The organism is uncultured Sphingomonas sp., assembly GCF_964237155.1.
In the GTDB taxonomy this organism is placed as follows: domain Bacteria; phylum Pseudomonadota; class Alphaproteobacteria; order Sphingomonadales; family Sphingomonadaceae; genus Sphingomonas.
Map to the genome: position 1 here is coordinate 1 of NZ_CAXSHH010000022.1, position 42468 is coordinate 42468.

Annotated in this window: 38 protein-coding genes and 2 tRNA genes; 24 read left to right on the forward strand and 16 right to left on the reverse strand. The window is 68.9% G+C overall.

Annotated elements, in window-relative coordinates:
- The first annotated feature begins 244 nt into the window (after positions 1-244).
- Both ACFE71_RS07025 and ACFE71_RS07030 read left to right on the forward strand, forming a co-directional pair.
- Entirely contained in the window at positions 245-619 is a 375-nt protein-coding gene (locus ACFE71_RS07025) for a tlde1 domain-containing protein (RefSeq protein ID WP_375428096.1), read from the forward strand.
- A gap of 28 nt (positions 620-647) precedes the next feature.
- Positions 648-2045 (forward strand): hypothetical protein, encoded by a 1398-nt coding sequence (locus tag ACFE71_RS07030; protein ID WP_375428097.1) that lies wholly within the window; start codon positions 648-650, stop codon positions 2043-2045.
- Positions 2046-2361: 316 nt separating this feature from the next.
- Here the strand turns inward: ACFE71_RS07030 and ACFE71_RS07035 are convergent, their stop codons facing one another.
- On the reverse strand, positions 2362-2739 hold the full coding sequence (locus ACFE71_RS07035) for a hypothetical protein (RefSeq protein WP_375428098.1): 378 nt from the start codon (positions 2737-2739) through the stop codon (positions 2362-2364).
- A complete protein-coding gene (locus ACFE71_RS07040; protein ID WP_375428099.1) occupies positions 2736-3029 on the reverse strand; it encodes an ArsR/SmtB family transcription factor in 294 nt (97 codons plus the stop codon). Before ACFE71_RS07040 ends, ACFE71_RS07035 begins: the two co-directional genes overlap by 4 nt.
- Before the next feature lie 99 nt (positions 3030-3128).
- On the opposite strand from ACFE71_RS07040, the gene ACFE71_RS07045 reads away from it, so the two are divergent.
- Positions 3129-3869, forward strand: coding sequence for a hypothetical protein (locus ACFE71_RS07045; protein WP_375428100.1), 741 nt, complete (start codon positions 3129-3131; stop codon positions 3867-3869).
- Between the two features lie 587 nt (positions 3870-4456).
- On the opposite strand, the gene ACFE71_RS07050 is transcribed toward ACFE71_RS07045, so the two are convergent.
- Positions 4457-4530 (reverse strand) — tRNA-Cys (locus ACFE71_RS07050).
- Between the two features lie 157 nt (positions 4531-4687).
- Here ACFE71_RS07050 and ACFE71_RS07055 point away from each other — a divergent pair.
- The 6 genes from ACFE71_RS07055 (at position 4688) to ACFE71_RS07080 (ending at position 13475) form a co-directional block, all read left to right on the forward strand.
- On the forward strand, positions 4688-5374 hold the full coding sequence (locus ACFE71_RS07055; protein ID WP_375428101.1) for a protein-L-isoaspartate O-methyltransferase: 687 nt from the start codon (positions 4688-4690) through the stop codon (positions 5372-5374).
- A gap of 22 nt (positions 5375-5396) precedes the next feature.
- Positions 5397-6902, forward strand: a complete 1506-nt coding sequence (locus ACFE71_RS07060) for a TolC family outer membrane protein (RefSeq protein WP_375428102.1) — start codon at positions 5397-5399, stop codon at positions 6900-6902.
- Between the two features lie 38 nt (positions 6903-6940).
- Positions 6941-7552 (forward strand): DUF2497 domain-containing protein, encoded by a 612-nt coding sequence (locus tag ACFE71_RS07065; protein ID WP_375428131.1) that lies wholly within the window; start codon positions 6941-6943, stop codon positions 7550-7552.
- Between the two features lie 16 nt (positions 7553-7568).
- The gene (locus ACFE71_RS07070; protein ID WP_375428103.1) at positions 7569-9164 is read left to right on the forward strand and encodes a histidine kinase famiy protein; all 1596 of its coding nucleotides are present in this window, start codon (positions 7569-7571) and stop codon (positions 9162-9164) included.
- A gap of 38 nt (positions 9165-9202) precedes the next feature.
- On the forward strand, positions 9203-11929 hold the full coding sequence (locus tag ACFE71_RS07075) for a valine--tRNA ligase (protein ID WP_375428104.1): 2727 nt from the start codon (positions 9203-9205) through the stop codon (positions 11927-11929).
- A 61-nt stretch (positions 11930-11990) separates the two neighbouring features.
- Positions 11991-13475 carry an MATE family efflux transporter gene (locus ACFE71_RS07080; RefSeq protein WP_375428105.1) on the forward strand — a complete coding sequence of 495 codons (1485 nt, stop codon included), beginning with the start codon at positions 11991-11993 and terminating at the stop codon, positions 13473-13475.
- Here ACFE71_RS07080 and ACFE71_RS07085 read toward each other — a convergent pair.
- A complete protein-coding gene (locus ACFE71_RS07085; protein WP_375428106.1) occupies positions 13472-14365 on the reverse strand; it encodes a diacylglycerol/lipid kinase family protein in 894 nt (297 codons plus the stop codon). The genes ACFE71_RS07080 and ACFE71_RS07085 overlap by 4 nt on opposite strands.
- Here ACFE71_RS07085 and hemB point away from each other — a divergent pair.
- The 3 genes from hemB to ACFE71_RS07100 all read left to right on the forward strand — a co-directional run bounded on the left by hemB (position 14352) and on the right by ACFE71_RS07100 (position 18244).
- A complete protein-coding gene (hemB, locus tag ACFE71_RS07090; protein WP_375428107.1) occupies positions 14352-15383 on the forward strand; it encodes a porphobilinogen synthase in 1032 nt (343 codons plus the stop codon). The two genes, ACFE71_RS07085 and hemB, sit on opposite strands and share 14 nt — an antisense overlap.
- Before the next feature lie 132 nt (positions 15384-15515).
- Positions 15516-16046 carry a GNAT family N-acetyltransferase gene (locus ACFE71_RS07095; RefSeq protein WP_375428108.1) on the forward strand — a complete coding sequence of 177 codons (531 nt, stop codon included), beginning with the start codon at positions 15516-15518 and terminating at the stop codon, positions 16044-16046.
- Positions 16043-18244 (forward strand): spermidine synthase, encoded by a 2202-nt coding sequence (locus ACFE71_RS07100; protein ID WP_375428109.1) that lies wholly within the window; start codon positions 16043-16045, stop codon positions 18242-18244. Before ACFE71_RS07095 ends, ACFE71_RS07100 begins: the two co-directional genes overlap by 4 nt.
- On the opposite strand, the gene ACFE71_RS07105 is transcribed toward ACFE71_RS07100, so the two are convergent.
- The gene (locus ACFE71_RS07105) at positions 18241-18744 is read right to left on the reverse strand and encodes a hypothetical protein (protein ID WP_375428110.1); all 504 of its coding nucleotides are present in this window, start codon (positions 18742-18744) and stop codon (positions 18241-18243) included. The genes ACFE71_RS07100 and ACFE71_RS07105 overlap by 4 nt on opposite strands.
- Positions 18745-18828: 84 nt before the next feature.
- On the opposite strand from ACFE71_RS07105, the gene ACFE71_RS07110 reads away from it, so the two are divergent.
- The 3 genes from ACFE71_RS07110 (at position 18829) to ACFE71_RS07120 (ending at position 21656) form a co-directional block, all read left to right on the forward strand.
- Positions 18829-18905 (forward strand) — tRNA-Arg (locus ACFE71_RS07110).
- A gap of 49 nt (positions 18906-18954) precedes the next feature.
- A complete protein-coding gene (locus ACFE71_RS07115; RefSeq protein ID WP_375428111.1) occupies positions 18955-20142 on the forward strand; it encodes a winged helix-turn-helix domain-containing protein in 1188 nt (395 codons plus the stop codon).
- 26 nt (positions 20143-20168) lie between these two features.
- The gene (locus ACFE71_RS07120) at positions 20169-21656 is read left to right on the forward strand and encodes a deoxyribodipyrimidine photo-lyase (RefSeq protein WP_375428112.1); all 1488 of its coding nucleotides are present in this window, start codon (positions 20169-20171) and stop codon (positions 21654-21656) included.
- Here the strand turns inward: ACFE71_RS07120 and ACFE71_RS07125 are convergent, their stop codons facing one another.
- The 6 genes from ACFE71_RS07125 to ACFE71_RS07150 form a co-directional block, all read right to left on the reverse strand.
- The gene (locus ACFE71_RS07125; RefSeq protein WP_375428113.1) at positions 21657-22382 is read right to left on the reverse strand and encodes a 3'(2'),5'-bisphosphate nucleotidase CysQ; all 726 of its coding nucleotides are present in this window, start codon (positions 22380-22382) and stop codon (positions 21657-21659) included.
- 47 nt (positions 22383-22429) lie between these two features.
- The gene (locus tag ACFE71_RS07130) at positions 22430-22651 is read right to left on the reverse strand and encodes a hypothetical protein (RefSeq protein WP_375428114.1); all 222 of its coding nucleotides are present in this window, start codon (positions 22649-22651) and stop codon (positions 22430-22432) included.
- Positions 22652-22716: 65 nt separating this feature from the next.
- Entirely contained in the window at positions 22717-23973 is a 1257-nt protein-coding gene (locus ACFE71_RS07135; RefSeq protein WP_375428132.1) for an N-succinylarginine dihydrolase, read from the reverse strand.
- A complete protein-coding gene (locus ACFE71_RS07140; RefSeq protein ID WP_375428115.1) occupies positions 23970-24986 on the reverse strand; it encodes an arginine N-succinyltransferase in 1017 nt (338 codons plus the stop codon). The genes ACFE71_RS07135 and ACFE71_RS07140 overlap by 4 nt, the downstream gene beginning before the upstream one ends.
- Positions 24983-26191, reverse strand: a complete 1209-nt coding sequence (locus ACFE71_RS07145) for a hydrolase (protein WP_375428116.1) — start codon at positions 26189-26191, stop codon at positions 24983-24985. Before ACFE71_RS07145 ends, ACFE71_RS07140 begins: the two co-directional genes overlap by 4 nt.
- Positions 26192-26212: 21 nt before the next feature.
- Positions 26213-26698 carry an RNA pyrophosphohydrolase gene (locus ACFE71_RS07150; RefSeq protein WP_375428117.1) on the reverse strand — a complete coding sequence of 162 codons (486 nt, stop codon included), beginning with the start codon at positions 26696-26698 and terminating at the stop codon, positions 26213-26215.
- Positions 26699-26758: 60 nt separating this feature from the next.
- Here ACFE71_RS07150 and ACFE71_RS07155 point away from each other — a divergent pair, with 60 nt between their 5' ends.
- From ACFE71_RS07155 to ACFE71_RS07170, 4 genes are all read left to right on the forward strand, one after another.
- A complete protein-coding gene (locus tag ACFE71_RS07155) occupies positions 26759-27661 on the forward strand; it encodes a histone deacetylase (protein ID WP_375428118.1) in 903 nt (300 codons plus the stop codon).
- Between the two features lie 91 nt (positions 27662-27752).
- A complete protein-coding gene (locus ACFE71_RS07160) occupies positions 27753-29696 on the forward strand; it encodes a 2-oxoacid:acceptor oxidoreductase subunit alpha (protein ID WP_375428119.1) in 1944 nt (647 codons plus the stop codon).
- Positions 29697-29852: 156 nt separating this feature from the next.
- Complete coding sequence (locus ACFE71_RS07165) at positions 29853-30884, forward strand: 2-oxoacid:ferredoxin oxidoreductase subunit beta (protein WP_375428120.1); 1032 nt, start codon at positions 29853-29855, stop codon at positions 30882-30884.
- Between the two features lie 138 nt (positions 30885-31022).
- The gene (locus ACFE71_RS07170) at positions 31023-32240 is read left to right on the forward strand and encodes a class I SAM-dependent methyltransferase (protein WP_375428133.1); all 1218 of its coding nucleotides are present in this window, start codon (positions 31023-31025) and stop codon (positions 32238-32240) included.
- Here ACFE71_RS07170 and ACFE71_RS07175 read toward each other — a convergent pair.
- The gene (locus ACFE71_RS07175; protein ID WP_375428121.1) at positions 32230-32940 is read right to left on the reverse strand and encodes an SDR family NAD(P)-dependent oxidoreductase; all 711 of its coding nucleotides are present in this window, start codon (positions 32938-32940) and stop codon (positions 32230-32232) included. The genes ACFE71_RS07170 and ACFE71_RS07175 overlap by 11 nt on opposite strands.
- Complete coding sequence (gene purF / locus ACFE71_RS07180; RefSeq protein WP_375428122.1) at positions 32941-34398, reverse strand: amidophosphoribosyltransferase; 1458 nt, start codon at positions 34396-34398, stop codon at positions 32941-32943.
- A gap of 110 nt (positions 34399-34508) precedes the next feature.
- Between purF and hisI the strand changes: the two genes are divergently transcribed.
- The 4 genes from hisI to ACFE71_RS07200 are packed head-to-tail and all read left to right on the forward strand — an operon-like array spanning position 34509 to position 37625.
- Complete coding sequence (gene hisI, locus ACFE71_RS07185; RefSeq protein ID WP_375428123.1) at positions 34509-34871, forward strand: phosphoribosyl-AMP cyclohydrolase; 363 nt, start codon at positions 34509-34511, stop codon at positions 34869-34871.
- Complete coding sequence (locus ACFE71_RS07190) at positions 34868-35359, forward strand: hypothetical protein (protein WP_375428124.1); 492 nt, start codon at positions 34868-34870, stop codon at positions 35357-35359. The genes hisI and ACFE71_RS07190 overlap by 4 nt, the downstream gene beginning before the upstream one ends.
- 33 nt (positions 35360-35392) lie before the next feature.
- On the forward strand, positions 35393-35818 hold the full coding sequence (locus ACFE71_RS07195; RefSeq protein WP_375428125.1) for a MerR family DNA-binding transcriptional regulator: 426 nt from the start codon (positions 35393-35395) through the stop codon (positions 35816-35818).
- Positions 35819-35822: 4 nt separating this feature from the next.
- The gene (locus tag ACFE71_RS07200; RefSeq protein WP_375428126.1) at positions 35823-37625 is read left to right on the forward strand and encodes an acyl-CoA dehydrogenase C-terminal domain-containing protein; all 1803 of its coding nucleotides are present in this window, start codon (positions 35823-35825) and stop codon (positions 37623-37625) included.
- Here the strand turns inward: ACFE71_RS07200 and ACFE71_RS07205 are convergent.
- The 3 genes from ACFE71_RS07205 to ACFE71_RS07215 form a co-directional block, all read right to left on the reverse strand.
- Positions 37588-38883 carry a cell wall hydrolase gene (locus ACFE71_RS07205; RefSeq protein WP_375428127.1) on the reverse strand — a complete coding sequence of 432 codons (1296 nt, stop codon included), beginning with the start codon at positions 38881-38883 and terminating at the stop codon, positions 37588-37590. The genes ACFE71_RS07200 and ACFE71_RS07205 overlap by 38 nt on opposite strands.
- A 173-nt stretch (positions 38884-39056) precedes the next feature.
- Positions 39057-39974 (reverse strand): cysteine synthase A, encoded by a 918-nt coding sequence (gene cysK / locus ACFE71_RS07210; protein WP_375428128.1) that lies wholly within the window; start codon positions 39972-39974, stop codon positions 39057-39059.
- Positions 39971-41245, reverse strand: coding sequence for an MFS transporter (locus ACFE71_RS07215; protein ID WP_375428129.1), 1275 nt, complete (start codon positions 41243-41245; stop codon positions 39971-39973). Before ACFE71_RS07215 ends, cysK begins: the two co-directional genes overlap by 4 nt.
- Positions 41246-41346: 101 nt before the next feature.
- Here ACFE71_RS07215 and pdhA point away from each other — a divergent pair, with 101 nt between their 5' ends.
- Positions 41347-42402, forward strand: a complete 1056-nt coding sequence (gene pdhA / locus ACFE71_RS07220) for a pyruvate dehydrogenase (acetyl-transferring) E1 component subunit alpha (protein ID WP_375428130.1) — start codon at positions 41347-41349, stop codon at positions 42400-42402.
- The last annotated feature ends 66 nt before the right edge of the window (positions 42403-42468 follow it).

The window sequence follows — 42468 nt, forward strand, 5'->3', positions numbered from 1 at the left end:
GGGGGCGCGGGGGGGGGGGGGGGGGGGGGGGGGGGGGGGGGGGGGGGGGGGGGGAAGCGTGTCAGGTGCATACAGAGGGAGGCGGAACCCGAAGAACTGGTCGGCCCTGCCCAGATGATCATCGCGTGCCGCCTCTCCGAGACTGCCCAATTCCGATTTGTAAATCTTTCCGGTCGCGGACCGAGCCTGTAAGGCGCATTGGAGCCATTGTTGACTTGCCACGTCTGTACGGCGGAGAGGTCTGATGCATTGGCGTTGGCGGCAGAGCACGGGCGAACTCTTCAAAATGGGCGACCCCGTCGCGGCACCCTTCGCGACGGGCTACGCGGGTGCCGGTCAGGGCAGGAACGATCCTGATCTACAGTGCGTCCAGGACATCGGCCCAATACCGCGCGGCTGGTACGATCTCGGCATGGTGGTCAACGAACCCGCCCCGGTCACTATCCCGCTCACGCCCGACCCCGCGAATGATATGTGTGGGCGCTCGGGTTTCCTGATCCACGCCGACAGCATCACGAGGCCGGGCTGGGCTTCCGATGGATGCATCGTGATTGCCGATCGCCGCAAGCGGCAGGACATAGCTGCTAGCGGCATGCATCGACTCGAGGTCGTGCGTTGAGTCTACTCGCGCCATCAGGAGAACTTCAGTGCTGACGGACACGCTCGCGCTCGACATCGGCTCCGGCTTCCTCTCCGTTCCAGTCGGCAAGCTCGAGATGGACGTGCTCACCGATCGCCTGATGATCGGGCAAGGGTTCAACACGGCGCTCGCCGAGCAGGGAATGCTCAACTCGGTGGAGTACTCCGGGACCGGGTCGTTGACGGAGGTGGCGGGCGTAAAGGGGCAGGACGTGGAATACGTGCTGAGCGCGGTCACTAACTACTCGGAACTCAAGAAGGCTCTAAACATATCGGCGGCGGCGTCGCTGGGTATCGGCATATATTCGGGCGGTGCCGCCATGTCGCTTGAGCGTTCAGAGCGCCACACCCGCTTTGACAGTTTTCTCCTTGTCGGCGTGAAGGTGCGCAACCCGTCGCAGGTTCTGCGCCGGGCCGAACTCACTTCCGGAGCCCGCAGGCTTATGTTGAGGAGCCGGCGCCGTTTCCTGCAGCAATGCGGTAATTCTTACGTCTACGGCGTCGTGACTGGGGGTGAGCTCCTCGGCATCCAGCGATACGTTGCGACCACCGATGAGCAGGCGCAATCGCTACGGGTCGAAGTCCGGGCGGCGGCAGCCGGCTACGGGTCGGGTAAGTTCTCGATGTCGGAGGCGGTCAGCTCGGTGGAGACCCACACGTCAACCGACTTCACCCTGTATCGTCGTGGCGGTGGAGGCGACTTGCCGACGGCGGACGAGCTCGTCGTCGCCGCCCGTCGTTTTCCGGACGAGATGCGCGACCCGGCCAAGGCCCGCATCCTAGCCGTGTACGTTCGAGGCTACGGCACGGTCGAAAACCTGCCGGTGAGCGGCGTCGACCTGAGCAAGGTCGAGCGGCAGGCGCGCTCGCTGGAGTCGATCGCGGAGCGCGTTTCCGAGGCGTACGAGGTGCGGAACGAGTGGCTGCTGGTGCAGAGCGACGCCGACGCGTACTCGTTTGAAGACGATCCGGCATCCGTGGTGGCGGGAGCGATGTGCCAGATCGAAGCGGAGATCGAGCGGTGTGGAGACCTGATTGCGTCACTTAAACAGGACCCGGATCTCGACCTGCCCGAGCCGGTCGACCTACCGAGGCCGCCCGAGCGGAAGGCTGCACCGCCGAAACCACCAGTCGTGGCCGTATTCGAGCACGACAACTTTCAAGGCCGATCTCATGCATCAAGCGCCAGCATCCCCAGCCTACGGGCAGTGGCAGGCGATCTGAATGACATGATCTCATCCATCAAAGTAAACGGCGGACCGGGCGAGTTTCTAGTGCAGCTATACCTGCACGACAACTATCAGGGCACTCATCGAAACATTGTTTCGCCGGTCGAACTTGGGAGTCTGCGTGGAGGCTTGCCGGGCAACGACGCGGTCTCATCTATCCTGATCACAAAGCTTTAGACGAGCGCGATGCCCTAGGCGAACGGCCAGTTCGACGACGCTCCGACAGCTGCGCCCGTGCCGTCTGATTGCTCGACCCCTGTCCTGTCGGATCGACGAATAGAATCAGGTCTAGTTTATCGCGGCCGCCCGTCCGTGTCCCCGCCCCAGATCGGACAGAGCTTCCTTCTCCGACCCGCTCGGCTCCAGCGGATTTTGCCCCGACCTGTAAGCTGGTCGGCGTGCGGTGAGCTGCCGACAACCAGATCGACATCGTTTGGCCTGGCGGACGCCGGCCGCAGCCGCAGCCGCAGAACGGCGTTTCGGTCGAGCAAGGTCAATGACCCGATTTGAAGTACACGCGGAATCGGTTTTCCTCGCCACCCATGCTGAAGCGCTCGGTGAACCAGTCGTCCTCGTGGCGCTCGAATGCTTCCCAGACCATCAGGCCGAACATCAGCGCCGCCAGATCCGGGTTGAACCGGGCACCCTTCTCGTAGATCGATTGGTAAGGCGTGCCGCGCCAGTCGGACCCAGGGATCCAGCTGGCCGTTTCGATGCGGCTCCCGTCAATGCGGTGGTCGAGTTCGTCGCGTACCGCTGTCAGTTCGGCCGCCGAAAGCCGAGAACACAACAGGCGATGAGTTCGGCCGCGGTCGCCTGACGCGAGGACTCCCGTAACGGCATTGCCGCTCCCCAGGTCGCGGATGGTCATCGGTCGTCCTCCGTCTGCGCCGTTTGCCTATTGTCCGCTCTTTCGCACGCATGCGCCAGGAACTCGGATAATTCCTTCACTGGTCCGGGCAGCGCGCTGTAGATCACGGTGCGTCCGACCTTCTCCGAACTGACCAGGCCGGCGCGCGACAGGATCGCGAGGTGGGCGCTCATGGTGGTGGGCGGCGCCGTCACCGCGACGGCGATGTCGCCCGAGGCCATACCCTCGGGCAGGATGTCGATCAGCTTGCGGAACACGGCGAAGCGCGTCGGCTGCGACAGCGCGCTCATGGGCGAGGAGCGACGCGTGGTGATCGGGCGGGGACCGTACGGCAGCTCATGACCGCTGCTCGGCCGCAACGAGCCTCCGGGCCGCGCCACGCCACAGCCGTGCAGCACTCGCTGCGCCGTACGGCCGCGCGCGAGATCGCGTTGCGCGCCGCACGCGAGGGCTGGCTGGGACGACTGGCGGACGAGGTCGGGCTCGCCCACCTTCTCGAGCGGTTGCTCGACGACGAGGACGTGGTCCACCTCGCGATCTACCGCGCCCACCACGCCCACGCCGTGCGCCGGGCCTCGCCGCTGGCGCTCGACCTACTCCGTCATCTCGGCACGGACCCCGACGAAGCCGCGTGGTGCCTAGAGCCGGACGGCGACTGGCGGCGCTGGATCTGCGGCAGGCCGCCGATGTTCACGGCGAACATGGCGGCGCGTGGACAGGGCAGATCTCTGGCCGCGCCGCGCCCCCGTCATGCCCGGCACGCTTTCCTGTACGGCGGCCTGGTGATGCGCGGCTGGAAGGACGCGCGGGGCGGATTAGGCATCCGCCTGTCGCGGTACGGCCTGGAGGTCGGGGCGAGGCTGGCCAACGGTGCTCACCTGCGCACGCTGGGCGCGACGGCCACGATCACGGTGGATGCTCCTGAGACATTTCGCGGAGCGGTCGTCGGCCGCCGCGCCGACGAGGTGTTCGACCATCCGATTCTGGTGGGCCGCAACTACCGGATCGTCAGGTCGGGCGACTACGTGAGCGACGTTTCGTTCGTCGGTGAGACGTCGCCGTGGCGCGTGACGTTGCGCGCGAAGCGGGTGCCTTGGCGCGTGCCCTGGGCTGCCAGGCAGATCGAGTAAGGAGCGGCGTACCATCGCCGGTGCCGAACGCCTCCGCTGGTCCGGCGATGCGGACCTGACAGACAGACTGCTCGCGCTTGATCTGGGCGCCGCTACCTGTCGGCTAATGCTGCTGCGCATGTCGCTCGATCGCAACGTCCGCTGTATCACGCGCCCGTTGGTAGAGCTGTGCCCGGCATCGGTCGTCGACGAGCTGACTTGACGATTGCGGCCGTTCTCCGCTGGATCACGGTGGGTAGTCGACGGGGAGGGGTCGCCGTGCCTATTCGTCAGGGGAAAGGAACAGTATCGATTGTTTAAGAATGTACCTTAGAGCCAGCTAACCGCGAGGTGTAGGCTAGCGTCCGATGTCACCTGCGTGCAAGTTAATCCGCTGCGCGCTACAGGCAACGTGTTCGCTCAGCGATGCTTGTTCAACTGCAAGAACTAACTGTGAAGCTGTAGATGTAGAGGGGGCCGAACCGGGTGCAACTACGAAGCAGGTGAGGGCCCGCCTTTCTATTCTCCGCAATTCTGTAATCAGATCTTCCGCCAAAACTGCTGGTTTTGAAAAGTTGAGCAGGTTGGCGTAAAAACCGACACACCGATGGAGGCCCGACCGGGAATCGAACCCGGGTGCGAGGATTTGCAGTCCTCTACGTCACCACTCCGCCATCGGGCCCCGATGCGGCCCGCGCCCATGCACGGCGCGGCCGCGCGCTGTCAACACGTCGCTTTCCCACCCGGCGCGCCTCGACGGACGGTGGCGGGCCGGGTAGGTAGATGTCGCCGAGAAGGTGTATTGCTTCTCTAAAACACTTGTGCGACAGAATGCGAGCATGACGACGCTGACCAAGAACTCCGCCGAGGCGGACCCCGCCCACCGCTATGACGAGATGCGCGCGGCGATGGTGTCCAGCCAGCTGCGCACCAATTCGGTCAACGATCCGCGCGTGGTCGCGGCGATGGCGCGGGTGCCGCGCGAGCGGTTCGTTCCCGCCGGCCAGCGCGCCTTCGCCTACCGCGACGCGGCCCTGCCGCTGGGGCGCGCACGGTACCTGAACGTGCCGATGGCGACCGGGCGGTTGTTGACCGAGGCGTATCTTCGCCCGAGCGACCGGGTGCTGCTGATCGGGTCGGCGACGGGCTATGCGGCCGGGGTGCTGGCCGGACTGGTGGCGCATGTGGTCGCGGTCGAGAGCGATCCGGCGCTGACGGCCCTGGCGCGCGAGGGTCTGGCGGGGCGCGCCGGGGTCGATCTGGTCGAGGGACCGCTGGACGCCGGATCGCCGAACGGCGCGCCCTATGACGTGCTGATGATCGACGGGGCAGTCGAGTTCGTGCCCGAGGGGCTTCTGGAACAGCTCGCGCCGGATGGGCGGGTGGTCACCGGGCTGGTCGACGGCAACGTCATCCGGCTCGCCGGGGGACGCCGGAGCGCGGGCGGGTTCGGACTGGCGACCTTCGCCGACGTCGATTGCGTGGTGCTGCCGGGGTTCAGCCGGCCGCGTGGGTTCAGCTTCTAACGAACGCCGGGGGGCGCGCATCGTGATACGTGGTTTGCTCATCGCCGGGGTCGCGCTCGTTCCCCTGGCCGCGCCCGCCGGAGCGGAGACGCTGCGCGAGGCATTGCTCCGTGCCTATGAGAGCAACCCGCAGATCACCGGCCAGCGCGCGGCGCAGCGCGCGCTGGACGAGGACGTGCCGATCCGGCGCGCGGACGGCAAGCCGAGCGCGGATGCGCAAGGGCAGCTACAGGAGTTCCTGGTGATCCCGGGTAACCAGTTCGCGACCGCGCCGCGCCAGTTGTTCGGCCAGGCCCAGGTCGGGGTGCCGCTCTATCAGGGCGGGGCGGTGCGCAATTCCGTCCGCGCGGCGGAAACGCGCGTCGAGGCGGGCCGCGCGCAGCTGCGGGGCACGGAGGCGAACCTGTTCACCAACGTGGTCGCCGCATACATGGACGTGATCCGCGATGACGCGGTGGTGGCGCTCAACCGCCAGAATGTCCGGGTGCTGGAGGTGAATGCGGGCGCCAGTCGCGACCGGTTCGAGGTGGGCGACCTGACGCGGACCGACGTCGCGCAATCGGAGGCGCGGCTCGCGATCGCGCGCGCGCAGCTGCAACAGGCGGAGGCGCAGTTGATCGCCAGCCGCGAGGATTACATCAACTTCGTGGGCACGCCCGCCGGGCGGTTGCAGGACCCGCCGCCGCTCCCGAACCTGCCCTCCACGCCCGAACAGGCGGTGGCCGTCGCGATCGAGGACAATCCCGCGCTCCAGGCGGCTATGGCCGAGCGCAACGCCAGGCGGTTCGATACGGGCGTCGCGCGCGCGGGGCGGCTGCCGCGCGTGGGCGCGTCGATCGGCGGTTCCTATTCGAGCTTTCTCGGCTCGGTGCCGTCGGGCGGTTTCACCCAGAACTCGGCGACCGCGGCGACCGCGGGGCTGAACATGTCGCTGCCGATCTTCCAGGGCGGGCGGCCGGCGGCGCAGGTGCGCCAGGCCCAGGCGCGGGAGTCGCAGGCGATCGAGAACGTCACGCTTCAGGAGCGCAACGCGGTGTCGCAGACCCGCTCGGCCTTGGCGATCTACCGGGGCAGCGTGGAGGTGATCGGATCGTCCGAGGTCGCCGTGAATGCGAACAAGCTGGCGCTGGAGGGCGTGCGCGCGGAGAATGGCGTGGGCACGCGCACCGTGCTCGAGGTGCTCAACGCCGAGCAGGAATTGCTCAACAGCCAGGTGACGCTCGTGACGGCCCGGCGCGACGCTTATGTCGCGGGCTTCGCGCTGCTGGCGGCGATGGGCAACGCGGAGGCGCGCGACTTGGGGCTGGGCGGGGGCGCGCTGTACGATCCGACGGTGAACTATCGCCGGGTGCGGGGGAAGATTTGGGATTTCGGCGGCGATCCTACCCCTGTCGCGGTCGCGACGGGCACCGCGACCACGCCCGCGCAGGGGGCCGAGGTGTCGCGTTCGCTCGACCCGCTGCTCGATAGCGGAGTTGACAGACGCCCGGGCTTGACGACAGGTAACGACGCGCCGGATCGTCGATGACGAGCGTCGCGGTCATGCCGGGGGGGTTGACGGGGGTCATGGGTGATATGAGCGTGGAACCGTCGATGGAGGAGATCTTGTCCTCCATCAAACGCATCATCGCCGAGGAGGAGGCCCCGACCGGCCGCAGGCGCGCGACCCGGACGAGCCCGCCCGCGCCGCGATCCGACGACGACGGCGACCCGGCCGCCGACGGCGACGAGGTGCTGGAACTGAGCGATCCCATGCCGGCCTATCCGCAGGCCGTTCCCGTCCATGTCGCGTCCGATGTCCCACCCCAGGTCGACGTCGACGCGCCGATTTCGGCGGCGGCGCTTCCCGACGACCCCCCTCGCGACGCCGTGCCAGCCCCGACCCTTCCCGAGACGCGGGTCGCATCGACCCAGCCCGGTCCCGCCGCCGCCGTGCATGTCGCCGCACCGGCCGTCGATCCGATCCTGTCCCTGGCCGCCGCCGATGCAACCCGGGGCGCGCTTGCGTCGTTGTCGCGTTTGATGGTGAAGCCGGAGCCTTCGGGCGACGGCACGTTGGAGGGCCTGGTCCGCGACATGCTCCGCCCGATGCTGCGGGAATGGCTCGATGCGAACCTGCCCGACATGGTCGAGGCGATGGTGTCGCGCGAGATAGCCAGGATATCCGGCCAGACTTGATCGACGAAGGGCACGCATGACGACCGACCCGCCGGACTTGAACGCGGCGGTCGGGCCGGAGCTTGCGGAGACGGGTACATCGTCCGGCGGTTCCAGCGACGACATCTTCTTCGCGGCGGTGAAGACCAACCGGATGCCGATGGTCATCAGCGACCCGCAACTGCCCGACAACCCGATCATATTCTGCAATCAGGCGTTCGTCGCGCTTTCCGGCTACCGCGAGGAGGAGATCGTCGGCCGCAACTGCCGATTCCTTCAGGGGCCCGAGACCGATCGCGCGGTCGTGGCGCGGGTGCGCGACGCGATCGCCGCGCATACGGACGTCGCGGTCGAGATGCGCAACCACCGCAAGGACGGTTCCGCCTTCTGGAACGCGCTGTTCGTCTCGCCGGTGTTCGATGCCGCGGGCGAGATGCGCTACTTCTTCGCCAGCCAGCTGGACGTATCGCGACGGCGCGAGGCGGAGGAGGAGCTGGGCAAGGCGCGGAAGATGGAGGCGGTCGGCAAGCTGACGGGCGGGATCGCGCACGATTTCAATAACCTGCTCCAGGTCATCCAGGGATACGCCGACATCCTGGACGCGCGCACCGACCCCGCCGACCGGACCGTCAAGCGCGCCGTCGACGCGATCGCGATGGCGGCGAACCGCGGCGCGACGCTGACGCAGCAGTTGCTCGCCTTCGCGCGCAAGCAGGAGCTGCGCGACCAGCTGATCGACCTCGATGCGTTGATCGCGGGCTTCGGGCCGATCGTCGAGAGCACCGTGGGCGCGAGGGTGACGATCCGGCGCGAGGCGGAGCCGGGCCTGTGGTCGACGCGCATCGACCCCGTCCAGGCGGAAATGGCGCTGCTGAACATCCTGGCCAACGCGCGCGACGCGATGGAGGGCGAGGGCGAGGTCGCGATCCGCCTGCGCAACGTCACCCTTCCGGACGCGGCCGTGCCGGCGGAGCGGCTGACGCCGGGCGAGTATGTGTGCGTGTCGATCGCCGACACCGGGCCGGGCATCGCGCCCGAGTCGATCGACACGATCTTCGATCCGTTCTTCACGACCAAGGATATCGGCAAGGGCACCGGGCTGGGCCTCGCGATGGTCTATGGCTTCATGCGCCAGTCGGGCGGGCTCGTCACGGTTGGCGCGGGGAAGGGCGGCGGCGCGGAGTTCTCGCTTTATTTCCCGCGCGCGATAGACGGACCCGCGCGGGAGGCCGCGCCGGATGCGGCGCGCATCACGGGCGGGACGGCCGGTGGGTCCGGGCGCGTGTTGATGGTCGAGGATCAACCGGAGGTGGCCGAGCTCGGCCGCGCGGTGCTGGGCGACCTGGGCTATGTGGTGACGGCGGTGTCGGACGCGCGCGCCGCGCTGGACGAACTGCGGCGCGATGACGGGTATCGGCTGGTGTTCACCGACATATTGATGCCCGGCGGGATGAACGGCGTCGCGTTGGCGCAAGCGGTCGGGCGCGATCATCCGCATGTCCGCGTGCTGCTGGCGACGGGCTACGCCGACCAGGCGATCGACGAGCGCGCGCGCGCGTTCGCGCTGATCCGCAAGCCCTACCGCCGGGGGGAGCTGGAGGCGTGCATCCGGTCGGTGCTGGACGAGGCGTAAGGGTGGCGGGCCCCGCGCGCGCTCGCTAAGCGCGGGTCATGCAAGAGCTTCCCAAGACCTTCGACCCCGCCGAGATCGAGTCCCGCTGGTATCAGCATTGGGAGGAGAACGGCCTGTTCCGCCCCGACCGGCCCGGAGCGGAGCCGTGGACGATCGTCAATCCGCCGCCCAACGTCACGGGGTCGCTGCATGTCGGGCACGCGCTCGACAACACGCTCCAGGACATCCTCGTCCGCCATGCGCGGTTGAAGGGCAAGGATGCGCTTTGGGTGGTCGGGACCGATCATGCGGGCATCGCGACGCAGATGGTGGTCGAGCGCAAGCTGGCGGGCGAGGGCGTGAAGCGCACCGACCTGTCTCGCGACGAATTCGTGGACAAGGTCTGGAACTGGAAGGCGGAGAGCGGGGGCGAGATCACCGGTCAGCTCCGTCGGCTCGGTTGTTCGATGGACTGGGCGAACGAGCGGTTCACGATGGACCCGGGCTTCTCGGCCGCGGTCGTCAAGGTGTTCGTGCGGCTTCACCGCGAGGGCCTGCTCTACCGCGACAAGCGGCTGGTGAACTGGGACCCGGGGCTCCAGACCGCGATCAGCGACCTGGAGGTCGAGCAGCGCGAAGTGAGGGGGAGCTTCTGGCATTTCTGCTATCCGCTGGAGGATGGGAGCGGGTACATCGCGATCGCGACGACGCGGCCGGAGACGATCCTGGGCGACGGCGCGGTGGCGGTGAACCCGGCGGACGAACGCTACGCGCATCTGGTCGGCAAAAGGTGCCTGCTGCCGATCGTGAACCGATCGATCCCGATCATCGCCGACGATTACGTCAAGATGGACTTCGGATCGGGCGCGGTGAAGATCACGGCCGCGCACGACCATAACGATTATGACGTGGCGAAGCGGCATCCGGAGGCAGGTATCCCGCTGATCAACCTCCTGAACGCCGACGCGACGATGAGCGACGAGTGTCCGGCGGCGTATCGCGGGCTCGACCGGTATGTCGCGCGCGCCAAGGTGGTCGCGGACTTCGAGGCGATCGGGCTGCTCGACAGGGTGGAGGAGCATGTCCACCAGGTGCCCTACGGCGACCGGTCGGGCGTGGTGATCGAGCCTTGGTTGACCGACCAGTGGTATGTCGACGCAGGCACGCTGGCGAAGCCCGCGATCGAGGCGGTACGGTCGGGGGCGATCCGCATCGTGCCGAAGACGTGGGAGAAGACGTTCTTCAATTGGATGGAGAACATCCAGCCCTGGTGCGTCTCGCGGCAGCTTTGGTGGGGGCACCGGATCCCGGCCTGGTACGCCGAGGACGGGCGGGTGTTCGTGGCGGAGACGCTGGAGCAGGCGCAGGCCGAGGCGGGCGAGGGAGTCGTGCTCCGGCAGGACGAGGACGTGCTGGACACCTGGTTCTCGTCGGCGCTGTGGCCGTTCGCGACGCTCGGCTGGCCGGAGAAGGGCGCTCCCTCTCCCCGCTTGCGGGGAGAGGGCTGGGGAGAGGGGCTGTCCAAGGTACCGGCCGCGCCCGGAACAGCCCCTCTCCCCGACCCTCTCCCCGCAAGCGGGGAGAGGGAGAAGAACACCCTTCACGGCCGCTATCCCAACGACGTGCTCGTGTCCGGGTTCGACATCCTGTTCTTCTGGAACGCGCGGATGATGATGCAGGGCATGCACTTCATGGGCGATGTGCCGTTCCGGACGCTGTACCTGCACGGCCTCGTCCGCGCCGCCGACGGGTCGAAGATGTCCAAATCGAAGGGCAATACCGTCGACCCGCTGGTGCTGATCGATCGGTATGGCGCGGACGCGCTAAGGTTCTTCATGGCGGCGATAGAAAGCCAGGGCCGCGACATCAAGATGGACGAGCGCCGGGTCGAGGGCTACCGCAACTTCGCGACCAAGCTGTGGAACGCCGCGCGCTTCTGCCAGGTGAACGGCATCGGCGGATCGACGACCTTGGAGCCGCCGCCCGCGACGCTCGCGGTCAACAAGTGGATCGAGGCCGAGCTGATCCGGACGGTCGAGGCGGTCGACTTGGCGCTGGCAGAGTACCGCTTCGACGCGGCGGCGAACGCGATCTACCAATTCGTGTGGAGCCGGTTTTGCGACTGGTATCTGGAACTGATCAAGGGACAGATCGAGGATGAGACGCGGGCGGTCGCGGGGTGGGTGCTCGACCAGATATTGGTGCTGCTCCACCCGTTCATGCCGTTCATCACCGAGGAACTGTGGCACGGGCTGATGCCGGGGCGCTCCGAGCTGATCGTCGCCAAGTGGCCGCGGCCCTTCGCCCGCGCGCTCGACCCGGCGGCGGAGGCGGAGGTCGATTGGCTGATCCGGCTGGTCGGAGAGGTCCGCGCGGCGCGGACGGAGCTGAACGTGCCGCCGGGGGCCAAGCTGCCCATGCACGTCCGCGACGCGTCGGTGGAGACGCTCGCCCGGCTGAACCGCAACGCCGCCGTGCTCGCGCGGATGGCGCGGGTCGAGGCGGAGGTGGGCCGGGTCACGGGCGGCGCGGCGCAGGTCGTGGTGGACGAGGCGACATTCGTGCTGCCGCTGGAGGGCGTGATCGACCTCGACGCCGAACGCGCGCGCCTCGCCAAGGGTATCGCGGCGGCGGAAAAGGAACGCGACGCGCTCGCCGGGCGGCTCGGCAACGCAAGCTTCGTCGAGCGGGCAAAGCCTGAGGCGGTGGAAAAGGCGCGCGCGGATCACGGCGAAAAGGCGGCGGAGGCGGATCGGTTGCGGGCGGCGTTGGGGCGGTTGGGGTGATCGTTCCCCTCCCGCTTGCGGGAGGGGCTAGGGGAGGGCCTACTCGATCAAGGTGAGTTTCATGGACAGTCCCTCCCCCGACCCCTCCCGCAAGCGGGAGGGGAGTAGATCGCCCGGCCAGCGCGATCTCACCACCGGGCCGATCGCGTCGACGCTGCTCGCCTTCGCTCTCCCGACGCTCGGCTCTAACGTGCTGCAATCGCTTAACGGGTCGATCAACGCGATCTGGGTGGGGCGCTTCCTGGGCGAGGACGCGCTGGCGGCCACCAGCAACGCCAACATCATCATGTTCCTGATGTTCGGCGCGGTGTTCGGGTTCGGGATGGCGGCGACGATCCTGGTCGGCCAGAGCTTCGGGCGGCGCGACGTCGAGGGCGCGCGGCGGGCGTTCGGGTCGGCCATCGGGCTGGTGCTCGCCGCCTCCGTGATCGTCGGCGCGCTGGGGTGGATCTTCGCGCCGCGGATCCTGCGGCTGCTGGCGACGCCGCCCGGCGCGTTCGAGCTGGCGCTGGTCTATCTTCGCGTGATCTTCGCCGGGTTGCCGGGACAGATGATGCTGGTGCTGATGTTCATGGGGCTGCGCGGAACGGGCGACTCGCTGACGCCGCTATGGTTCATGGGGTTGAGCGTCCTGCTCGACGCCGGGCTCAACCCCGTGTTGATCCTCGGGCTCGGCCCCGCGCCGGCGATGGGGATCGCGGGGTCGGCGACGGCGACGCTGACATCGGGCGTGGTCGCGGTCGCGGCGCTGGCGGCGTACATCCACCTTCGCGACCTGCCGCTCCGGCTGAAGGGCGCGGAGCTGCGCTATATCCTGCCCGAGGTGCGGCTGACGCGGACGATCGTGTCGAAGGGGCTGCCGATCGGGGCGCAGATGCTGGTGATCTCGGCCGCGGGGTTGGCGATGGTCGGGCTGGTCAATCGGCTCGGCGTCCACACCACGGCGGGCTACGGCGTCACGCTCCAGATGTGGGCCTATGTGCAGATGCCGGCGCTCGCGGTCGGCGCGGCGGTGAGCGCGATGGCGGCGCAGAATATCGGCGCGGGCCGCTGGGACCGGGTGGGACGGATCACGGGCGCGGGGCTGTTGTTCAACCTGGTGCTGACGGGTGCGGCGGTGGGGCTCATGCTCGCCTTCAACCGCCAGATCCTTGGACTGTTCGTGGGCGGCGACAGCCCGGCCCTGCCGATCGCCGAGCACATCAACGCGCTGGCGACTTGGGGCTTCATCCTGTTCGGGGGGACGATGGTGTTGTTCGGCGTGGTGCGCGCGAACGGGGCGGTGTGGGGGCCGCTCGTCATCCTGTTCGTGTCGATGTTCCCGATCCGGCTCGGGCTCGCGGTCGGTCTCCAGCCCTGGCTGGGGACGGACGCGCTGTGGTGGAGCTTCCCGATCGGGTCGGCGGCCAACGTGATCGGGGCCGCGCTCTATTACCGGTACGGACCGTGGCGCGACGCCAGGGTCGCGGTGCCGAGCGCCGACGAAGGCGCGGCGCGATCGAACAGCGCCGCCGAGGCCACGGGAACGCTGAAGCCCGTGACCTAGAAGGCCGGTACCATGACCTCGATCACCGCGGCGGCGATCCGCGCGGTGACGGGGGTGTGCGCGAGCACCTCGCCATCGATCGAGATCGGCATGCGGGGTTCGGTGTCGAGCCGGATCGCGCGGCTGCGGAACTCGCGAACCTCGTCATGACGCGACGAATGGCGGAACCAGCCCGCCGCCCAATTATGGATCAGCCGCCGCTTGAAATGGCCCAGCACCGCTTGGACAACGATCTCGCCCGAATCGACGCTAGCCGACTCCACCAGCTCGGTGCCGCCGTGATAGGGGCCGTTCGAGATGCGAACCTCGACCACGCGCAAGCGCTCGGCCGCGGCGCCCTCGCCGACGATCAGCGTGAACGGCTTGAAACGCGTGAACTGCCAAGCCGCCCAGCCCAGATAGCCGAGCCGCCCGAGCACCTTCTTCAGCCCGTGCGGCACCGTCTCGGCGATCTGCGGCGAGATGCCCATCGCCGCGCAGTTCGCGTAATAATCCTTGTCGATCATCCCCAGGTCGATGCGCCTGGGGACGCCCGTCCGGATCACCTCGACCGCGCCGGGGATGTCGAGCGGGATGCCCAGCGTCCGCGCGAAACTGTTAGCGGTCCCCAGCGGCAGGACGCCTAGGATGACGTCGTGCCCGACCATGAGGTCGACGAGCCCGCTCACCGTCCCGTCCCCGCCGCCGAGGATCAGCAGGTCGGGTTTCCTCGCCAGCGCGCGCCGGACCGTCGGCTCCAGGTCGCGCGGATGCTCGACCGCATGCGCATCGACGGGGTAGGGCAGCCCCGCCATCAGCGCGCAGGTGTTCTCGAACAGCTTCTGCCCCCGGCGCGATTTGGCGTTGACGACGAGGGCGGCGGTCTTGATCTCACGCATGGCCATGGTCATGGACGATCCCATGTCCGCCGCCTACCCCACGCCCAGCTTTCCGGCACTGCGCCTACGCCGAACCCGCGCGCATGGCTGGAGCCGTCGCCTCCACGCCGAGACCGTGCTGACGCCCGCCGACCTGATCTGGCCGCTTTTCATCGCAGAGGGGCAGGGCGTGGAGGAGCCGATCCCCAGCCTGCCCGGCGTGTCGCGCTGGTCGGTGGACGGCATCGTCGCGCGGGCGCGGGAGGCGCGCGACCTTGGCATCCCGTGCGTCGCCTTGTTCCCGAACACGCCGCCGGGCCTACGCACCGACGACGGGCGCGAGGCGCTCAATCCCGGCAATCTGATGTGCCGCGCGATCCGCGCGATCAAGGACTCGGTGCCCGAGGTTGGCGTGCTGACCGATGTGGCGCTCGACCCGTACACGACGCATGGTCATGACGGGTTGGTCTCGCCGAGCGGCTATGTCTTGAATGACGCGACCGCTCAGGTGCTCGTCGGCCAGGCGCAGGTGCAGGCGGAGGCGGGGGCCGACATCATCGCCCCGTCCGACATGATGGACGGCCGCGTCGGCCTGATCCGCTCCGCGCTGGAGGGCGGGGGGCATCATGAGGTCCAGATCATGGCCTACGCGGCCAAGTACGCCAGCGGCTTCTACAGCCCGTTCCGCGACGCGGTCGGGTCGCGCGGGCTGCTCAAGGGCGACAAGAAGACGTACCAGATGGATCCCGCCAACGCCGAGGAGGCAGTGCGCGAGGTCGCGGCCGACCTGGCGGAGGGCGCGGACAGCGTGATGGTGAAGCCCGGGCTGCCGTATCTCGACATCGTCGTGCGGGTGCGCGCGGCGTTCCAGGTGCCGGTGTTCGCGTACCAGGTGTCCGGCGAATATGCGATGATCGAGGCGGCGGTGGCGGCCGGCGCGGGCGAACGCGACGCGCTGGTGCTTGAAACGCTCATGGCCTTCAAGCGCGCGGGCTGCGCCGGGGTGCTGACTTACCACGCGGCGCACGCGGCGCGGCTGCTGGGTGGTTGAACTAGGCTACTGCCGCTGCTTCATCGTCACCCCGGACTTGTTCCGGGGTCCATCGCTGTGTGCAGCCGGACGGTGCCGGGCTCGCACGACGATGGATGCCGGAACAAGTCCGGCATGACAAGTGGACAGGTTGTGATCACGACCGAACGCCTCCTGCTTCGCGATTGGCAAGATGAGGATGTCGCGCCGTTTCACGCGATGAGCCAGGATGCCGAGGTGATGCGCTATCTGGGGCCTCCAACAACGATCGAGCAGGCGTGGGACGTGAAGCGGCGCATGAACGAGCGACAGGCGGAGCTCAGCTATTGCTTTTGGGCGTTGGAGCGCCGGGCCGACCGCTCCTTCATCGGCTTCTGCGGACTTCTCCCGGCCAAGCCGCCGATCGAGGGCGAGGTCGAGATCGGGTGGCGGCTGGCGCGCGAGGCGTGGAGGCAGGGCTATGCCCGGGAAGCGGCGGCGGCGACCTTGGCGTGGACGTGGTCAAGCACCGATCTACCTTCGGTCGCGGCCATAACGGTGCCCGCAAACCGTCGTAGTTGGCGTTTGATGGAGCGCCTGGACATGGTGCGCGTACTCGACGGCGACTTCGACCATCCCGATCTGCCGGACGGCGATCCACTCCGCCGACACATCCTTTACCGAGTCGCGAGGCCCGATCCGTGATCCAAAGCTTTGCCGCCTGGCCGCCGCGCCGGCTGCTGTTCGTCCTCACCGTGCTCACCGGGTCGTTCCTGCTGTTCCTCGTCCAGCCGATGGTGGCGCGCATGGCGTTGCCCAGGCTCGGCGGCGCGCCCGCCGTGTGGAACTCGGCGATGCTGGTGTATCAGGCGCTGCTGCTCGGCGGGTACGCCTATGCCCATGCGATCGGCCGGTGGCGGCCGCGCACCCAGGCGGCGGTGCATCTGGGGCTGCTGGCCTTCGCCGCCTTGTGGTTGCCGATCGGATTGATGGCGACCCAGCCGCCGCCCGATGCCCAACCCGTGCTCTGGGTGCCATGGCTGCTCGTGGCTTCGATCGGGCCGTTGTTCCTCGCCGTGTCCGCGCAGGCGCCGTTGATCCAACGCTGGTTCAGCGACGCGAGCGAGGGAGCGAACCCGTACGCGCTCTACGCCGCGTCCAACCTGGGAAGCTTCGGTGGGCTGATCGCCTACCCGCTGCTGGTCGAGCCGTTGATGCCGCTCCGCGACCAGAGCCGGTTGTGGAGCGCGGGATATGTCCTGCTCGCGTTGCTCGTCCTGCTATGCGCGCGGTCGCTGCCGCCGGTCGCGCGCGCCGAGGCGGTCGTCCCGACCAGCCCCGCGCCGAGTCGCGCCACCGTTGGGCGCTGGATCGCGCTCGCGCTCGTACCGTCGGGGCTGATGCTCGCGACCTCGACCTACCTCACCACCGATATCGTCGCCGGGCCGCTGCTGTGGGTTCTGCCGCTCGGGCTCTACCTGCTGAGCTTCACCGTCGCGTTCGCCGCGAACCGCGCGCTCGCCGAGATCCTGACGCGGATCGCGCCGATCACGATCCTGCTGTTCGGCGGCGTCATGATCGGCGGGTACAATGCGCAGCCCCTGCTCAGCGCCGGGGTGGCGCTCGCGCTGTTGTTCATGACGTCGGTGGCGCTGCACACGGCGATGTACGACGCCCGGCCGGAGCCCGACCGGCTGACGGGCTTTTATCTCGCCATGTCGTTCGGGGGCGTGCTCGGCGGCGTGTTCGCGGGGCTTCTCGCGCCCGTGCTGTTCGACTGGACCTACGAGTATCCGTTGCTGATCCTGGCGGCGGGGCTCCTGACGCCGCAGCTTTACCTGACCGAGGGGATCAAAGCGGTGTGGACGCGCCACCGCTGGCCGGCGCTGGGGGGCGTCGCCCTTGCGGTCGCGCTCATGGTCGGCGCGCGGGTCCAAGGCCCGGACAGCCTGTTCGGCGAAGGCCGGCCCGGGATCCTCTTCATCGCGGTCGCGACCGTCGGACTCCTCGTGGTCGGCGCGCGCGCCGGGTACATGCTGCTGCTCGGCGCGGCGGTGGTGCTGTTCGGGGGCTACCGCTCGCTGGAGCTGTCGCTGGACGGCGATGCGCGGACGCGGAGCTATTTCGGGGTGTACACGGTCAAGGACAGCCCTCGATCGCGCGAGCTCGATCACGGGACGACGATCCACGGCGTCCAGCTGATCGGCTCGCCCGAGCGCGAGCGAACGCCGACCACTTACTACGCGCGCGGATCGGGCGTCGGGCAGGCGATGCTGTTCGCGCCCGAGCTCTACGGCATGGGCGCGCGGATCGGCGTTGTCGGCCTGGGGACGGGGACGCTCAGCTGCTACGCGCGGCCGGGCCAGAGCTGGCGCTTCTACGAGATCGACCCCGCCGTGATCCGTATCGCGCGCGACACCGGGCAGTTCACCTACCTCCGCCGTTGCTTGCCCGACCCGTCGATCGTCCTGGGCGACGCGCGGCTGCGGCTGGCGCGGGAAGGGTCGGCGAGCCTGGACCTGCTCGCGCTCGACGCCTTTTCGTCGGACGCGGTGCCGGCGCACCTGCTGACGCGCGAGGCGTTCGGAACCTACGCGCGCGTGCTCGGTCCGCGCGGCTTGCTGCTGGTCCATATCTCGAACCGCTATCTCGACTTGGAACCGGTGGTGGCGAACGCGGCCAAGGCGGGCGGGTGGGCGGCGTCGATCTTCGAGTACGACCCGTCGCGCCTCGACGAGGCCGCGTCCGGGTCGTCGTGGATCGCCTTGTCGCGAGACCCGGGGGTGCTCGCGGGATTGACGGCACGGGGAACCGACTGGCGCGCGCTGCGGACGCGACCGAACTTCCGGCCGTGGACGGACGACTATCACTCGATCCTGCCGCTCCTGAAGCGGTCGGGCTAGGTCGCCGCGAGCCCCGAACCGATCCGCGCGATCGCCGTCTCCTGCCGCTCCAGCTCGGTCCGCGCCCGACCGCGCATCGTCTCCAGCGCGGGATAGTCGGGCGCGAGCGTCGTGGCTCGCTTCACCGCGAGATCGTCGAGATCGGACAGCACCTCCGATACCTCGGCGCGAAGGCCGTCGAGTTCGGCGAGCGCGGTCTGCGCGGTCAGCCAAGCCTCCGACCCGGCCGCCGCGCCCCGCGCCGCCCGCGCCGCCCGCTCGACCCCGACCAGCGCGCGCGCGAAGTCCCCCGCCGCCTTGCCGAGCCGCGCGTCCGCCGCCGCGACCTCGACGTCCAGCGCCGGATCGGCGACGACGGGCGCGGGCGCGGGCGCGTCCGGCTCGTCGAAGCCGAGCTTCTCGATCGCGCGCGGGGCGAGCCACGGATACGGCCCGGCGTCGCGCGCGCACCCGCCGCAGGCCAGGGCGAGGAGCAGCGACGCGAGGGGAGGGCGGTTCATGCCCTCGCGTCTATGACCCGCGCGATATCCGCACAACAACCTTGCAAGCCTGCATCGCCCCGTCTAACGACGCGTTTCCGATGTGCGCCCGTAGCTCAGCTGGATAGAGCATCAGACTACGAATCTGAGGGCCGGGCGTTCGAATCGCTCCGGGCGCACCATTCTTCCGACCTGCTTGCGATCGTCGCGATCGCCCGCCACGAGGTCGAGATGGACCATCGTTTCCAGATCCCGACCGAGCGTCTTTCCCTGGCCGTCGCGCGCCGTATCGCGCTTGCCGCGCAGGGGTTCGGTGTCGCTCGGCCGCCCCGCGTCGATGCGGGACATCTCCGGCGTACGGTGTCGCGGCTCGGGCTGCACCAGATCGACAGCGTCAACGTGGTCGCCCGCGCGCATTACCTCCCGGCCTTTTCACGGCTGGGAAGCTATGACCGAGCGTTGCTGGACAGGGCCGCGTGGGGACCGCGGCGCGAGCGTCGCCTGTTCGAATATTGGGCGCACGAGGCGTCGCTACTCCCGCTCGCCATGCATCCGCTGCTCCGCTGGCGCATGACGCGCGCCGACCGGGGCGAGGCGGGCTACGGATCGATGCGCCTGTTCGCGAACGAGCGGCGGGCGGAGGCGACCGCGCTGCTCGACCGCATCCGCGCGGACGGTCCGCTCGCAGCGTCCGACGTGGAGAGCGGGCGGACGGGATGGTGGGCGTGGAGCGACGCCAAGCGCGCGCTCGAATGGCTGTTCTATGCCGGGCATATCACCACGACGACGCGCCGGCGCGGCTTCGAGCGCGTGTACGACCTGACCGAACGCGTGATCCCGCCCGCCATCCTGGCGCTCCCCACACCCGCCGAGCGGGACGCGCACCGCGCGCTGATCGAGCATGCCGCCCGCGCCCTCGGCGTCGCGACTGCGGGCGAGCTGCGCGACTATTTTCGCCTGGCACCTTCGGACGGCGCGGCTGCCGTCGCGACGCTGGTGGAGGAGGGCGTGCTTCGCGCGGTCGCGATCCCGGGCTGGCCCGCCGTATACATCCACCGCGACGCGCGCCGCCCGCGCCGGGTCGAGGGCCGCGCGCTCCTCGCCCCCTTCGACCCGCTGATCTGGGAGCGCGACCGGACCGAGCGGCTGTTCGGCTTCCGCTACCGGATCGAGATCTACACGCCCGCCGCCAAGCGCGTGCACGGCTATTACGTGCTGCCGTTCCTGCTCGGCGATCGGCTGGTCGCCCGAGTGGACGTCAAGGCGGACCGGCAGGCCTCCCGGCTGCTCGTCCACGCCATCCACCTCGAACCCGACGCGCCGCCCGAAACTGCAAGCGAGTTGACGAAGGAGCTGGCGCTCATGGCGCGTTGGCTGGAACTGGATCGTGTGGAGGCGCCCCGTGCCGAGCGGACATAATCGGGGCACTCCGCGTTCGACCGACCATGATCGATGATGCGCCCGGCACGCTGACGAACTGGACCGAAGCTCCGCGCGTGCGGCGGCTCAACGACGCGCCATTCCGCCCCGGCGGCCGTTATGTGCTTTGCTGGCTTCAGCAGGCACTACGCGCGCGCGACAATCCGGTGATCGACGCCGCGATCCTGCTAGGCGAGGCGATCGGCGCGCCGGTTTTGGTCTATCACGGCCTCCGCGAGGATTACCCCTTCGCCTCCGACCGGCTCCACCGTTTCATCCTGGGGGCGAGCCGCGATGTCGCGATCGGCTGCGAGAAGCGCGGGCTGGCCTGCGTCCAGTATGTCGACCGTGCGGCCAAACGCGAAAAGGGGCTCGTCTACCGCCTCGCCGCCGACGCCGCGGCCGTGGTGCTGGAGGACCAGCCCGCTTTTGTCGCCCAGTGGCAGGCGGAGCGCGTCGCGGCCAAGAGCGGGACGGCGGTGATCGCGGTCAACGCCGCCTGCGTCGTCCCGCCCGCCGCGCTCGACCAGGGCGTCGGCACCACCTCCGCCTTCCGCCGCCGCCACGAAAAGGCGCGCGAAGGCTGGTATGCCTGGCGCGAGGAGGAGACGACCCACGCGCCCTATGACGGCCCGCTGGCATATGAGCCCGATCGCCTCGGCGGGTTGTCCGACGCGGAGATCGACGCGCTCGTCGCCTCGCTCGACATCGACCACGCGCTTCCGCCGAGCGCGATGCTGCCGGGGTCGCGGCACGAGGTGCTCGTGCGCCTACGCCGCCTGACGACGGAGGTGCTCCCCGCCTATGCCGACGCGCGCAACAACGCCGCCCGCGCCGAGGGGGCGAGCACCCTATCGCCCTATCTCCATTTCGGCGTGTGCGGCCCGCGCGAGGTGATGGCCGCGATCCAGGCCGCCGACGTGCCCAAGGACCAGCAGGACAAGTTCGCCGACGAACTGCTCACCTGGCGCGAATGGTTCCATTATAAAGGCCGCACGATGCGCGTTCCCGAAAGCTACGCGCGCATTCCCCGCTACGCGCAGGGGCAGCTGGCCAACCACGCCGAGGATCCCCGGCCCGAGCTGGAAACCCTGGATGCCTTGCTCCACGGAGAGACGGCGGACGAGACCTGGAACGCCTGCCAGAAACAATATTTGATCGACGGCTGGATGCACAACAACCTGCGGATGTATTGGGCCAAGCGCCTGATCGCGATGACCCCCGACCCGCGCACCGGCTGGGCGACCGCCTGCTACCTGAACGACCGGCTGAGCCTCGACGGGCGCGATCCGTCGACTTACGGCAACCTCGCCTGGGCGTGGGGCGACTCGTCGCCGGGCTACCGCGACAACCCGATCTATGGCCTCGTCCAGACGCGGACGGACAAGGCGATCCGGGGGCGTCCGGGCGCGGAGGCGTGGCTGAAGCGCAACGCGGCGCGACCGGGACCGCGCTTGTCGGTGCCGGGCGGGCCGCCGGTCGATCCATACCTGTCGGAAAAGCTGCCGATCTGATCAGGCGCGCACCAGTTCGAGCACTCGGGACGCGATCGCGGGGTGGCAGATGAGCAGGTCGGGGAGCCGCGGGTCGGGGCAGTTATAGACGAGCGGCGCGCCGTCGATCCGGCTGGCGTGATACCCGTGCGCGAGCGCGACGGCGGCGGGGGCGCAATTGTCCCACTCGAACTGCCCGCCTTCATGCAAATAGATATCCGCCGCGCCCGCCACGACCGCCATCGCCTTGGCACCGGCCGACCCCATTGCGATCACCTCGGCATCCAGGGCCCGCGCGACCGCCGTCGCCACGGCGGGCGGGCGCGAACGGCTGACCACCATACGCGGCCGCGCGGGAACCGGGGAGGGCGGCGCGACCTTGTCGCTCGCCAGCATGCGGCCGAGCGCGGGCAGCGCCACTGCGCCCGCCGCCGCCGCGCGGTCGACCGCCAGCGCGACGTGGACCGCCCAATCGTCGCGCCCTTCCCGGTACTCGCGCGTCCCGTCGAGCGGATCGACGATCCACACCCGGGGCGTCAGGCAGCGCGCCTGATCGTCGAACGACTCCTCCGACAATACCGAGTCGCCCGGCCGCTCCGCCGCTAGCCGCGCTAGAATCAGTGCATTCGCCCGCGCATCGCCTTCGTCGCCGAGCGCGGGCCCGGTCAGCCCGCTCGTCTTGCGTATCCGCAACAGCAGCTCGCCCGCCTCCCGGGCGATCGATCGGGCGAGTTCGGCGTCGGTCATGCATCCGGCTTAGGCCCGGGCCCCCGCCCCCGCCACCCCTCGGCCCGCTACCCCTCCGCCCGTTCGCGCTCGATCGAGTCGAGGATGCGCGCGCCCGCCATGAACACCGCGATCGGACAGGCCGCGAATAGCAGCCAGCCGCCCGTCCCCGGATATTGCTGGAGGTAATGCGCTCCCCGCTCGGTCGCGCCGGTGGCGAGGCCGTACAGGACGAGGAACGCCTCGAACTTGGTCTTGATGACGAACAGGCTGCTGATACGCGTGAACATGCCGCTAATGGAGCAAGTACCGGGCCGATCCCGGATTTCCGCCGTTTCGGCCGGATCGGATATGGTTACCTGTAAGTTAATTCGACGAGATCGAGGGTCGCCAGCAGCGTCGCCCGCGCGCGCTCGGTGCGGGTGACCAGGCCGGGATCGTCGATCGCATCCGCCTCGATCGTCTCCGGCCAGTGGGTGGTCACGGCATCGGCGATGCGGTCGAGCTTGGCCTCGTCCACCAGGAAGCGCGGGTCCACCGTCGCCGGATCGGCCACCACGCGCAGCCGGAGGCAGGCGGGGCCGCCGCCGTTCGCCATTGACTCGCGCACATCGACGACCTCGACCCGGCGGATCGGCCCGTCGCGCGCCAGCATCTCCACCAGCCAAGCCCACACGCCCGGATGCGCCCGCGTCTCGCCGGGCACGATCAGCGTCATGCTCCCGTCCGGCGACGTCACGAGCTGCGCGTTGAACAGGTAGCTCGACACCGCGTCGGCCAGGCTCACCCGGGCAACGGGCACCTCGATCACCTCCGCCTCCGGCATGACGCGGCGGAGGTCGGCATGGACCTCGTCCCGCCGCTCGAACGCCTGCTCATGCGCGAACAGCACCGGGCCGTTCGCGACGGCGACCACGTCGTTATGGAACGCCCCCGCCGCGATCGCCGCTTCCGATTGCTGCACGAACAAGGTGCGCGCGGGGTCGAGCCGATGCGCTCGCGCCACCGCTTCCGAGGCCTCGCGATGCTGACGGGCGGGGAAGGGCCCGCCATGCTCGCCATGGACGAACAGCTCGACGCCGGGCGCGTCGTGCGCGGGTGCGAGCCGCATGTGGTTCGCCGCGCCCTCGTCGCCGAACGGCGCCGGGACGGGCGCGTGGACCGCGAAGACGGGGTGCGCGAAGGCGAGCCGTAGCTGCGCCAGCGTCTCCGGCCATTCATGGCTGCGATGCGGCATCGTCAGCAGGTTGGCGACGGTCAGATGGCACCGGCCATCGCCCGTATCCGGCGCGGGCGAGACGGTGGCCGCGTTCGCCGCCCACATCGCCGATGCCGACAAGGCCTGCGCGCGCAGGTGCGACGGAGCGTCCTCATACGTGGTCGACAGTGCCTCCAGCCATCGCCGATCCGGGCGCGCGTGCGGCGGCAGCACGCCCTGCACCAGCCCGAGCCGCAGGTTCGCGCGCATTTTCGCGATCCCCTGCAACGCCGCCGCCCGAGGCCGCGACACCGCCCCGGCGCTCCGTGTCGCGGCGAGATTGCCCGGACTAAGGCCGGCGTAGTTGTGGCTCGGCCCGACGATCCCGTCGAAGTTGATCTCTCGCGGCTTCACCACCGGGCCACGTGCCAGACGCGCTTGCCCGTCGTGACCCGGAGCGCGTCGGCGGTCTCCCGCGACAGGGCGATCCCGTCATCCGCCTCGCGCACCGGGCCGACCGCACAGCGGAAATCGCGCAGCCGTCCGACGGCGACCAGCGTCTCCTCGCCGCCGTCCTCGTCGGTCGCGACGACCGGATGCTCGCGCGCGTCACGGACCGATCGCACCTGGTCGGTCTGCGCGGTCATGGTCGGCCCGCCATCGAAGATGTCGACATAGTTGGCGTAGCGGAACCCCTCGCGCTCCAGCATCCGCATCGCGGCGCGGCCGCTCGGGTGCGGCAGGCCGATCGCCGCGCGCGCGTCCTCGTCGAGCATGGCGGTGTAGACGGGGTGCTTGGGCATCAGGTCGGCGATGAACTGGTGACCGTGCGTGGCGTTGAACTCGTCGGCGTCCTGGAACGCCATCCCGAAGAACCGCCCGGCCAGCCCGTCCCAGAAGGGCGATGCGCCCGCCTCGTCGATGACGCCGCGCAACTCCGCCAGCACCCGGTCGGCGAAGCGCGCGCGGTGGCTACGGATGAAAAGGTATCGGCTCCGCGCCAGCAGCATGCCCAGCCCGCCCGCGCGCTCGCCGGGATGGAGGAATAGCCCGCCCACCTCGCTCGACCCCTCCAGGTCGGTCGAGAGCGTCAGCATCTCGGCGCGAAAGGTGCGGCTCAGCTCGCGACTATGCTGCGTCAGCGTGCCCAGGCGATAGCTGTAGAAGGGCAGCCGCTGGCCGACATGCGTGAACAGCTGGCAAGTGCCCCGCACCTCGCCCGTCGCGATCTCCTCCAGCACGAGCACGAACAGCTCGTCGGCGAAGCCGTCGTCCGCGCGCGCGAACGCCGCCTCGCTCCTCTCGAGCTTCGCCCCGAGCGCGTCGCGGTCGGGCGGCAGGTTGGTGAAGCCGCCGCCGGTCAGCTTGGCCATCTCGTACAGGTGCTTGAGGTCGCCCAAGCGCGCGGGGCGGACGATGTGCGTCACACGCGTCCTCGCTCGGCGATGCGCAGAACCGTCACCGCCGACAGGGCCGCGCGCTCGGCCAGGCTTTCGACGATCATGAACTCGTCCGCCGAATGGATCGCGCCGCCGCGCACGCCCATCGTGTCGATCACGGGGACCCCGGCGGCGGCGATGTTGTTGCCGTCGCACACGCCGCCCGTCGCCCGGGCGGCGATCGGGATGCCGAGCGCCCCGCCCGCCTCGCCGACCAGCGCGAACAGCCGCGCCGCGCCCGCGTCGACCGGCTTGGGCGGTCGGTTGAAAGCGCCATGCACGCGGACGGTCACGTCGTGATCGCGCGCCACCTCCGCCACCGCCCGGTCGATCGCCGCCCGCGCCCGCGCGATCGCGTCGGTGTCGGCGGGACGGAAATTGACCCGGAGCACCGCATGCGGCGGCACGACATTGTTCGGTCCGCCGCCGTCGATTCTCGCCGGGTTCACCGTCAGCCCCGCCGACTTGGCCGCCGCGAGCCGCATCGTCAGGTCCGCCGCGGCGACCAGCGCGTTGCGCCCGTCCTCCGGATCGCGCCCGGCATGCGCCGCGCGACCCTCGACGACGATCGAGAAATTGCCCGTGCCCCCGCGCGCGCCGGCAAGCGTACCATCGGGCAGCGCGGGCTCATAGGTCAGCGCCGCGACCTTGCCGCGCGCCAGCTCCGCGATCAGCGCGGCGGAAGACAGCGAGCCGGTCTCCTCGTCCGAATTGATCATGACGTCATAACCGATCCGCGCCGCGATCGGGCTCGCCTCGACCGCCCCGAGCGCGGCGAGCATCACCGCCAGCCCGCCCTTCATGTCGGCCGTGCCCGGCCCGCCGATCGTGCCGTCGCCGCGATCGGTCACCTCCCGGAACGCGTGATCGGCCGGATAGACGGTGTCCATGTGCCCGGTGAACAGCATCCGTGACCGCGCACCCGGCCTGACCGAGAGGCGCAGATGCCGCCCATGCTCGACCGCGACGACGCGTCCGTCCGCCTCGACCCGCTCGGCCGGCGCGGGTTCCACGAGCGAGAGCTCGCCGGGGAGCGCGGAAAAGGCATCGCCCAGCAGCACGGCCATTTCCGCCAGCCCCGCCAGATTGCCCGTCCCGCTATTGACCGCGCTCCAGCGCATCGCTTGGTCCAGCATCGACGCGCCGCCCGCGCGCGCGACCGCATCGCGCTCCATCGTCGTCAGCCCCGCCATGCGCCCGGCCTTAGCTGGCGCTCAACGGCCCGGCAAATGCGGCCGGAACATCCCGAGCACGTCTTCGTACAACGTGCGCTTGAACGGCACGGCGACGTCCGGCAGCTCGTCCGGGTCGGCCCAGCGCCAGGCGCGGAACTCGGGATGCGCGGTGTCGAGACGGACGTCGGTGTCGGCTCCCAAGAAGCGGAACAGGAACCACCATTGCCGCTGTCCGCGCCACTTGCCTTTCCACGCCTTGCCGATCAGCTCGGGCGGCAGGTCGTAGAACAGCTCGGTCGGCGCACGGGCGATCAGTTCGACATGCTGAGGGACGATCCCAGTCTCCTCCTCCAGCTCGCGCCGGGCTGCGGTCTCGGCGCCCTCGCCCGGGTCGATCCCGCCCTGCGGCATCTGCCACGCCTCCAGCACCGTATCGATCCGCTGGCCGACGAACACGCGTCCGTGGACGTCGCAGAGCATCACCCCCGCGCAGGGGCGGTAAGGTAGGGTCGTCGACTCGCTCATCCGGCAGCCTGCGTCATGAACCTCTCCCGAAGACAGCGGTATGCACCTACCTAGCCTCGGGTGATCCCCGTCGTCCATCACCCCGTCTATGTCGCGCCCGCGCCCGCCCGATCGACATACCGCTGGAGCAAGAACGGCCTGATCCGCGACCTGCTGCTCGCCCAAGGCGATCGGATCCTGTGGCATCGTCCCGATCCGACCCCGATCGCCGCGCTGGAGGCCGTCCATGATCCAGGCTACGTCGCCGAGGTGATCGAAGCGCGCGTGCCCGCGGCCAAGTCGCGCCGGATCGGCTTTCCGGTCACGCCCGAGGTCGCGGCGCGCGCGGCGGTCGTGCCCGGCGGCACCTGGCTCGCCGCCCGGCTCGCGCTCGAACACGGCTATGCCGCGAACACCGCGGGCGGCAGCCACCACGCGCTCCACGACACGGGCGCGGGTTTCTGCGTGTTCAACGACCTCGCGATCGCGGCGGTGCGTCTGGTCGAGGAGGGAGCGGTCGAGCGGATCGCGATCGTCGATGTCGATGTCCACCAGGGCGACGGCACCGCATCGCTCCTCGCCGGCCGGCCGGGGATCGCGACCTATTCGATCCATGCCGAAAAGAACTTCCCCGTCCGCAAGGCCCGCTCGACCCTCGACATACCGCTGGCCGACGGGATCGCGGACGACGAGTATCTGTCGACCCTGGAGGCGACGCTCGTTCCGTTCCTCGACGCGCACGCGCCGGGCCTCATTCTTTATCAAGCGGGAGTCGATCCGTACGAGCACGACCGCCTCGGCCGCCTGTCACTGACCCGTGAGGGCCTGCGCGCCCGGGAACGCGTGGTCGCCCGCCTTGCCCAGGCGCGTGGCTTGCCGCTCGCGAGCACGGTCGGCGGCGGCTACGGCGACGACGCGGCCGAGATCGCCGAACGCCACGTCGACGCGATCCTCACCCTGGGCGAGGCGTTCGGGGCCGGATAAGGGTAGCTTGCCGCACCCGCCGCTCATTCTACATTGGCGTATTCGGCCCCGGGGCATAGAGACCCCGCAGCCGCCACGAACAGGAACGCCCATGGCCACCGCCATCCACGAGATCACTCCCGCCGAGGCGTCCGCGCATCCCGTGATGGAGTCGGTTGTGGTCCGCTTCGCCGGGGACTCGGGCGACGGCATGCAGCTGACGGGCGGCCAGTTCACCCTGTCCACCGCGCTCGCGGGCAACGACCTGGCGACCTTCCCCGACTTCCCCGCCGAGATCCGCGCGCCGCAGGGGACGCTGTTCGGCGTGTCGGCCTTTCAGATCAATTTCGGCTCGACCGACATCGAGACCGCGGGCGACGAGCCCGACATGCTCGTCGCGATGAACCCCGCCGGGCTCAAGGTGAACGTCGACGCGTTGAAAGCCGGCGGCCTCATCATCGCCGACAAGGGCGAGTTCACCGATCGCAACCTCGCCAAGGCCAAATACGACAGCAACCCGCTCGAGGACGGCAGCCTGGCGCGCTGGCAGCTGATGGCGTTCGACATCTCGCAGCTGACGCTCGACGCCGTGAAGCCGTTCGGGCTCGGCAACAAGGAGGCGCTGCGCTGCAAGAACATGTGGACGCTGGGGCTGGCGCTGTGGATGTTCGACCGCGACCGCCAGCCGATCGTCGACTGGCTCAAGACCAAGTTCGTGAAGATGCCGCTCCTGGCGGAGGCCAACATCGCCGCGCTCAACGCCGGCCATGCCTACGGCGAGACCGCCGAGCTCGCCGGCCCGATGAAGCAGCACGCGATCGCCGCCGCCCCGGTCGAGCCCGGCCTCTATCGCACCGTCACGGGTGCCGAGGCGATCAGCATGGGCCTCGTCGCGGGCGCTCAGCTGGCCGAGCTGCCGATGTTCTTCGGCGGCTACCCGATCACCCCCGCGTCGGCGATCCTGCACTATCTCGCACGCCTCAAGGAGTTCGGCGTCACCACTTTCCAGGCGGAGGACGAGATCGCCGCCATCGCCTCGGCGATCGGCGCGTCCTATGCGGGCCAGCTCGGCGTCACTTCCTCCTCCGGCCCTGGCATCGCGCTCAAGGGCGAGGCGATGGGGCTGGCGATCATGACCGAGTTGCCCCTCGTCATCGTCAATTCGCAGCGCGGCGGGCCGTCGACCGGGCTCCCGACCAAGACCGAGCAGTCCGATCTCTACCAGGCCGTCTACGGTCGCAACGGCGACGCGCCGATGCCCGTCCTCGCGTCGCGCTCGCCGTCGGATTGCTTCGAGGTCGCGATCGAGGCGGTGCGCATCGCCGTTACCTACATGACGCCCGTCATGATCCTGACCGACGGCTACATCGCCAACGCCGCCGAGCCGTGGAAGGTGCCCGACGTGAGCGGCTACCAGCCCTTTCCCGTGAGCTTCGCCCGTGACGTGCCCGAGGGCGGGTTCAAGCCCTACGCCCGCGACGAAAAACTCGCCCGTCCCTGGGCGCGGCCCGGCACTCCCGGCCTGCTCCACCGCATCGGCGGGATCGAAAAGGCGATGGGCACGGGCAACATCGACTATTCCCCCGCCAACCACCAGGCGATGACCGACATCCGCAAGGACAAGGTCGACGGCATCGCCGTGCCCGATCAGCTCGTCGAATTAGGCGAGGAGTGCGGCAAGCTCGCGATCGTCGGCTGGGGTTCGACTTTCGGCCCGATCCACCAAGCCGTCCGTCGCGCCCGCCGCCGCGGGCTCGACGTGGCGCACATCCACATCCGCCACATCTGGCCGATGCCCGCCAATCTCGGCCCGCTCCTGCGCGGCTACGAGAACATCCTCGTGCCCGAAATGAACACCGGCCAGCTCAAGACGGTCCTCCGCGACCAATTCCTCGTCGATGCCCGCCCGCTCAACAAGGTGTCTGGCCAACCCTTCCGCATCTCGGAGATCGAGGCGGCGATCGCGACCTATTTCGACGATGTCCCCGGCAACGAGGGCGGCGAGGTGTCGGTCAATTCGGGGCAGCTGCCGAGCCCGGCGGCGATGAACGTCTAGCCTTCCCTCTCCCGCTTTCGCGGGAGAGGGTGGCCGAGCGAAGCGAGGTCGGGTGAGGGCCTGTCTTGCTTCGTTGTCACAGGACCGGCCCTCACCCTGGCGCGTCCCGCGCCTGTCCCTCTCCCGCGAAGGCGGGAGAGGGTTCGGAGCAATATCATGAACGACATGACCCCGATCACGACCCGCCCCAAGGACTGGGAGACCGACCAGGAGGTCCGCTGGTGCCCCGGCTGCGGCGATTACGCCGTGCTGAAGGCGGTGCAACGCACCATGCCGGAGATCGGCGCGCGGCCGGAGAACACCGTGTTCGTGTCGGGCATCGGCTGCTCGTCGCGCTTTCCCTATTACATGGAGACCTACGGTTTCCACACGATCCACGGCCGCGCGCCGGCGGTGGCGACGGGGGTCAAGCTCGCCAATCCGGACCTCGACGTGTGGATCATCACCGGCGACGGCGATGCGCTGTCGATCGGCGGCAACCACACGATGCACCTGCTCCGGCGGAACCTGAACTGCCAGGTGCTGCTGTTCAACAACGAGATCTACGGCCTGACCAAGGGGCAGTATTCGCCCACCTCGCGCGTCGGCACGCGCACGCCCTCGACCCCGCTCGGTTCGGTCGACACTCCCGCCAACCCGTGCGCCTTCGCGCTCGGCTCGGGCGCGCGGTTCGTGGCGCGCGGGATCGACGTGCATAAGAAGCTGACCGACGTGCTCAAGGCGGCCTACGCGCACCAGGGCGCGGCGTTCGTCGAGATCTTCCAGAACTGCATCGTCTATAACGACGACGTGTTCGCGCCCTTCACCGAGAAGAAGCGATCGGTCGCCAACCAGCTCTGGGTCGACCACGGCGAGCCACTGCTGTTCGCGGGCGGACAAAAGGGCTTGGCGCTCGACGCCGAGCGGTTGACGCTGCGCGTGGTCGACGTCCTGGACGGCGATTGGCGGGCGGCGGGCGTGATCGCCCACGACCAGCGCAACCGCGGCCTCGCGCACATGCTGGTCGAAATGCCCTTCGGCCCGTTCCCGATGGCGCTCGGGATGCTATATGACAACCCGGCCCCGACCTTCGAGTCCGCCGTCGTTCGCCAGAACGCGCAGGCGAGCGAGGGCAAAGCGGCGAACCTCCAAAAGCTGCTGAGCCAGGGCCAGACCTGGATGGTCGACAAGCAACCCCACGCGATCTGACTTACTTGATCCTCCCCAAGCTCTGCTCGGGGAGGATCAGGTGAGGCCTGTCCTACAAGCATATCCTTCGCCATAGGCTGCCGCGTGCACGACCTACGACACCTCGACCCGAACGTGATCCCGGTCCAGCAGCCCTCGATCGGTCGCGATTTCACCTCCAACTCGCGTCACCTTCGTTACCTTCGCCCCCCGCGACTCGCCCAACTCGTCGCCGCCCCATTCCACCGCTTCCTCGACCGCCTCGACGAACGGCTCGAGACCGGCGGCATCGATGCGCACCTACCCGACGGCACGCACCGTCTGCTCGGCGGTCGCGCACCCGGCCCCGTGGCCGTCGTCACGCTCCACCGCTGGCGCGCTTTGGTCCGGCTCGCGCTCGGCGGCTCGGTAGGGTGGTACGAGGCATGGGCGGCGGGCGACTGGTCCAGCCCCGATCCCGTGCCTTTGTTCGACCTGTTCATGCGCAACCGCGTGAGCCTGGCCTCGGCCGCCCGCGCCGCCGGCCCGGGGCGACGGGCCCTGCGCTGGTGGCACCAGCGCCGCGCGAACAGCGTCGGCAACGCCCGCCGCAACATCGCCGCGCATTACGACCTGGGCAACGACTTTTACGGCCTCTGGCTCGACCCGACCAAGACCTATTCCAGCGCGATTTTCGCCGAACCGGGCGAACCGCTGGAGCAGGCGCAACGCCGCAAGCTCCAGGCCGTGCTCGACCGCACCGCGACCAGACCCGGCGACCGCATCCTCGAGATCGGCTGCGGCTGGGGCTCTCTCGCCGCGCTTGCGAGCGGGCAAGGCAGGACGGTCCACGCGCTGACACTCTCGATCGAGCAAAAGGCGCATGTCGACGCCTTGGCGTTACCTGGCGTTACCATCTCGCTCGACGACTACCGCGCGGTGACGAGCGAATACGACGCGGTCGCCAGCATCGAGATGGTCGAGGCGGTCGGCCAGGAATATTGGCCCGCCTACCTCGACACGATCGCGCGTGTCCTGAAACCCGGCGGCCGGGCGGCGATCCAGTATATCTCGATCGCCGACGACGTGTTCCCCGCCTATGCGGCGAGCGTCGACTTCATCCAGCGTTACGTCTTCCCCGGCGGCATGCTCCTGTCCGACAGCCGCTTCCGCGCGTTGGCCGAAGAACGCGGGCTCGAATGGCGCGATCATCAAGCCTTCGGGGTCGACTACGCCGAGACGCTCCGCCGCTGGCGCGAGGCGTTCGACGCCGCCGACCTGCCGCCGCGCTACGACGCGCGCTTCCGGCGGTTATGGGGTTACTACCTGCAATATTGCGAGGGCGGCTTTCGCGGAGGCGGCATCGACGTCGCGCAGGTGACGCTGATCAAACGCTGATACGCTCGAACCTTGCCTGCTCGAAGCCTGCCACCGCCAGCTCGGCGATCCGCCCCGCCACGACCGCCGGCTCCTTGACCGACAACGGATCTTCGCCCGGAAAGGCGTTCTCGCGCATCCGGGTCCGCGTCGCGCCGGGATCGAGGATCATCGTGCGGACCCGGCCGATGTTCGCCAGCTCGTCCCCGTACGCTAGCACGATATTCTCAAATGCCGCCTTCGACGCGCCGTACGCTCCCCAATAAGCGCGGGGGCTACGCCCGACCGACGAGGTCACGCCGATCACCCGCGCGTCGTCGGACGCGCGCAGCATCGGGTCGAACGCCGTCAGTAACGCGACCTGCGCGCTGACATTGAGGGTCAGGATCTGCGCCAGTTCCTTGGGATCGATCGACGGCACCGGCGTCAGCGCGCCGAGCATGGCCGCGTTCAGAACCATCACGTCGAGCGCGCGCCACCGCTCGCCCACCGCCGCCGCCAGCCGCGCGATCGCGTCCGTCTGCGTCAGGTCGAGCGGAGCGATCGTCGCCGATCCGCCAGCATCGAAGATCGCCTGCTCGACCTCCTCCAGCCCGGCGGCGGTGCGCGCGGTCAGCACGACGTGCGCGCCGGCCAGGCCCAGCGCGGTCGCGGTCGCGGCACCAATGCCGCGACTAGCCCCAGTGACGAGCGCCAGCTTGCCGTCGAGCGGACCCGGCACTCAGTTCACCCGCTCGGCGAGCATCGCGAACTGGTCCACCTCGGCCAGCTCGTCCTGATCGGTCAGCGTCGTCGGGTAGTCGCCGGTGAAGCAGGCGTCGCAATATCTGGGCCGCACGTCCGCCCGCTTCGCCTCGCCCAGCGCCTTATAGAGCCCGTCGATCGACACGAACGCGAGGCTGTCGGCGTGGATGAAGTCGGTCATCCCGCACAGATCATGCTTGGCCGCGAGCAGCCCGCCGCGCTCGGGTGTGTCGACGCCGTAGAAGCAGGAGTGCGCCGTCGGTGGCGAAGCAACCCGCAGATGCACCTCGGCCGCGCCTGCCTCGCGCATCATCTGAACGATCTTCAGACTGGTGGTCCCGCGCACGATCGAGTCGTCGACCAGGATCACCCGCTTGCCCTTGATCAGCGCGCGGTTGGCGTTGTGCTTCAGCTTGACGCCGAGATGGCGGACCTTGTCGCCCGGCTGGATGAAGGTGCGGCCCACATAATGCGAGCGGATAATGCCCAACTCGAACGGGATGCCCGACGCCTGCGCATAGCCGATCGCGGCGGGGACGCCCGAGTCGGGAACGGGGATGACGAGGTCCGCGTCGACCCCGGATTCGGCGGCGAGCTGCGCGCCGATCTCTTTCCGGACGGTATAGATCGACTGGTCGTCGACCAGCGAGTCGGGCCGCGAGAAATACACCCATTCGAAGATGCACGGGCGCGGTGCCATCGGCGCGAAGGGGCGGATCGATCGTATCTCGGTCCCCTGCACGATGATCAGCTCGCCGGGCTCGACCGCACGCTCGAACGTCGCGCCGCAAACATCGAGCGCGACTGTCTCGCTGGCGAAGATCACCGCGTTGTCAAGGCGCCCCATGACGAGCGGCCGGATGCCGAGCGGGTCGCGGCAGGCGATCATCCCCTCGGGCGTCATCACAACGAGCGAGTAAGCGCCCTCCACCTGCTTCAACGCGTCGATGAACCGGTCGAGCAAAGTTCGATAGCTCGAGGTCGCGACGAGATGGATGATCACCTCGGTATCGCTGGTAGACTGGAAGATCGACCCACGCCGGACGAGCTCACGCCGCAACCGCGTGGCGTTCGACAGGTTGCCGTTATGCGCGATCGCGAAGCCGCCGCTCTGCAGCTCGGCATAGAGCGGCTGGACGTTCCGAAGCGCGGTGTCGCCCGTCGTCGCATAGCGGACATGACCGGCCGCGACCTCGCCCGACAGCGAGCGGATAATGTCGTCGCGGTCGAAATTTCCCGCCACATGCCCCATCGCCCGGTGGGTATGGAAATTGCGGCCGTCGTAGCTGGTGATCCCCGCCGCTTCCTGGCCCCGGTGCTGGAGCGCGTGGAGGCCGAGCGCCACCAGGGCGGCCGCGCTGGGCGTGCCGGATACGCCGAACACCCCGCACTCTTCGCGGAGCTTGTCGTCGTCGAAGGGATGTGTGGTAAGCATAAGGCCCTGCCCGGGAGGTTGGCGGGCATATAGGTCGGGCCTGTGCGCTTGTCGCCTCTTTGTAACCGATGTTTAGGAATCGACCTATCGCATGATGATCGACACGCGCCGTGGCTGACCCTCGCGAGACCGGCCTCGACCTCGATCCCAAATACGACGCGGCGGGGCTGATCACCGCGGTCGCGACCGACGCGGCGACCGGCGAGCTGCTGATGGTGGCGCACATGAACGCCGACGCGCTCGCCGCGACCCGCGCGACGGGCGAGGCGCATTTCTGGTCGCGCAGCCGGGGGCGGCTGTGGCGCAAGGGCGAGACATCGGGGAACGTCCTCCGCGTGCGCGAAATCCGCGTCGATTGCGACCAGGATGCGCTATGGCTACTCGTCGATCCGACAGGCCCGGCTTGCCATACGGGCGCGCGGAGCTGTTTCTACCGCCGGGTCGAGGGCGATGGCCTCGCGTCGGTCGCGTGAGGCGGGTGCTCGTCTTGGCGTTGCTGGCCGGCGGTTGCGGGCAGGCTCGCGCGCCGGAAGCGACGACCGGCGCGGGGGCGGAACTGGAGCGCGCGGCGGTCGCGGCGGGGCTGGTGCCCGACCCCGTCCGCGCCTCGATCGTCGGCGCGTGGGCGCGCGACAACGACCGGGTGTGCGTCGTGCCGACCAAGGCGGGGCGCGGGCGGATCGGCGTCGTGCTCGATTACGGCGAGGGCAACGACTGCGTCGCGGCCGGCGCTGTCCGGCGCACGGGCGACCGGCTTCGGGTCGATCTCGGCGCATGCCGGATCGACGCTCGCTTCGACGGCGAGCGGATCGCCTTTCCGGCGGAGGTGGACGAGGCCTGCGCCCGGTTCTGCCGCGGCAACGCCAGCCTCGCGGCGCTGTCCGTCGAGCGGGTGAGCGGGTCGGCGGCGGAGGCGGCGACGCTCCGCGCGCCCTCGGGGCGGCTGCTCTGCGCCGATTGACGTTGACGTAAGCGACACCTACTTGGGTCATGCATGCCGACCGCCGCTTCCTTCGCCGCCTACGCCGTCATCGAACCGCGCGCGGACCGCGATCATTACTCGATCACGGACCTGTGCGCCGAGTTCGAGGTGACGCCGCGCGCGCTGCGGTTTTACGAGGATGAGGGGCTGATCGCGCCCGAGCGTCGCGGCACCACGCGCATCTACTCGCACCGCGACCGCGCCCGGCTCGCCTGGATCCTGCGCGGCAAGCGCGTCGGCTTCTCGCTCGGCGAAATCCGCCAGATGATCGACCTGTATGATGTCGGCGACGGCCGCCGCGTCCAGCGCGCGGTCACCGTCGACCGCTGCCGCGAACGCATCGCCGCGCTGGAGGCGCAGAAGCGCGACATCGACGCCGCGCTCGGCGAACTGACTGATTTCGTTCATCTTCTCGACACCGATCCGCTCAAGGACTGACCCGATGCCCACTTACACGCCCCCGGTCCGCGACACTCGCTTCGTGCTCGACCACGTCGTCGGGCTCGATCGTTACTCCAACCTCCCCGGCTTCGAGGCCGCGACCCCCGACGTCGTCGACGCCGTGTTGGAGGAAGGCGGCCGCTTCGTCGCCGAGGTGCTGTTTCCGCTTAACCAAGTCGGCGACCGCGAGGGCTGCGTTCGCCACCCCGATGGTTCAGTGACGACCCCGACGGGCTTCAAGGCGGCCTACAGGCAATTCGTTGAGAGCGGCTGGGCGACGCTGGGCAACCAGCCCGAATATGGCGGGCAGGGAATGCCGCACGTGGTCTCGACCGCGTTCCAGGAATATATGATCTCGTCGAACATGGCCTTCGCCATGTATCCCGGCCTGACCCACGGCGCGATCGCCGCGCTGGTCGCCAAGGGCACGCCCGAGCAGAAGGCGATGTATTTGCCCAGGCTCGTCTCGGGCGAATGGGGCGGCACCATGAACCTGACGGAGCCGCAATGCGGCACCGACCTGGGCCTGATCCGCACCCGCGCCGAACCGAACGGCGACGGCTCCTACGCGATCACCGGCACCAAGATCTTCATCTCGTCGGGCGAGCACGACCTGACGGACAATATCATCCACCTCGTGCTGGCCAAGACGCCCGGCGCCCCCGACAGCTCCAAGGGCATATCGTTGTTCGTAGTACCCAAGGTCATCGTCAACGAGGACGGCTCGCTGGGCGACCGCAACCCGGTCACCTGCGGGTCGATCGAGCACAAGATGGGCATCCACGGCAACTCGACCTGCCTGATGAACTATGACGGCGCGACCGGTTGGCTCGTCGGCGAGGAGATGAAGGGTTTGGCCGCGATGTTCATCATGATGAACGCTGCGCGGCTCGGCGTCGGATTGCAGGGCTTGGGCGTCGCGGAGACTGCGTACCAGAACGCGGTGGCGTACGCTCGCGACCGTCGCCAGGGCCGGGCGCTGACCGGCGCGGCGGAGCCGGGGCAGGGGGCGGATACGTTGTTCGTCCATCCGGACGTGCGCCGAATGCTTATGCAGATGAAGGCCCTGACCGAAGGCCTGCGCGCGCTATGCCTATGGGGAGCGCTCCAGGTCGATCTGGAGCATATGGGCGTGACCGAGGAGGAGCGGCAGCTCGCGGGCGATTTGATCGGGCTGCTGACGCCGGTGATCAAGGGTTACGGCACCGACATGGGGTACGCGATCGCGACCGACGCTCAGCAAGTTTACGGTGGCCACGGCTATGTCGCCGAATGGGGTATGGAGCAGTATGTCCGCGATGCCCGGATCGCGATGATCTACGAGGGCACGAATGGCATCCAGGCGATGGACCTGGTCGGCCGCAAGCTGATGCAGAATGGCGGCCGCGCGGCGCAGTCAATGCTCAAGATGGTCGCGGACGAGATCGCGGCGGGCAAGGCGGACCCGGCCACCGCCGACGTCGCCGCGCGGCTGGAGAAGTCGCTTAGCGACCTGCAGGCGGCGAGCATGTGGTTCATGGCGAACGGCTTGCAAAACCCGAACCATGTCGGCGCGGGGGCGGTGCCGTACATGCACCTGATGGGGATCGTCGCCGTCGGCTACATGTGGCTGCGGATGGCCTCGGCTGCGGCTCGGCTGAAGATGGTGGGCGAGGGGGATGCGGCGTTCCTCGACGCAAAATTAGTCACCGCGCGCTTCTACGCGGAGCGCATCCTGCCCGAGACGGGGTCGCTCCGCCGCAAGATCGAGGGCGGAGCGGACGCGGTCATGGCGTTGCCGCCGGAGATGTTTCTGGCGGCGTGACTGGGCGTTTGCCCTCGTCGATCTTCAGGATCGGCGAGGGTGCCCCGATGGCGGGATCCGCGCTCCTGCGGCGTACCCCGCCGAGGCCCTGCGGTCCGCGCGCGGGCGCGGCCTGGTCGATCAGCAGTTCACCGGCGGGTATGAACGCCTGCACCTTCATGCATTGCGCGGGAACCGGGCGCTTGTGCTCGCGGCAGTTCCACAGCTGGCGCTCGACGCCCACGGCTCGGTCACGCAGGTAGCTGAAACTCATGCCCGCGATCTGCGCCGTGTTGAGCGGCAGGCGCGCGGGCGTGCGCGCCGCGTCGGTCCAGCCCAATACCTTGCAATAGCTGCGCTTGCCGCACGTCTTGTCCGCAAGCGCCGGCCAGAGCTGGGGCGCGATGTTGGCGGGCAGCGTGATCAGGAAACTGTCGCGGTCGGGCGTGATCTCCTGATCAAGGAACCGCCCTTCGGGCGCGGTAGCCCCCGCCGCGATCATCGAGTCCATAATCGCCGTGTCGTCCGTGCTTTCGGGCGCGAGAGGGACCGCATCATCCGGCGCTGCGCCATGTGCGGTCGACAGATAGGCTATCTTGCTCACCACCGGCTCGCTTGGCGATGGGCGGCGGTTGAAGGCGGGCGGGGTGCCCCACCAGCCCGTCCAGCGGAAGAACAGGTGGGTGCCGACGTTCGTGATCTTATCGAGGCTGGACGACCAATAGGGCACGACCCAGTCGGTATGGTAGTGTGTCGCGTAGCCGACGGGCTTGTAGACCGATCCCGCCAGCGCCGCCGCCGCGATCTCGCGCGCCCGCCGCCATCCGCCCTCGGACGGCTGCCGCCGGAGCGCGCCGTCGCAGGTGAAGGTGAACTGGCAGCCGGTGCTGCGCTCCTGCCCTTGGAACACGACGCCGCACACCGTCTTGGGAAAGGCGGGGTGATGCAGGCGGTTGAGCACGACCTGTGCCACCGCGCGTTCGCCGACCGCGTCGTCGCCCGCCTCGTACAGCACCCCCGCCGCGAGGCAATCGGTGGCGCGCGCCAGATCGTCCGGGCCACCGCCGAAGCGGAAAGGCCGCGCGGCGGGGTTCGGCCCGGTAGCGAAGGGGACGGTAGCGTTGAAGCTCTGTGCGTCCTCGCGGGCGATCTCGACGAATGCGGTTGGCTCGACGGGCGGCAGCTCGGCGGCGGGGACGATGCGTTGCGGACGCGCGGCGAGACGGGCCGCCGCCTCGGAGCGCACGAGCGGCGCGGTGGTGACGACCAGCGCGGGCACGCCAATCGCGACGGCGGCGATCCCGGCGAGGAGGAGGTTCGAACGACTACTAATTCCCGTTCGCCCTGAGCTTGTCGAAGGGTAGTCCTTGTTCGTCGGTTGCGAGGAGAAGGACGATGCTTCGACAAGCTCAGCACGAACGGGGGAAGCTGCGCCTGGGCTGCTGGCCGCCATCACTCCGGCAGGAAGTCCGGGACGGACAGGTATCGCTCGCCGGTGTCGTAGTTGAAGCCGAGCACGCGGACGTCGTCGGGCAGGTCGGGCAGCTTCTGCAGGATCGCCGCCAGCGTCGCACCCGAACTGATGCCGACCAGCATCCCTTCCTCGGCGGCGGCGCGCCGGGCCATGTCCTTGGCGACGTTCGCATCGACCTCGATCACGCCGTCGAGCGCGGCGGTGTGGAGGTTGGCCGGGATGAACCCCGCGCCGATCCCCTGGATTGCGTGCGGGCCGGGCTGGCCGCCGCCGATCACGGGCGACGCGGCGGGTTCGACCGCGTAGACCTTCAGGCTCGGCCAGACCTCTTTCAATGTCTCGGACACCGCGGTGATATGTCCGCCCGTCCCGACGCCGGTTATGATCACGTCGATCGGCGTATCGGCGAAATCGCTCAAGATCTCCTGAGCGGTGGTGCGGACATGGACGTCGATATTGGCGGGATTTTCGAACTGTTGCGCCAGCCACGCGCCGGGGGTCGCCGCGACCAGTTCCATCGCTCGTTCGATCGCACCCTTCATCCCCTTTTCGCGTGGGGTGAGATCGAACGTCGCGCCGTAGGCGAGCATCAGGCGACGCCGTTCGAGCGACATCGACTCAGGCATGACGACGACGAGCTTGTAGCCCTTCACCGCCGCGACCATCGCCAGCCCGATGCCGGTGTTGCCGCTGGTCGGCTCGACGATCGTGCCGCCGGGCAGGAGCCGTCCGGACGCCTCCGCCGCCTCGATCATCGCGAGCGCCACACGGTCCTTGATCGATCCGCCGGGGTTCGACCGCTCCGACTTGATCCACACTTCGGAGCCCGGGAACAGCCGCTGGATGCGGATGTGCGGCGTGTTCCCGACGGTGTCGAGGATGGTGTCGGCCTTCATGTCTGGGCTACTCCGTGTGGCTGCGGCTCGACTTCGGGAGGGTCGAAGCTCTTTGCAAGTTTCAGTTCGGGATACAGCCTGGCCCATAGCAGGGTCACCGCGATCGCGCCGACCCCGCCGAACACCACCGCGCCGACCGGACCGATCAACGCGGCGAGCAGCCCGCTTTCCGCCTCGCCGAGCTCGTTGGAGGCCGAGATGGTGAGCTGCGATACCGCGCTCACCCGCCCGCGCATCGCGTCGGGCGTGTGCAACTGGATCAGTGAGGAGCGGACATAGACCGACACCATATCGGCCGCGCCCGCGACGACGAGCGCGCCGATGCTGAGCCAGAGCTGGCGCGACAGCCCGAACACGATGGTCGCGACGCCGAACACGATCACCGCGAGCAGCATCTTGCGGCCGACATCGTGTCTCATCGGCCGGATGGAAAACCAGACCGCCATCGACGCCGCGCCGACGCCCGCGCTGGCCGCGAGCAAACCTAGCTCCGCTTCGCCGACATGGAGCACGTCGCGTGCGAAGACGGGGAGGAGCGCGGTCGCTCCGGCGAGGAGCACCGCGAACAGATCGAGCGTGATGGTCGCCAGCACCAACCGGTTGTGGCGGACGTAGCTGAAACCCTCGACGATCCGCGTGAGCGGGCGGTGGTCCTTCTGCGCGGGCGGCTGTGGCACGGGACCGATCAGGAAGATGCCGCATAGCGCGACCGTGAAAAGCGTGGCGGCGGCGGCGTAGGCGGCGACCGGGCTGACGTCGAGCAACAACCCGCCGACGCCCGGACCCGCGATCGAGCCCACCTGCCACGCAATTGAGCTGACCGCGATGGCGGTGGGTAGCACCTCACGCGGGACCAGGTTGGGGGCGAGCGCAGAATAAGCCGGGCCCGAAAAAGCTCGGGCGACGCCGATCAGCACCGCCGCCGTGAACAGGGCGGGCAAGCCGAGCGATCCCATCCAGGTCAGGAGGCCGAGCCCGCTCGCGATCAAGACAAGCAGCGTCGTCGTCGCGCGCACGATCCACCGCCGGTCAACGCTGTCCGCGACTAGGCCGACGATCGGCGTGAGTAGGAATAGTGGGACGAACTGCGCTAGGCCGATCATGCCGAGCAGGAACGCGGCCTGCGGTACGTCCATCGTCTCGCGCGAGATGTTGTAGACCTGCCAGCCGACGATCAGCGCCATCGCGCCGGTCGCGATCGTGCTCGCCAGGCGCGACGCCCAATAGGCGCGGAAATTGGCGATCCGGAACGGGTGCGGAGCCGTGGTCATCACGCGCGGCTTAGGGGTGGGGTGGAAAGATTGAAAGCGCCGGGAGTTCGCGCCTATAAGTCGGAACATCACCTTCCTCCCCGGAACGAGGTCCGACCCTGATGGCCACAGCCCCCGCCAAAGCGGCGCCCCGCGCGTCCGCCGTCCCGCCGACGCCCAACCGCGAGCGGCCCGCCGAACCGACGCCATATGTGGCGAGCAAGGAGGAGTTGCTGCGATTCTACCGCGACATGCTTCTCATCCGCCGGTTCGAGGAAAAGGCAGGGCAGCTATATGGCTTGGGGCTGATCGGCGGTTTCTGCCATCTGTATATCGGGCAGGAGGCGGTCGCGGTCGGGCTGCAATCCGCGCTGTCGGACAAGGACTCGGTGATCACGGGCTACCGCGATCACGGCCACATGCTGCTGTCCGGCATCCCGCCGCGCGACGTCATGGCCGAGCTGACGGGACGCCAGGCCGGCATCTCGAAGGGCAAGGGCGGGTCGATGCACATGTTTTCCGTCGAGCATAAGTTCTATGGCGGCCACGGCATCGTTGGCGCGCAGGTGTCGCTCGGCACCGGGCTCGCCTGGGCGCACAAATACCGCGAGGACGGGGGCGTCGCGCTCGCCTATTTCGGCGACGGCGCGGCCAACCAGGGGCAGGTGTATGAAAGCTTCAACATGGCCGAGCTGTGGAAGCTGCCGATCATCTACGTGATCGAGAACAACCAGTACGCCATGGGCACCAGCGTCAACCGCGCCTCCGCCGAAGACCAGCTCTATCGCCGGGGCGAGAGCTTTCGCATCCCCGGCATCCAGGTCGACGGCATGGACGTGCTCGAATGCCGCGGCGCGGCCGAGACCGCGCTGGAATGGGTGCGCGCGGGCAAGGGGCCGATCATCTTGGAGATGAAGACTTATCGCTATCGCGGCCATTCCATGTCCGACCCGGCCAAGTATCGCAGCCGCGAGGAGGTGCAGGCGGTGCGAGAGAAGTCCGATCCGATCGAGCGGATGAAGGCGCTTCTGACCGAGCAGGGGATCAAGGAGGACCAGCTAAAGTCGGTCGAGCAGGAGACGCGCAAGCTGGTCAACGAGGCCGCCGACTTCGCGGAGTCGACGCCCGAGCCCGATCCGGTCGAACTCTATACCGACGTGCTGGTGGAGCGTTATTGATGCCGACGCTCGTCAAGATGCCCGCCTTGTCGCCGACGATGGAGGAGGGGACGCTGGCCAAGTGGC

Coding starts and splice junctions, on each gene's coding strand:
- ACFE71_RS07130 (WP_375428114.1), bottom strand. CDS start 22,651: ATGTTCACGCGTATCAGCAGCCTGTTCGTCATCAAGACCAAGTTCGAG.
- ACFE71_RS07025 (WP_375428096.1), top strand. CDS start 245: ATGCATTGGCGTTGGCGGCAGAGCACGGGCGAACTCTTCAAAATGGGC.
- pdhA (WP_375428130.1), top strand. CDS start 41,347: ATGGCCACAGCCCCCGCCAAAGCGGCGCCCCGCGCGTCCGCCGTCCCG.
- ACFE71_RS07150 (WP_375428117.1), bottom strand. CDS start 26,698: ATGAGCGAGTCGACGACCCTACCTTACCGCCCCTGCGCGGGGGTGATG.
- ACFE71_RS07200 (WP_375428126.1), top strand. CDS start 35,823: ATGCCCACTTACACGCCCCCGGTCCGCGACACTCGCTTCGTGCTCGAC.
- ACFE71_RS07055 (WP_375428101.1), top strand. CDS start 4,688: ATGACGACGCTGACCAAGAACTCCGCCGAGGCGGACCCCGCCCACCGC.
- ACFE71_RS07215 (WP_375428129.1), bottom strand. CDS start 41,245: ATGACCACGGCTCCGCACCCGTTCCGGATCGCCAATTTCCGCGCCTAT.
- ACFE71_RS07065 (WP_375428131.1), top strand. CDS start 6,941: ATGGGTGATATGAGCGTGGAACCGTCGATGGAGGAGATCTTGTCCTCC.
- ACFE71_RS07125 (WP_375428113.1), bottom strand. CDS start 22,382: ATGACCGACGCCGAACTCGCCCGATCGATCGCCCGGGAGGCGGGCGAG.
- ACFE71_RS07040 (WP_375428099.1), bottom strand. CDS start 3,029: ATGAGCGCGCTGTCGCAGCCGACGCGCTTCGCCGTGTTCCGCAAGCTG.
- ACFE71_RS07120 (WP_375428112.1), top strand. CDS start 20,169: ATGATCGATGATGCGCCCGGCACGCTGACGAACTGGACCGAAGCTCCG.
- ACFE71_RS07075 (WP_375428104.1), top strand. CDS start 9,203: ATGCAAGAGCTTCCCAAGACCTTCGACCCCGCCGAGATCGAGTCCCGC.
- hemB (WP_375428107.1), top strand. CDS start 14,352: ATGGCCATGGTCATGGACGATCCCATGTCCGCCGCCTACCCCACGCCC.
- ACFE71_RS07160 (WP_375428119.1), top strand. CDS start 27,753: ATGGCCACCGCCATCCACGAGATCACTCCCGCCGAGGCGTCCGCGCAT.
- ACFE71_RS07195 (WP_375428125.1), top strand. CDS start 35,393: ATGCCGACCGCCGCTTCCTTCGCCGCCTACGCCGTCATCGAACCGCGC.
- ACFE71_RS07105 (WP_375428110.1), bottom strand. CDS start 18,744: ATGAACCGCCCTCCCCTCGCGTCGCTGCTCCTCGCCCTGGCCTGCGGC.
- purF (WP_375428122.1), bottom strand. CDS start 34,398: ATGCTTACCACACATCCCTTCGACGACGACAAGCTCCGCGAAGAGTGC.
- ACFE71_RS07070 (WP_375428103.1), top strand. CDS start 7,569: ATGACGACCGACCCGCCGGACTTGAACGCGGCGGTCGGGCCGGAGCTT.
- ACFE71_RS07085 (WP_375428106.1), bottom strand. CDS start 14,365: ATGACCATGGCCATGCGTGAGATCAAGACCGCCGCCCTCGTCGTCAAC.
- ACFE71_RS07080 (WP_375428105.1), top strand. CDS start 11,991: ATGGACAGTCCCTCCCCCGACCCCTCCCGCAAGCGGGAGGGGAGTAGA.
- ACFE71_RS07115 (WP_375428111.1), top strand. CDS start 18,955: ATGGACCATCGTTTCCAGATCCCGACCGAGCGTCTTTCCCTGGCCGTC.
- ACFE71_RS07035 (WP_375428098.1), bottom strand. CDS start 2,739: ATGACCATCCGCGACCTGGGGAGCGGCAATGCCGTTACGGGAGTCCTC.
- cysK (WP_375428128.1), bottom strand. CDS start 39,974: ATGAAGGCCGACACCATCCTCGACACCGTCGGGAACACGCCGCACATC.
- ACFE71_RS07145 (WP_375428116.1), bottom strand. CDS start 26,191: ATGGCGGGGCTGACGACGATGGAGCGCGATGCGGTCGCGCGCGCGGGC.
- ACFE71_RS07165 (WP_375428120.1), top strand. CDS start 29,853: ATGAACGACATGACCCCGATCACGACCCGCCCCAAGGACTGGGAGACC.